Origin of the sequence: Embleya sp. NPDC005575 (genome assembly GCF_040605455.1) — a bacterium.
Lineage (GTDB): Bacteria > Actinomycetota > Actinomycetes > Streptomycetales > Streptomycetaceae > Embleya.
In genome coordinates this window covers 1-54,665 of record NZ_JBEXCV010000021.1, presented here as the reverse complement: position 1 = coordinate 54,665, position 54,665 = coordinate 1, and the positions used below count along the sequence as shown (strand labels likewise).

The 54,665-nt window shown below is 67.7% G+C and carries 64 protein-coding genes, 3 tRNA genes and 1 pseudogene (1 of these 68 running past the window's edge); 6 read left to right on the top strand and 62 right to left on the bottom strand.

From position 1 onward, the window contains the following. Positions 1-122, bottom strand: the 5' end (the start) of a protein-coding gene (locus ABZS54_RS10250) for a holo-ACP synthase (protein ID WP_355533030.1). The gene continues 247 nt to the left of window position 1, outside the view; only the first 122 of its 369 coding nucleotides appear in the window; it begins with the start codon at positions 120-122; the stop codon falls past the left edge of the window. Positions 123-248: 126 nt separating this feature from the next. Beyond that, complete coding sequence (locus ABZS54_RS10245; RefSeq protein WP_355533028.1) at positions 249-1,223, bottom strand: EamA family transporter; 975 nt, start codon at positions 1,221-1,223, stop codon at positions 249-251. Positions 1,224-1,335: 112 nt separating this feature from the next. Between ABZS54_RS10245 and ABZS54_RS10240 the strand changes: the two genes are divergently transcribed. Further along, positions 1,336-1,875 carry a MarR family transcriptional regulator gene (locus tag ABZS54_RS10240; RefSeq protein ID WP_355533026.1) on the top strand — a complete coding sequence of 180 codons (540 nt, stop codon included), beginning with the start codon at positions 1,336-1,338 and terminating at the stop codon, positions 1,873-1,875. Positions 1,876-1,975: 100 nt separating this feature from the next. On the opposite strand, the gene glmS is transcribed toward ABZS54_RS10240, so the two are convergent. Continuing rightward, positions 1,976-3,826 (bottom strand): glutamine--fructose-6-phosphate transaminase (isomerizing), encoded by a 1,851-nt coding sequence (gene glmS / locus ABZS54_RS10235; protein ID WP_355533024.1) that lies wholly within the window; start codon positions 3,824-3,826, stop codon positions 1,976-1,978. A gap of 93 nt (positions 3,827-3,919) precedes the next feature. Between glmS and coaA the strand changes: the two genes are divergently transcribed. Both coaA and ABZS54_RS10225 read left to right on the top strand, forming a co-directional pair. After that, complete coding sequence (gene coaA / locus ABZS54_RS10230; protein WP_355533022.1) at positions 3,920-4,888, top strand: type I pantothenate kinase; 969 nt, start codon at positions 3,920-3,922, stop codon at positions 4,886-4,888. A gap of 18 nt (positions 4,889-4,906) precedes the next feature. Then, entirely contained in the window at positions 4,907-5,881 is a 975-nt protein-coding gene (locus tag ABZS54_RS10225) for a DUF389 domain-containing protein (RefSeq protein ID WP_355533020.1), read from the top strand. A gap of 22 nt (positions 5,882-5,903) precedes the next feature. Here the strand turns inward: ABZS54_RS10225 and glmM are convergent, their stop codons facing one another. The 3 genes from glmM to rplM form a co-directional block, all read right to left on the bottom strand. Next, the gene (glmM, locus tag ABZS54_RS10220) at positions 5,904-7,271 is read right to left on the bottom strand and encodes a phosphoglucosamine mutase (protein ID WP_355533018.1); all 1,368 of its coding nucleotides are present in this window, start codon (positions 7,269-7,271) and stop codon (positions 5,904-5,906) included. A 160-nt stretch (positions 7,272-7,431) separates the two neighbouring features. Then, positions 7,432-7,917, bottom strand: coding sequence for a 30S ribosomal protein S9 (rpsI, locus tag ABZS54_RS10215; RefSeq protein ID WP_020549204.1), 486 nt, complete (start codon positions 7,915-7,917; stop codon positions 7,432-7,434). 41 nt (positions 7,918-7,958) lie between these two features. Further along, positions 7,959-8,402, bottom strand: a complete 444-nt coding sequence (gene rplM / locus ABZS54_RS10210) for a 50S ribosomal protein L13 (protein ID WP_020549205.1) — start codon at positions 8,400-8,402, stop codon at positions 7,959-7,961. A 530-nt stretch (positions 8,403-8,932) separates the two neighbouring features. On the opposite strand from rplM, the gene ABZS54_RS10205 reads away from it, so the two are divergent. Continuing rightward, positions 8,933-9,805: a hypothetical protein gene (locus ABZS54_RS10205; protein WP_355533016.1), complete on the top strand. Its 873-nt coding sequence runs from the start codon at positions 8,933-8,935 to the stop codon at positions 9,803-9,805. 24 nt (positions 9,806-9,829) lie between these two features. Here the strand turns inward: ABZS54_RS10205 and truA are convergent, their stop codons facing one another. The 49 genes from truA to ABZS54_RS09960 all read right to left on the bottom strand — a co-directional run bounded on the left by truA (position 9,830) and on the right by ABZS54_RS09960 (position 48,459). Beyond that, the gene (truA, locus tag ABZS54_RS10200) at positions 9,830-10,672 is read right to left on the bottom strand and encodes a tRNA pseudouridine(38-40) synthase TruA (RefSeq protein WP_355533014.1); all 843 of its coding nucleotides are present in this window, start codon (positions 10,670-10,672) and stop codon (positions 9,830-9,832) included. 100 nt (positions 10,673-10,772) lie between these two features. Then, entirely contained in the window at positions 10,773-11,294 is a 522-nt protein-coding gene (gene rplQ / locus ABZS54_RS10195) for a 50S ribosomal protein L17 (protein ID WP_355533012.1), read from the bottom strand. 110 nt (positions 11,295-11,404) lie between these two features. Next, on the bottom strand, positions 11,405-12,421 hold the full coding sequence (locus tag ABZS54_RS10190; RefSeq protein ID WP_020549209.1) for a DNA-directed RNA polymerase subunit alpha: 1,017 nt from the start codon (positions 12,419-12,421) through the stop codon (positions 11,405-11,407). A gap of 117 nt (positions 12,422-12,538) precedes the next feature. After that, positions 12,539-13,165, bottom strand: coding sequence for a 30S ribosomal protein S4 (gene rpsD, locus ABZS54_RS10185; RefSeq protein ID WP_020549210.1), 627 nt, complete (start codon positions 13,163-13,165; stop codon positions 12,539-12,541). Positions 13,166-13,193: 28 nt separating this feature from the next. Beyond that, positions 13,194-13,595 (bottom strand): 30S ribosomal protein S11, encoded by a 402-nt coding sequence (gene rpsK, locus ABZS54_RS10180; protein ID WP_020549211.1) that lies wholly within the window; start codon positions 13,593-13,595, stop codon positions 13,194-13,196. A 67-nt stretch (positions 13,596-13,662) separates the two neighbouring features. Further along, a complete protein-coding gene (rpsM, locus tag ABZS54_RS10175) occupies positions 13,663-14,043 on the bottom strand; it encodes a 30S ribosomal protein S13 (protein ID WP_020549212.1) in 381 nt (126 codons plus the stop codon). Positions 14,044-14,225: 182 nt separating this feature from the next. Continuing rightward, positions 14,226-14,339: a 50S ribosomal protein L36 gene (rpmJ, locus tag ABZS54_RS10170; RefSeq protein WP_009740505.1), complete on the bottom strand. Its 114-nt coding sequence runs from the start codon at positions 14,337-14,339 to the stop codon at positions 14,226-14,228. A gap of 116 nt (positions 14,340-14,455) precedes the next feature. Then, complete coding sequence (infA, locus tag ABZS54_RS10165) at positions 14,456-14,677, bottom strand: translation initiation factor IF-1 (RefSeq protein ID WP_018382544.1); 222 nt, start codon at positions 14,675-14,677, stop codon at positions 14,456-14,458. Between the two features lie 196 nt (positions 14,678-14,873). After that, entirely contained in the window at positions 14,874-15,254 is a 381-nt protein-coding gene (locus ABZS54_RS10160) for a DUF1707 domain-containing protein (RefSeq protein WP_355533008.1), read from the bottom strand. 35 nt (positions 15,255-15,289) lie between these two features. Then, positions 15,290-15,901, bottom strand: coding sequence for a DUF1707 domain-containing protein (locus tag ABZS54_RS10155; protein WP_355533006.1), 612 nt, complete (start codon positions 15,899-15,901; stop codon positions 15,290-15,292). Between the two features lie 71 nt (positions 15,902-15,972). Next, on the bottom strand, positions 15,973-16,740 hold the full coding sequence (map, locus tag ABZS54_RS10150) for a type I methionyl aminopeptidase (RefSeq protein ID WP_355533004.1): 768 nt from the start codon (positions 16,738-16,740) through the stop codon (positions 15,973-15,975). Positions 16,741-16,908: 168 nt separating this feature from the next. Next, the gene (locus ABZS54_RS10145; RefSeq protein WP_355533002.1) at positions 16,909-17,562 is read right to left on the bottom strand and encodes an adenylate kinase; all 654 of its coding nucleotides are present in this window, start codon (positions 17,560-17,562) and stop codon (positions 16,909-16,911) included. Continuing rightward, the gene (secY, locus tag ABZS54_RS10140; RefSeq protein ID WP_020549217.1) at positions 17,563-18,885 is read right to left on the bottom strand and encodes a preprotein translocase subunit SecY; all 1,323 of its coding nucleotides are present in this window, start codon (positions 18,883-18,885) and stop codon (positions 17,563-17,565) included. A gap of 352 nt (positions 18,886-19,237) precedes the next feature. Then, entirely contained in the window at positions 19,238-19,696 is a 459-nt protein-coding gene (rplO, locus tag ABZS54_RS10135; RefSeq protein WP_355533000.1) for a 50S ribosomal protein L15, read from the bottom strand. Position 19,697: 1 nt separating this feature from the next. Further along, on the bottom strand, positions 19,698-19,880 hold the full coding sequence (rpmD, locus tag ABZS54_RS10130; RefSeq protein WP_020549219.1) for a 50S ribosomal protein L30: 183 nt from the start codon (positions 19,878-19,880) through the stop codon (positions 19,698-19,700). Next, on the bottom strand, positions 19,880-20,485 hold the full coding sequence (gene rpsE / locus ABZS54_RS10125) for a 30S ribosomal protein S5 (RefSeq protein ID WP_020549220.1): 606 nt from the start codon (positions 20,483-20,485) through the stop codon (positions 19,880-19,882). The genes rpmD and rpsE overlap by 1 nt, the downstream gene beginning before the upstream one ends. A gap of 46 nt (positions 20,486-20,531) precedes the next feature. After that, complete coding sequence (rplR, locus tag ABZS54_RS10120; RefSeq protein ID WP_020549221.1) at positions 20,532-20,915, bottom strand: 50S ribosomal protein L18; 384 nt, start codon at positions 20,913-20,915, stop codon at positions 20,532-20,534. Between the two features lie 2 nt (positions 20,916-20,917). After that, the gene (gene rplF / locus ABZS54_RS10115; RefSeq protein WP_020549222.1) at positions 20,918-21,457 is read right to left on the bottom strand and encodes a 50S ribosomal protein L6; all 540 of its coding nucleotides are present in this window, start codon (positions 21,455-21,457) and stop codon (positions 20,918-20,920) included. 18 nt (positions 21,458-21,475) lie between these two features. Next, on the bottom strand, positions 21,476-21,874 hold the full coding sequence (rpsH, locus tag ABZS54_RS10110) for a 30S ribosomal protein S8 (RefSeq protein ID WP_020549223.1): 399 nt from the start codon (positions 21,872-21,874) through the stop codon (positions 21,476-21,478). 187 nt (positions 21,875-22,061) lie between these two features. Continuing rightward, the gene (locus ABZS54_RS10105) at positions 22,062-22,247 is read right to left on the bottom strand and encodes a type Z 30S ribosomal protein S14 (protein ID WP_161360669.1); all 186 of its coding nucleotides are present in this window, start codon (positions 22,245-22,247) and stop codon (positions 22,062-22,064) included. Positions 22,248-22,291: 44 nt separating this feature from the next. Continuing rightward, positions 22,292-22,861, bottom strand: a complete 570-nt coding sequence (gene rplE / locus ABZS54_RS10100) for a 50S ribosomal protein L5 (RefSeq protein ID WP_020549225.1) — start codon at positions 22,859-22,861, stop codon at positions 22,292-22,294. After that, on the bottom strand, positions 22,861-23,184 hold the full coding sequence (gene rplX, locus ABZS54_RS10095) for a 50S ribosomal protein L24 (protein WP_355533077.1): 324 nt from the start codon (positions 23,182-23,184) through the stop codon (positions 22,861-22,863). The genes rplE and rplX overlap by 1 nt, the downstream gene beginning before the upstream one ends. 15 nt (positions 23,185-23,199) lie before the next feature. Continuing rightward, entirely contained in the window at positions 23,200-23,568 is a 369-nt protein-coding gene (gene rplN / locus ABZS54_RS10090; RefSeq protein ID WP_020549227.1) for a 50S ribosomal protein L14, read from the bottom strand. Between the two features lie 62 nt (positions 23,569-23,630). Continuing rightward, a complete protein-coding gene (rpsQ, locus tag ABZS54_RS10085; protein WP_355532996.1) occupies positions 23,631-23,912 on the bottom strand; it encodes a 30S ribosomal protein S17 in 282 nt (93 codons plus the stop codon). Continuing rightward, the gene (gene rpmC, locus ABZS54_RS10080) at positions 23,909-24,142 is read right to left on the bottom strand and encodes a 50S ribosomal protein L29 (RefSeq protein WP_020549229.1); all 234 of its coding nucleotides are present in this window, start codon (positions 24,140-24,142) and stop codon (positions 23,909-23,911) included. The genes rpsQ and rpmC overlap by 4 nt, the downstream gene beginning before the upstream one ends. Continuing rightward, on the bottom strand, positions 24,142-24,561 hold the full coding sequence (gene rplP / locus ABZS54_RS10075; protein ID WP_020549230.1) for a 50S ribosomal protein L16: 420 nt from the start codon (positions 24,559-24,561) through the stop codon (positions 24,142-24,144). Before rplP ends, rpmC begins: the two co-directional genes overlap by 1 nt. Positions 24,562-24,566: 5 nt before the next feature. Then, on the bottom strand, positions 24,567-25,442 hold the full coding sequence (gene rpsC, locus ABZS54_RS10070) for a 30S ribosomal protein S3 (protein ID WP_355532993.1): 876 nt from the start codon (positions 25,440-25,442) through the stop codon (positions 24,567-24,569). Further along, positions 25,442-25,786 carry a 50S ribosomal protein L22 gene (gene rplV / locus ABZS54_RS10065; protein WP_026217944.1) on the bottom strand — a complete coding sequence of 115 codons (345 nt, stop codon included), beginning with the start codon at positions 25,784-25,786 and terminating at the stop codon, positions 25,442-25,444. The genes rpsC and rplV overlap by 1 nt, the downstream gene beginning before the upstream one ends. A gap of 43 nt (positions 25,787-25,829) precedes the next feature. Next, positions 25,830-26,111, bottom strand: a complete 282-nt coding sequence (rpsS, locus tag ABZS54_RS10060) for a 30S ribosomal protein S19 (protein WP_020549233.1) — start codon at positions 26,109-26,111, stop codon at positions 25,830-25,832. An 11-nt stretch (positions 26,112-26,122) separates the two neighbouring features. Further along, positions 26,123-26,959 (bottom strand): 50S ribosomal protein L2, encoded by an 837-nt coding sequence (gene rplB, locus ABZS54_RS10055; RefSeq protein WP_355532991.1) that lies wholly within the window; start codon positions 26,957-26,959, stop codon positions 26,123-26,125. A 34-nt stretch (positions 26,960-26,993) separates the two neighbouring features. After that, complete coding sequence (gene rplW / locus ABZS54_RS10050; protein ID WP_020549235.1) at positions 26,994-27,335, bottom strand: 50S ribosomal protein L23; 342 nt, start codon at positions 27,333-27,335, stop codon at positions 26,994-26,996. Further along, a complete protein-coding gene (rplD, locus tag ABZS54_RS10045; protein ID WP_020549236.1) occupies positions 27,332-28,009 on the bottom strand; it encodes a 50S ribosomal protein L4 in 678 nt (225 codons plus the stop codon). Before rplD ends, rplW begins: the two co-directional genes overlap by 4 nt. A 5-nt stretch (positions 28,010-28,014) precedes the next feature. Beyond that, a complete protein-coding gene (gene rplC / locus ABZS54_RS10040; protein WP_355532988.1) occupies positions 28,015-28,659 on the bottom strand; it encodes a 50S ribosomal protein L3 in 645 nt (214 codons plus the stop codon). A 13-nt stretch (positions 28,660-28,672) separates the two neighbouring features. Beyond that, positions 28,673-28,981: a 30S ribosomal protein S10 gene (rpsJ, locus tag ABZS54_RS10035; RefSeq protein WP_020549238.1), complete on the bottom strand. Its 309-nt coding sequence runs from the start codon at positions 28,979-28,981 to the stop codon at positions 28,673-28,675. 524 nt (positions 28,982-29,505) lie between these two features. Further along, positions 29,506-30,699: an elongation factor Tu gene (gene tuf / locus ABZS54_RS10030; RefSeq protein ID WP_355532986.1), complete on the bottom strand. Its 1,194-nt coding sequence runs from the start codon at positions 30,697-30,699 to the stop codon at positions 29,506-29,508. A 132-nt stretch (positions 30,700-30,831) separates the two neighbouring features. Then, a complete protein-coding gene (gene fusA, locus ABZS54_RS10025) occupies positions 30,832-32,961 on the bottom strand; it encodes an elongation factor G (protein ID WP_355532984.1) in 2,130 nt (709 codons plus the stop codon). A gap of 42 nt (positions 32,962-33,003) precedes the next feature. Next, complete coding sequence (rpsG, locus tag ABZS54_RS10020) at positions 33,004-33,474, bottom strand: 30S ribosomal protein S7 (RefSeq protein WP_161360661.1); 471 nt, start codon at positions 33,472-33,474, stop codon at positions 33,004-33,006. Beyond that, positions 33,474-33,848: a 30S ribosomal protein S12 gene (gene rpsL, locus ABZS54_RS10015; RefSeq protein ID WP_020549242.1), complete on the bottom strand. Its 375-nt coding sequence runs from the start codon at positions 33,846-33,848 to the stop codon at positions 33,474-33,476. Before rpsL ends, rpsG begins: the two co-directional genes overlap by 1 nt. Before the next feature lie 449 nt (positions 33,849-34,297). Next, a complete protein-coding gene (locus ABZS54_RS10010; protein WP_355532981.1) occupies positions 34,298-34,798 on the bottom strand; it encodes a DUF4190 domain-containing protein in 501 nt (166 codons plus the stop codon). A 163-nt stretch (positions 34,799-34,961) separates the two neighbouring features. Next, positions 34,962-38,837: a DNA-directed RNA polymerase subunit beta' gene (locus tag ABZS54_RS10005; protein WP_355532979.1), complete on the bottom strand. Its 3,876-nt coding sequence runs from the start codon at positions 38,835-38,837 to the stop codon at positions 34,962-34,964. A gap of 138 nt (positions 38,838-38,975) precedes the next feature. Then, positions 38,976-42,455 (bottom strand): DNA-directed RNA polymerase subunit beta, encoded by a 3,480-nt coding sequence (gene rpoB, locus ABZS54_RS10000; RefSeq protein ID WP_355532977.1) that lies wholly within the window; start codon positions 42,453-42,455, stop codon positions 38,976-38,978. A gap of 670 nt (positions 42,456-43,125) precedes the next feature. Then, on the bottom strand, positions 43,126-43,506 hold the full coding sequence (gene rplL / locus ABZS54_RS09995) for a 50S ribosomal protein L7/L12 (protein WP_355532975.1): 381 nt from the start codon (positions 43,504-43,506) through the stop codon (positions 43,126-43,128). 94 nt (positions 43,507-43,600) lie between these two features. Next, complete coding sequence (rplJ, locus tag ABZS54_RS09990) at positions 43,601-44,164, bottom strand: 50S ribosomal protein L10 (protein ID WP_355532973.1); 564 nt, start codon at positions 44,162-44,164, stop codon at positions 43,601-43,603. Between the two features lie 314 nt (positions 44,165-44,478). Then, a complete protein-coding gene (locus ABZS54_RS09985; RefSeq protein WP_355532971.1) occupies positions 44,479-45,411 on the bottom strand; it encodes a hypothetical protein in 933 nt (310 codons plus the stop codon). Positions 45,412-45,584: 173 nt separating this feature from the next. After that, positions 45,585-46,301, bottom strand: a complete 717-nt coding sequence (rplA, locus tag ABZS54_RS09980; protein WP_355532969.1) for a 50S ribosomal protein L1 — start codon at positions 46,299-46,301, stop codon at positions 45,585-45,587. 130 nt (positions 46,302-46,431) lie between these two features. After that, positions 46,432-46,866: a 50S ribosomal protein L11 gene (gene rplK / locus ABZS54_RS09975; protein WP_020549250.1), complete on the bottom strand. Its 435-nt coding sequence runs from the start codon at positions 46,864-46,866 to the stop codon at positions 46,432-46,434. A 172-nt stretch (positions 46,867-47,038) separates the two neighbouring features. Beyond that, on the bottom strand, positions 47,039-47,830 hold the full coding sequence (nusG, locus tag ABZS54_RS09970) for a transcription termination/antitermination protein NusG (protein ID WP_355533072.1): 792 nt from the start codon (positions 47,828-47,830) through the stop codon (positions 47,039-47,041). A 110-nt stretch (positions 47,831-47,940) separates the two neighbouring features. Then, entirely contained in the window at positions 47,941-48,267 is a 327-nt protein-coding gene (gene secE, locus ABZS54_RS09965) for a preprotein translocase subunit SecE (protein WP_079026295.1), read from the bottom strand. A gap of 119 nt (positions 48,268-48,386) precedes the next feature. Continuing rightward, positions 48,387-48,459: transfer RNA gene (locus ABZS54_RS09960), tRNA-Trp, on the bottom strand. 197 nt (positions 48,460-48,656) lie between these two features. Between ABZS54_RS09960 and ABZS54_RS09955 the strand changes: the two genes are divergently transcribed. Then, the gene (locus ABZS54_RS09955; RefSeq protein ID WP_355532966.1) at positions 48,657-49,898 is read left to right on the top strand and encodes a pyridoxal phosphate-dependent aminotransferase; all 1,242 of its coding nucleotides are present in this window, start codon (positions 48,657-48,659) and stop codon (positions 49,896-49,898) included. Between the two features lie 179 nt (positions 49,899-50,077). Continuing rightward, positions 50,078-51,151: an adenosine deaminase gene (locus tag ABZS54_RS09950; protein WP_355532964.1), complete on the top strand. Its 1,074-nt coding sequence runs from the start codon at positions 50,078-50,080 to the stop codon at positions 51,149-51,151. Positions 51,152-51,223: 72 nt separating this feature from the next. Here ABZS54_RS09950 and ABZS54_RS09945 read toward each other — a convergent pair whose 3' ends face one another. The 7 genes and pseudogenes from ABZS54_RS09945 to ABZS54_RS09915 all read right to left on the bottom strand — a co-directional run. Beyond that, a complete protein-coding gene (locus tag ABZS54_RS09945) occupies positions 51,224-52,276 on the bottom strand; it encodes a UDP-N-acetylmuramate dehydrogenase (protein WP_355532962.1) in 1,053 nt (350 codons plus the stop codon). 35 nt (positions 52,277-52,311) lie between these two features. Then, a complete protein-coding gene (locus tag ABZS54_RS09940; RefSeq protein ID WP_355532960.1) occupies positions 52,312-52,740 on the bottom strand; it encodes a MaoC family dehydratase in 429 nt (142 codons plus the stop codon). 2 nt (positions 52,741-52,742) lie between these two features. Next, complete coding sequence (locus ABZS54_RS09935; protein WP_355532958.1) at positions 52,743-53,204, bottom strand: MaoC family dehydratase N-terminal domain-containing protein; 462 nt, start codon at positions 53,202-53,204, stop codon at positions 52,743-52,745. A gap of 116 nt (positions 53,205-53,320) precedes the next feature. Further along, positions 53,321-53,485: a 50S ribosomal protein L33 gene (gene rpmG / locus ABZS54_RS09930; RefSeq protein ID WP_004571794.1), complete on the bottom strand. Its 165-nt coding sequence runs from the start codon at positions 53,483-53,485 to the stop codon at positions 53,321-53,323. Between the two features lie 76 nt (positions 53,486-53,561). Beyond that, positions 53,562-53,637: transfer RNA gene (locus tag ABZS54_RS09925), tRNA-Met, on the bottom strand. Between the two features lie 45 nt (positions 53,638-53,682). Next, positions 53,683-53,755 (bottom strand) — tRNA-Thr (locus tag ABZS54_RS09920). A gap of 68 nt (positions 53,756-53,823) precedes the next feature. Further along, a pseudogene (locus tag ABZS54_RS09915) lies at positions 53,824-54,665 on the bottom strand (hypothetical protein); the annotation flags it as partial.

The following is a 54,665-nucleotide window of genomic DNA, read 5'->3' as shown; positions in this document are numbered from 1 at the left end:
TGTCCCGGGCGCACCCAGCGCTCGCCATCGGTGAAGAGCCGATCGGCCAGCCCCGGGGTCCGTTCCAGCGACTGTCCGAACCGCGCGATGTCCGCGACGTCGATACCCACACCGATGATCACGCCCCGAGCCTACAAACACCGCATCCGCGCCCGGCCCGAGCCTGCCCGGATCCGGGCACACACGAGCCCGGGCCGCATCCCGGAGGGGATGCGGCCCGGTGGGCACCGCGTGATCGTGCTGTCGGGTCACGAGGCCTCGACGACCTCGGCCCGGTTCCGCTCCTTCGTGTCCGTGGCGCCCTTGACCAGGGTGACCGGCAAGCCGACCCGGACCTCGGTGCGACGCTTGGGCTGCCGCTGGCCGAGCAGCATCGCACCCAAGGCGACGACCAGCCCGAGCACCTGAAGCGGGGTCAGTGTCTGGCTCAGCACGACCAGGCCGGCGAGCGTGGCGACCACCGGGTTGACCAGTCCGAGGAAGGACGCCACGCCGGCGCCGAGGCGCTCGATGCCGCGGAACCACAGCACGTAGGCGAGGGCGGTGCCGATCAGGACCAGGTAGCCGAAGCCGAGCAGGTTGCGGCCGGTGGGCACCGGCGGCATGCCCTCGATCGCGAACATCAGCGGGACGATCACCATGCCGCCGACGGTGAGCTGCCAGCCGGTGGTGGCCAACAGCGACACGCCCTCGGGCCGGCCCCAGCGCGCCGACATCACCACGCCCGTCGCCATCAAGGTGGTGGCGAGCAACATCAGCCCGACACCGATCGGGTCGATCCTCGCCTGCGAGCTGAGCACGAGCAGGGCGACCCCGACCACGCCGCCGATGCCGGCGAGCAGCACCCGCGCCTGCGGCCGGACCTTGAGGATCAGGACCGACAGGCCCGCGACGATCAGCGGCGATACCGAGCCGATCGTGGCCGCGACCCCGCCGGGCAGGCGGTAGGCGCCGGCGAAGATCAGCGGGAAGAACAGCCCCACGTTGAGCATGCCGAGGACGAACGACCGCCACCACCACACCCCGGTCGGCATTCTCCTGGACAGGGCGACCAGGAGCAGGCCCGCGGGCAGCGCCCGCACGCCGGCGGCGAGCAGCGGGCGGTCCGCCGGAAGCATCTCCGTGGTCACGAGGTAGGTGGTCCCCCACGTGGCCGGGGCCACGGCCGTCGCCAGGAGCATCCCCACGCGACCGAGTCCCCTGCTACCACCCTGAACCGCCATGACATTCACCTCAACGTTAGTTTTGCGAGCACTGACTATCTGAACGTTGAGATAAGTAAATACCCAAGATCTGCGAGCGTCAAGTAGATGAGCGTTGAGATAAATTGGCGGCATGACCGAACGCGACACACGCGACGTGGACACCCGCGACGCCATCGACGACGTATGGGACCAATGGCACCGCGAGCGCCCCGACATCGATCCGAGCAGCCTCGACGTGATGGCGGCGGTGGGTCGGATGAACCGACTGCGCCGGTACATCGACCAGACGTTGCGCACCTACTTCGCCCGGTACGGGCTCGACTTCTCCGAGTTCGACGTGCTGGCCACCCTGCGCCGCTCCGGTGGCGTGGAGGGGGTCAGCGCCGGCACCCTGCTGCGCTCGGCGATGGTGACCTCGGGCGCGATCACCAACCGGGTGGATAAACTCACTCAGAAGGGGCTGGTCGAGCGCTCGGTCAGCGCGGAGGACCGCCGCTCGGTCATGGTCAGGCTGACTCCCGAGGGGGTCCGGCTCGTGGACGACATCCTGCTGGGCCACCTGGAGAACGAGGGTCGTTTCCTCGCCGTGCTCGACGAGGGCGAGCGCAACCAGCTCAACGGCCTGCTGCGCAAGCTCCTGATCGCCCAGGGCGACACCCACCTGGGCTGATCCGCACGAGGCACCCCCAGGCGTCCCGCCCCACCACGCAAAAGCCGCCCCGCGCCGCCTCGTTCGAGGAGGCGCGGGGCGGCCGAGGAGCCGGATCGAACTACTCGACCGTGACCGACTTCGCCAGGTTGCGCGGCTGGTCCACCTCGTGGCCCTTGGCCGTGGCCAGCTCACACGCGAACACCTGGAGCGGCACGGTGGACACCAGCGGCTGCAGCAGCACCGGCGTGACGGGGATGCGCACCAGGTGGTCGGCGTACGGCACGACCGCCTCGTCACCTTCCTCGGCGATCACGATGGTGCGCGCGCCGCGCGCCCGGATCTCCTGGATGTTGGACACGATCTTGTCGTGCAGCACCGAGCGCCCGCGCGGCGACGGAACCACCACCACGACCGGCAGGCCCTCCTCGATCAGCGCGATCGGGCCGTGCTTGAGTTCGCCCGCCGCGAAGCCCTCGGCGTGCATGTACGCCAGCTCCTTGAGCTTGAGCGCACCCTCCAGGGCCACCGGGTAGCCCACGTGCCGGCCCAGGAACAGCACCGAACCGGCGTCGCTGAGCGAACGGGCCAGCTCGCGCACCGGCTCCATCGTGTCCAGGACCTTCTCCACCATCTCCGGCATCGCCGCGAGCTGCTCGATCACCTCGGTGATCTCGTCGCCCCACTTGGTGCCGCGCACCTGGCCCAGGTACAGCGCGACCAGGTAGCACGCGACCAGCTGGGTCAGGAACGCCTTGGTCGAGGCGACCGCGACCTCGGGGCCGGCGTGCGTGTACAGCACGGCGTCCGCCTCGCGCGGCATGGTCGAGCCGTTGGTGTTGCAGATGACCAGCACCTTGGCGCCCTGCTCGCGGGCGTGCCGCTGGGCCATCAGGGTGTCCATCGTCTCGCCGGACTGCGAGATGGTCACCACCAGCGTCTGCCGGTCCAGGATCGGGTCGCGGTAGCGGAACTCGCTGGCCAGCTCGACCTCGCAGGGCACCCGCGTCCAGTGCTCGATCGCGTACTTGGCGATCAGCCCGGCATGGAAGGAGGTACCGCAGGCGATGATCACCACCTTGTCGATCTCGCGCAGCACCTCGTCCGCGATCCGCACCTCGTCGAGCACCAGGCGCCCGTCGGTGCCGATCCGACCGAGCAGCGTGTCGGCGACCGCCTTGGGCTGCTCGGCGATCTCCTTGAGCATGAAGTAGTCGTAGCCGTCCTTCTCGGCGGCCGACACGTCCCAGTCCACGTGATACTCGCGAAACGCCGCCGGCGCACCGTCGAAGTCGGTCACCGTGATCGCGTCCCGGCGCAGCTCGACCACTTGGTCCTGACCCAGCTCGATCGCCTCGCGCGTGTGCTCGATGAACGCGGCCACGTCCGAGGCGAGGAAGTTCTCGCCCACCCCGCGACCGACCACCAGCGGCGAGTTGCGGCGCGCGCCGACCACCACGTCGGGGGCGTCCGCGTGCACCGCGACCAGGGTGAACGCGCCCTCCAGGCGGCGACACACCCGGCGCATCGCCTCGGCCAGGTCCTCGCCTGCGCCCGGGAACTCCTCGGCCAGCAGGTGCGCGACCACCTCGGTGTCGGTCTCGGAACTCAGCTTGTGCCCACGGTCGGCCAACTCGGCCCGCAGCGCCGCGAAGTTCTCGATGATCCCGTTGTGTACGACGGCGACCCGGCCCACGTTGTCCAGGTGCGGATGCGCGTTCGCATCGTTGGGCGCACCGTGCGTGGCCCACCGCGTATGACCGATGCCACACGTCCCCACCGGAAGCGGCGATTCGGCCAGCGCGCCCACCAGGTTCGCCAGCTTGCCGGCGCGCTTCTCGCTCACCAGGGCGCCGGCGGAGAGCACGGCCACCCCGGCCGAGTCGTAGCCGCGGTATTCCAGCCGCTTGAGTCCGCCGATGACCACATCCAGCGCCGATTGAGCGCCCACATATCCCACAATCCCGCACATGGGGCCCAGCCTACGGGGTCGCCATCGGGGCGACGGAAACGCGTTCGACGGCCCGGCGACGGGTCGCGGGCGCACACTCGGGACAATAAGCACGTGCACTCCTTCGCGGCTCAGGGGCCGGCTCGCGACCTGTCCCCCTTCGTCGAACTCGACCGCGCCGCCTGGACCCGGCTACGGGCCGGGACGCCGCTCCCGCTGACCGCCGACGAACTCGAACGCCTGCGCGGCCTGGGCGACGTGGTCGACCTCGACGAGGTCTCCGACGTCTACCTGCCGCTCTCGCGGCTGCTGAACCTCTACGTCGGCGCCACCCGGGGCCTGGGCCGCGCGCTGACCACGTTCCTGGGCAACGGCGACAGCCCGGGGATACCGTTCGTGATCGGCGTCGCGGGCAGCGTCGCCGTGGGCAAGAGCACCACCGCGCGCATCCTGCGCGAACTGCTCGCCCGCTGGCCCGACCACCCGCACGTCGAACTGCTGACCACCGACGGCTTCCTCTACCCCAACGAGGAGTTGGAACGCCGCGGGATCATGCACCGCAAGGGTTTCCCGGAGTCCTACGACCGACGCGCCCTGGTCCGCTTCGTCGCGGACGTCAAGGCGGGCAAACCCGAGGTCACCGCGCCGGTGTACTCACACCTGACCTACAACATCCTGCCGAACGAGCGACTGACCATCCACCGGCCCGACATCCTCATCGTCGAGGGCCTCAACGTCCTGCAGCCCGCGTCGCCCACCGCCGACGGCCGGCCCCGGCTCGCGCTGTCCGACTTCTTCGACTTCAGCGTGTACGTGGACGCCCGCACCCAGGACATCCGCCGCTGGTACCTGGAACGCTTCGTCAAACTGCGCCAAACCGCGTTCCGCGACCCGGCCTCGTACTTTCGCAAATACGCGGTGATGACCCCCGAGGACGCGCTGCGCTACGCGGAGAACACCTGGGCGACCATCAACGAGACCAACCTGGTGCAGAACATCCGGCCCACCCGCGCCCGGGCCACCCTGGTGCTGCAAAAGGACGCGGACCACTCGGTGAGCAGATTGCGGCTGCGCAAGTTGTGACCCAGGTACCTTCACCGGATGTTCCATCTGCGTCTGATCGTGCCCGCCGACCGCAGCGCCGCGGTGCGTGACCTGCTGCTCGCCGAACCCGGAGCCACCCATCTCGTGGTGTGGCCGAGCGCCGCGGTGCAGCCCGCGGGCGATGTGATCGCCTGTGACCTGGCGCGTGAGGCCACCAATGCGGTGCTCGCCGAACTGCGTGCGTTGGACCTGCACAAGGACGGCTCGATCGCGCTCGAGGACCTGGACGTGATGTTGTCCCGGTCCGCGGATCGAGCGGAGCGGGACGCACCGGGCGACAGCGCCGACTCCGTAGTGTGGGAGGAGATCGAGGGGGCCACCTCGGAGGAGTCCGCGCTCTCCGTGACGTTCCTGGCCTTCCTGGCGGTGGCCACCATGATCGCGGCGTGCGGCGTACTGCTCGACAACCCGATCCTGATCGTCGGCGCGATGGTGGTGGGACCCGAATTCGGCCCGCTCGCCGGATTGTGCGTGGCCGCGGTGCAGTGTCGGCCCCGACTCGCCGCCCGCAGTGCGCTCGCCCTGCTCGTCGGCTTCCCGGTGGCGATGGCGGCCACCATCGCGTTCACCACGCTCCTGGACTCGCTCGGCCTGTTCGACCGCGACATGCTCGAACGCTCGCGCCCGCTCACCGAGTTCATCTTCCAGCCGGACTGGCTCTCGTTCTGGGTCGCGCTGCTCGCCGGCGTGGCGGGCATGCTCTCGCTGACCAGTGCCAAGTCCGGTGCGCTGATCGGCGTCCTGATCTCGGTCACCACCGTGCCCGCCGCCGCGAACGCTGCGGTGGCCATCCGGTACACCGACTACGCGCAGGCGGCCGGCTCACTGGGCCAACTCGGCCTGAACCTGGGCGGCATCGTGTTCGCGGGCACCCTCACCCTGCTCGTCCAGCGCGGCCTGTGGGGCCTGCAGGCCGCACACGCCAAGCGGCGACCCCCGTCACCATCGACGGGGGCCGCCAAGTCTTCCTGAAGCCGCGGGGGGTTCGACTCGGTCAGTCGAGCGCGAGCAGGGTCCGCACGATCTCGGCCAGGCCGGTCGCCTCGTCGCGCGCCTGGTCGTGTGTCTGCGCCTCCACCATCACCCGGACCAACGGCTCGGTACCCGACGGGCGCAGCAACACCCGACCGGTGTCACCCAGGCGCTCCTCCACCAGGGCGACGGCCCGGGCCAGTTCGGGCGTGGTGTGCACCCGGGTGCGGTCCACTCCGGCGACGTTGACCAACATCTGCGGCAACCGGGTCATCACCGAAGCCAGTTCGTGCAGCGGCTTGCCAGTCTCCGCGACACGCGCCAGCAGGCGCAACGCGGTCAGTGTGCCGTCGCCCGTGGTCGCGTGGTCCAACAGCACGACGTGGCCCGACTGTTCGCCGCCCAGCGACAGGCCCGAGGCCTGCATGGCCTCCAGGACGTAGCGGTCGCCGACCGCGGTCTCCACCATCTTGATGCCCGCGGCCTGCATGGCCAGCCTGAGCCCGAGGTTGGACATCACGGTGGCCACCAGCGTGTTCTCCACGAGCTGCCCGCCATCGCGCATCGCCAGCGCGAGCACCGCCAGGATCGCGTCGCCGTCGACCAGTTCGCCGCGCGCGTCCACCGCAAGGCACCGGTCCGCGTCGCCGTCGTGCGCGATGCCCGCGTCCGCACCGTGCTCGACCACCGCGGCGGCAAGCGCGTCCATGTGCGTGGAACCGCAGTCGTCGTTGATGTTCAGGCCGTCCGGCTCCGCGTGGATCGCGATCACCTCGGCCCCGGCCCGGCGCAGCGCGTCCGGCGCCACCGCCGAGGAGGCACCGTTCGCGCAGTCCACCACAACCTTGAGCCCGTCCAGGCGATGCGGCAGCGAGGACAACAGGTGTTCGACGTAACGCTCGTGGCCCTCGGGGTGGTCCTGCACCCGGCCGACCCCGGATCCGGTGGGCCGCTCCCATGCGGTGCCCAACAGCGCCTCGATCTCGTTCTCCACGTCGTCCGGCAGCTTGTGCCCGCCGCGCGCGAAGAACTTGATCCCGTTGTCCGGCATCGCGTTGTGGCTCGCGGAGAGCATCACGCCCATGTCCGCGCCGAGCAGCCCGGTCAGGTGGGCGATCGCCGGCGTCGGCAGCACCCCGGCGCGGTACACGTCCACGCCCGCCCCCGCCAGACCCGCGACCACGGCGGCCTCCAGGAACTCTCCGGACGCCCGGGGGTCACGACCCACCACGGCGAACGGCCGGCGACCGTGCCCTGATTGCGGAATCCCGTCCCGACCGCGTGATCCCAGCACCCGCGCGGCGGCGACCGCCAGATCGAGCGCCAGTTCCGCGGTCAGCCGGCCATTCGCCAGGCCACGTACGCCGTCCGTACCGAAGAGTCGTCCCACAGTTGGATCTCCCGCATACATTCCGGATGTCTCGGACACTACCTTCGAACGCCACTCCCGCAGGAGTACCGCCGGAAAACGCACAGGCCCCGGGGGCACGAACCGTGCCCCCGGGGCCTGATGACGCTGCGAACAGCCGCAGAGGGTGCTGCGAGGCTGTTTAGCGCTTGCTGTACTGAGGCGCCTTGCGCGCCTTCTTCAGACCGTACTTCTTGCGCTCCGTGGCACGCGGGTCACGGGTCAGGAAGCCGGCCTTCTTGAGCGCCGGGCGGTTAGCCTCGACGTCGGCCTCGTTCAGCGAACGGGCTACACCCAGACGCAGCGCACCGGCCTGGCCGGAGACGCCGCCACCGTGGATGCGGGCGTGCACGTCGTAGCGGTCGTCCAGCTCGAGCACCTTGAAGGGCTCGTTGACCAGCTGCTGGTGCACCTTGTTCGGGAAGTACTCCTCGAGCGTGCGCCCGTTGATCTTCCACTTGCCCGTGCCCGGCACGATGCGGACGCGCGCGACGGCTTCCTTGCGGCGACCGGTGGCCGAACCCGCCTGCGGCTCGCTGAAGCGCGAGGCGAGCGACTCGGACGTGTAGCTCTCGAGCGGAAGACCCTCGGTCTCCTCGATCGGGGTTTCTGCAATGGTCTCGGCCACTGTTCTCCTCAAACTATTCGTTCGTCAGGCGGTGGCCGTGACTACTGCGCGACCTGGGTGATCTCGAACGGAACCGGCTGCTGCGCCGAGTGCGGGTGCTCGGAACCGCGGTACACCTTGAGCTTCGACAACATCTGCCGACCCAGGGTGTTCTTCGGGAGCATGCCCTTGATGGCCTTCTCCACGGCCTTCTCGGGGTTCTTCTCCAGCAGCTCGTCGTAGCGGACGGCGCGCAGGCCACCCGGGTAGCCGGAGTGGCGGTACGCCATCTTCTGGCTGCGCTTGTTACCCGACAGGTGCACCTTGTCGGCGTTCACAATGATGACGAAATCGCCGGTGTCGACGTGCGGCGCGTACACCGGCTTGTGCTTACCCCGGAGCAGGGCAGCAGCCTGGGTGGACAGACGGCCGAGCACGACATCGGTCGCGTCGATGACGTGCCACTGACGCTGGACGTCGCCGGGCTTGGGGCTGTACGTGCGCACGGTCGATAGCCTTCGCTTCTTCGTGAGTGTGTGCTTACGGATGCCGACTGGCTGTCCGGGAGATGATTCCGAACCGAATGCGGACTCCGGTGGCCGGCGGCCCGGCGTACCGACTCCACTCAAGCAAGCCAATACGCACAACGAACCGGCACAATACCGGGTCAAGGGGGTGCCGGTCAAAACGAGCAATGGGGCAATGATCTGCTCATGCCCCTCCCCAGCGTAAGCCATCGGCATGGGTGCTCCTACCATGCCACGCCGGCCGTCACCGGATCGGCGGATAGGTACGATGCGCCGAACGACTGGAGCGTCGGCGCATGGGGAGCCGAGGCGGGTCATCCTTGCAGGGGGCGGATATGTCGGGGGTCGGTACACCACCGGAAGACGACGGGCAGCAGCCGTGGAGCGTGCGCCCGGGTGGGCCCGGCACGCCGGGGCAACAACAGCACACGTGGGACCCGTTCCCCTCGCATGCGCACGACCCGCACGCGCAACAACCGCATCAGCAGCCCTTCGCGCAATCGCGACCCGTGCCCGAACAGCCAACACAGCAACAGCAGTTCGGCGGCTCCGCAGGGCCCGACTGGGACGCGCTGGCGGAACAGCGGGACTCGGCGGCCAAGCGTCGCCGGCTGCTGTTCACCGTGGGTGGCGCCGTGCTCGGCCTCGCGCTGGTCGGCGGCGTGGTCGCCGCGGCCATGGCGATGTCCGGCGGCGACGACAAGAAGAGCGCCGGCCCCGGCTCCTCGACCGGCCCCTCCACCGCGTCCTTCGCCCCGGCCAAGCCGACCTTCCGACCCGCACCCACCGTCCCGCCGCCGCCCCCGGCTCAGGCCGTGCTCGCCGACCCGGCCCTGGACAGCGCGCCGTTCACGGTCGAATCCTTGTTCCCGAGCGCGAAGTTCACCGTCAACGGGCGGCAGTACTCGGTGGCCGCGAGCAAGCTGGACAACACCTGTTCGGACGGTACCGACACCAAGCTCGGCCCGGCCGCGCGCAATCAGCAGTGCACCCAGCTCATCCGGCTCGCGGTCATCGGCCCGGACGGCATCGTCTCCACCGCCGCGGTCGCCTCGTTCCCGTCCGCGGACAAGGCGACCGCGATCAAGAACGGCAAGGACGGCGGCGAACTCCTGCCGCTGGCCGGCCCCGGCATCAAGGTCTTGGACACCAAGAAGCAAAAGCACGGCAAGCTGCGCAACTCGGTCGGTCGCTACGCCCTGTTCACCCTCGACTGGTACGCCGACGGCAAGGACCCGGTCGGCGACGACAAACCGATGGCCCAGGCCCAGGACGACGTCGACAAGTTCCTGTGGAACTCGCTCACCGCGCGCGGCGAGGCGAGGTCCAAGCAGATCGACGAGGAGAACAAGCGCAAGGCCCTGGAACAGATCCAGGGCTGACCCGGTCCGGGTTGCCGCCGCGGCTCAGCCGCCGTCCCGGCGCCGCCGGGTCGCGGTGACCCGGTCCGCGAGCAGATCGTCCGCCGGGTAGGCCACCTCCTCCAGGGTGAGCCCGTGCGCGGGCGCGACATGCACGCCCGAGTCGCGCACCGCGCGCCCGAGCACCTCCAGCGGCCAGTCCACCGGCTTGCGCCCGGTACCCACCGCCAGCATCGCGCCGACCAGCGAACGCACCATGTTGTGGCAGAACGCGTCCGCCCGCACGGTGGCCACGATCACCGGCCGAAACGCGGGACCCACATCGGCCCCGGTCGGCGTCTCGCGCGCCCAGGAGAAGTCCTGGAGACAGCGCACCGTCGTGGCGCCCTCGCGCTTGCGGCAGAACGACGCGAAGTCGTGCTCGCCCAGCAACCGCCGCGCCGCCGCGTTCATCCGGGTCTCGTCCAACGGCCGGTCGTGCCACACCACGCTGCCCCGCCGCAGCGGATCCACCCCGCCCGGCGCGTCGCACACCCGGTATGCGTAGCGCCGCCAGATAGCGCCGAACCGCGCGTCGAAGCCCTCGGGCGCCACGGTGATGTCGCGCACCCGCAGATCCCGCGGCAGCGCCCCGGTGACCCGGCGCAGGGCCACGTCGCCCACCGCCGCCCAGATTTCGTCCGGAACGTCGAGATGGGCCACCTGGCCCCGCGCGTGCACCCCCGCGTCGGTTCGGCCGGCCACGGTCAGCTGGGCCGGCTCGGCCAGCCGCAGCACGGTGGTCAGGGCGCTCTCCAGCGTGCCCTGCACGGTGCGCAACTCGCGCTGGCGGGCCCAGCCCGCGAACTCGGTGCCGTCGTACGACAGATCGATGCGCAAGCGCACCACGTCAACCACCTCCGGGCATGGCGCGAGCCCGTCCCCCGTACGAATACGGGGAACGGGCTCGCACTGTGATTCAGAACGCGTGGAGCATGCGACGAGACCGTCAGGCCTTGTCGGCGTCCTTGCTCTCCTCGGCCTGCTCGGCCTCGGCGGCGGGCGCCTCCTCGGTCTCGACGGCCTTCGCCGTCTCGACCTTGGCGGTCTCCTGCTCCTTGACCGAACGCTTCGTGGCGGCCTCGGCCTCGCCGACCGCGGTCTGCGCCACGGTCAGCGCCTCGACCAGCTCGATGACCGCCATGGGCGCGTTGTCGCCCTTGCGGTTGCCGATCTTGGTGATGCGCGTGTAACCGCCCGGGCGGTTCTCGTACCGGGGAGCGATCTCCTCGAACAGCGAGTGCACGACGCTCTTGTCGCGAACGATCGTGAGCACCTGGCGACGGTTGTGCAGGTCGCCCTTCTTCGCCTTGGTGATCAGTCGCTCGGCGACGGGACGCAGCCGACGCGCCTTGGCCTCGGTCGTGGTGATCCGACCGTGCTCGAACAGCGCCGTCGCGAGACCGGCCAGGATCAGCCGCTCGTGGGACGGGCCGCCGCCGAGGCGCGGACCCTTGGTGGGCCTGGGCATGTTCTCTCCTAGATATTCCTGCGCCGGCCGTGTCAGGTACCGGCGTCAGTCCACCCGGGCCGGTCGGCCCGGGTGGTGACAACACCCGAAGGCGTTGTTCAACGCGGCAATCAGTACTGCTCGGTCTCCGCGAAGCCGTGGTCGTCCTCGTCGCCGAAGCTGTCCGCGGCGGCGGTCGGGTCGAACCCGGGCGGGCTGTCCTTGAGGGCCAGGCCCATCCCGTTGAGCTTCGCCTTGACCTCGTCGATGGACTTCGCACCGAAGTTGCGAATGTCCAGCAGGTCGGCCTCGCTGCGCGCGACCAGTTCACCCACGGTGTGGATGCCCTCGCGCTTGAGGCAGTTGTACGAGCGGACCGTGAGCTCGAGCTCCTCGATCGGCAGGGCCAGATCGGCCGCGAGCGCGGCGTCGGTCGGCGACGGGCCCATGTCGATGCCCTCGGCGTCGATGTTCAGCTCGCGCGCGAGACCGAACAGCTCGACCAGCGTCTTGCCGGCGGAGGCCATCGCGTCACGCGGACGCATGGACTGCTTGGTCTCGACGTCGACGATCAGCTTGTCGAAGTCCGTGCGCTGCTCGACACGGGTGGCCTCGACCTTGTACGTGACCTTGAGCACCGGCGAGTAGATCGAGTCGACCGGCACGCGGCCGATCTCCTGGCCCGCCTGCTTGTTCTGCACCGCGGAGACGTAGCCGCGACCGCGCTCGACGGTCAGCTCCATCTCCAGCTTGCCCTTGGCGTTCAGCGTCGCCAGGACCAGGTCGGGGTTGTGCACCTCGACACCGGCCGGCGGCGCGATGTCGCCGGCGGTGACCACACCCGGGCCCTGCTTGCGCAGGTACATCACGACCGGCTCGTCGTGCTCCGAGGAGACGACCAGCTGCTTGATGTTGAGGATGAGGTCGGTGACGTCCTCCTTGACACCCGGCACGGTGGTGAACTCGTGCAGGACGCCGTCGATCCGGATGCTGGTGACAGCCGCGCCCGGGATCGAGGAGAGGAGCGTGCGACGAAGCGAGTTGCCGAGCGTGTAGCCGAAGCCGGGCTCGAGGGGCTCGATGACGAACCGCGAACGGTATTCGTCGACGACGTCCTCGGTCAGGGTCGGCCGCTGAGCGATAAGCATGGGATGCCTCCTGGTAATGACGCCCGCTATATGACGCCAGTGGAAACAAGGATACGGGCGGACCGGCGCAGGGGTTTATGGAAACCCCTGCCCGGTCCGCCCGATCCCGTGGAGCTCTTACTTGGAGTAGAGCTCGACGATGAGCTGCTCCTGCACCTGCGTGTCGATGACCTGACGCGCGGGGAGGGAGTGCACGAGGATGCGCATCTTGCCCGGGATGACCTCAAGCCAGGCCGGGACGGTGCGCTCGCCGGCCTCGGCACGGGCGACCACGAACGGGGTCAGCTCGACCGAGTCCTTGCGGACCTCGATGATGTCGTTGTCGGAGACCCGGAACGACGGGATGTCCGTCTTGACGCCGTTGACCACGATGTGACCGTGACGAACCAGCTGACGGGCGTGGTCACGCGACTTGGCGAAGCCCGCGCGGTAGACCACGTTGTCCAGGCGCGACTCGAGAATGCGAAGCAGGTTCTCGCCGGTCTTGCCCTGGCGACGGTTCGCTTCCTCGTAGTAGCCCTTGAACTGCTTCTCGAGCACACCGTAGATGCGCGCGCACTTCTGCTTCTCGCGCATCTGCAGCAGGTACTCGCTGTCCTTGGTACGGCCACGACCGTGCTCACCCGGCGGGTAAGGCCGAATCTCGATCGGGCACTTCGGGCCCTCGCACTTGCTGCCCTTGAGGAACAGCTTCATCTTCTCGCGACGGCAGCGCTTGCAGTCCGCGCCGGTGTAACGCGCCATTGTTCTTTAACTCCTAGTCAGCTGCTGGTCAGACGCGGCGGCGCTTGGGGGGGCGGCAGCCGTTGTGCGGCACGGGGGTGACGTCCTGAATGGAGCCCACCTCCAGGCCGGTGGCCTGCAGCGAACGAATGGCGGTCTCACGACCGGAACCCGGGCCCTTGACGAAAACGTCGACCTTGCGCATGCCGTGCTCCTGGGCACGACGCGCGGCGGACTCGGCGGCCATCTGCGCGGCGAAGGGGGTCGACTTGCGCGAACCCTTGAAGCCGACGTGGCCCGCGGAGGCCCACGAGATCACGTTGCCGCTGGGGTCCGTGATCGAAACGATGGTGTTGTTGAACGTGCTCTTGATGTGGGCGTGCCCGTGAGCGACGTTCTTCTTTTCCTTGCGGCGCACCTTCTTGGCGCCCGCGCGGCTCTTGGGAGGCATCTGCTGGAAACTCCTGAGGTCGTCGGTCCGCTACGAATTGAGGACCGCGTGATCCGTCGTACGCGGACTACTTCTTGCCCGGCTTCTTCTTGCCGGCGATCGCGCGACGCGGACCCTTGCGGGTACGCGCGTTGGTGTGGGTGCGCTGACCGCGGACGGGAAGACCGCGACGGTGACGCAGACCTTCGTAGCAACCGATCTCGACCTTGCGGCGGATGTCGGCCTGAACTTCGCGGCGGAGGTCACCCTCGACGCGGTAGTTCGACTCGATCCAGTCGCGAAGCTTGATCAGGTCGTCCTCGGCGAGATCGCGGACGCGGGTGTCAGGGTTGACACCGGTGTTCTTCAGCGTGTCCAGCGCACGAGTGCGCCCGACGCCGAAGATGTAGGTCAGAGCGACCTCGACCCGCTTCTCACGGGGGAGGTCGACGCCGACGAGGCGTGCCATATGTGTGGCTCCTGGTTTAGTCGGAGGTCTGGCCCAGCACCGGTCCGGCACACCTTCTGGAGATGTCCTCGGTCCTCGGCCTCCGGCCGAGGGTGGCGTCCCGCACGAAGCGGGGGTCGGGTGCTGCGGCTCTTACGGGGTGCGTCGCGCGTCGATCGCTCGTTGTGCGAAGGGGGTGTTGCTCAGCCCTGGCGCTGCTTGTGGCGCAGGTTCTCGCAGATCACCATGACCCGGCCGTGACGGCGGATCACCTTGCACTTGTCGCAGATCTTCTTGACGCTCGGCTTGACCTTCATGATTTCTCCGGTACGTGTGACGAAGGCGTGCGGGCACGCCGCCGTCGCCGAGTCGGTTATCGGTTTGCGTCCAAGCCCCACACACCACGCACGGCGTGGGCAGGGCTGGGGCTCGCCTACTTGTAGCGGTAGACGATCCGGCCGCGGGTCAGGTCGTACGGGCTCAGCTCGACGACGACCCGGTCGTCCGGAAGGATTCGGATGTAGTGCATCCGCATCTTCCCGCTGATGTGCGCGAGGACCTTGTGCCCGTTCTGAAGCTCCACGCGAAACATGGCGTTGGGGAGCGACTCGATGACGGTGCCCTCGATTTCGATGGCCCCTTGCTTCTTGGGCATGTCCTCCGCGCTTCGTATCTCGGGGTCAGCTACCGTTACTCGGCGCACATGACGAAGCTCAAATTTTTGGCGCCCAGATGACGGGCGCGCCAAACCTGGCTACATGTGAGCCGACGAGTCAGTCTAAGGCACTCGACCGATGAAAGCGAAACCGGGCCCGGAACCACAGGTTCCGTTCCCGCCGGGGCCCGCAGGTCTACCTCAGAAAGTAGACCAGCGCCCATGCCAGCACGCCGAGTGACATCACGACCAACCAAACCTTGTTCAACGTCGCGTTGGAAACCCGCTGACGCCGCCCCTCCGCCGGGCCGTAGGCACCGGCTCGTGGAGGCGCGTCGACGTATGGCCGATACTCCCGCGGCGGCGTCGCACCCGCCGCGTCGTCCCGATCCTCGCGGCCCGGCAACTGCGCCGTGACCGTGTCGAGCTCCCCCACCGTACCCGCTCGCCGGACCGCGTCCAGGCGCGCCCGGTATTCGGACAGCGCCAGTCGGCCCGACGCGAGGTGCTCGCGCAGCTCGGCGGTCACACGTTCGCGGTCCGCGGGGGTGGCGGGAGCGTTCGGATCACGATCCATACCACGAGCGTAGGCCCTGTCACGGCGCCCGGTCATCAGGGCGCGGGGCGCCCGTGCCGCCAGAAGCACATCTGGATCGAGCCCAGCACCGCCGCGGCCGGACCGTAGACCCACACCGGCCAGAAGTACACGACGCCGGAGCCGGCCACCGCGACGAGCAGCCAGATCACCACGTTCAACGCGGTGATCGCGTTCAGCGTGGTCCACGCCGCCCGCAGGGCCCGCGCTCCGGCGGCCCACCCGTCCCGCTCCTGCGGCTCCCGGGGCGCCAGGCCCACGTCCCGGCGCACCCGGTCCCGGACCGGCGGCGGCGCCGGTCTGGGCGTCGGCCACGTCGTGGACTCGGGAAGCACCGGAAACACCGACGCTTCCGGCGCGACCGGCCGCACCAGGGCGGCCCGGGTGCGCGCCGCCTCGTAGGCCATCCGCGCGCGGATCACCTCGACGTCCGCCTCCAGGTGTTCGGGCGGCGGCAGATCGGAGATCAGCCGGGCCAACTCCCCCAGCGTGACCGCCCCGAAGGCGGCCCCCATACGTTCGTTGAACTCTGCGAGCGTCAACCGTCCGACCGCATGGTGGTCGCGCAGAAGCGTCACCGCCGCTTCACGGTCGACGTCGGATGCCCGCATGGTCGGATGCCTCACCATGCCTTCGACAGTAGGCAGGCGCCGAGGCGTCGTACATGGGGCCAGCCCCACCATCGGGCGGGGGTCTGGCATCAGGGACGGGTCAGTACCACGGGCCCGTTCTCGGTGATCGCGATCGAGTGCTCCCAGTGCGCCGCGTGGCCGCCCGCCGTGGTCTTGACCGTCCACTCGTCGGCCAGCGTGTAGGTGTCCGGCTTGCCGAGGGTGACCATCGGCTCGATCGCCAGGCACACGCCGACCTCCAGGCGCGGGCCCCGGCCGCCGGGCCCGTAGTTGAGCACGTGCGGGTCCTGGTGCATCTCGGTGCCGATGCCATGGCCTCCGTAGTCCTCGACGATGCCGTACCTGGCACCGCCCGGCAGCCGGTTGGCCCGGATCGACTTCTCCACCGCGTGACTGATGTCGGTCAGCCGACCGCCGGCCACCGCGGCCTCGATGCCCGCCCACATCGACTGCTCGCACACCCGGCTCAGTTCGAGTACCTCGGGCCGCACCGTGCCGATCGGCACGGTGATCGCCGAGTCGCCGTGCCAGCCGTCCAGGATCGCCCCACAGTCGATCGAGATGATGTCCCCGTCCCGCAGCGGCGTCTCGTCCGGAATCCCGTGCACCACCACGTCGTTGACCGACGCGCAGATCGACGCCGGGAAGCCGTGATAACCCTTGAAGGAGGGAATCGCGCCCGCCGCGCGGATCGACCGCTCGGCGATCGAGTCAAGGTCGCCCGTGGTCACCCCGGGCTTCGCCGCCTCGCGCAGCAACTCCAGCGTGTTCGCCACGACGGCCCCGGCACGACGCATCTTCTCGATCTGCTCGGGCGTCTTGCGTTCGATTCGCATGTGCCGCTTCCTGAACACCGGCATGGCCGTCCTCGTCTGTGTTTCGCCGAAACCTCGGCTCGGCCGAAGCCTTGTCCCCGCCGAATGGTCTCGGCTGAAAAGCACGATGGGCGATCCGGGGTTTCCCCGGATCGCCCATGTGTGATGTCTGTCGCGGCCGACGCCCGATCAGGCGCCGAACTCCCGAAGCGCGGTCATCGCGCGCACGGTGACCTCCTTGACCGGACCCGTCGCCTGGATGGGCAGCAGGAGGTTGCGCTCGGAGTAATAGCCGACCAGGGGTTCGGTCTGCTCCTTGTACACGTCCAGGCGGTGCCGGACGGTCTCCTCGCGGTCGTCGTCGCGCTGGTACAACTCGCTGCCGCACTCGTCACAGACGCCCGGCACCTTCGGCGGGTCGGTCAGGATGTGGCAGACGTGCCCATTGGCCCGGCACTGCCGGCGGCCGGAGATGCGCTGGATGATCTCCGAGTCGTCGACCTTGAGCTCGAGCACCACGTCGAGCTCGGTGTCGTTCTCGGCGAGGATCTCGTCGAGCACCTTGGCCTGAGCGGTGTTGCGCGGGAACCCGTCGAGGAGGAAACCGGCGGCGACGTCCGGCTGCGCGAGGCGCTCCCGGACCATGCCTATGGTCACCTCGTCGGGTACGAGGTTGCCCGCGTCCATGTAGGTCTTCGCCTCGCGGCCGAGCGGGGTGCCCTGACTCACGTTGGCGCGGAAGATGTCACCGGTCGAGACGGCGGGAATCGACAGGTTGGCGGCGATGTACTGGGCCTGGGTTCCCTTACCCGCGCCGGGAGGCCCCACGAGAACGATACGCATTTAGCGGAGGAAGCCTTCGTAGTTGCGCTGCTGGAGCTGACTCTCGATCTGCTTCACGGTTTCCAGACCCACTCCCACGATGATCAGGATGCTCGTGCCGCCGAACGGGAAGTTCTGGTTGGCGTTGAAGAGCACGAGCGCGATGCTGGGTACCAGCGCGATCATGCCCAGGTACAACGATCCGGGCCACGTGATCCTGGTGAGGATGTAGTTCAGGTATTCCGCGGTCGGTCTGCCGGCGCGGATCCCCGGAATGAAGCCACCATACTTCTTCATGTTGTCGGCTACTTCTTCGGGGTTGAACGTGATGGCCACGTAGAAGAACGCGAAGAAGACGATCAGCAGGAAGTACGTGATCATGTACAGCGGATGGTCGCCCTTGACGAAGTGGCGTTCGATCCACACCGCCCAGTCCGATTTCCCACCGCTGAACTGAGCGATGAGGGCCGGGATGTACAGCAGCGACGAGGCGAAGATGACGGGGATGATGCCCGCCTGGTTCACCTTGAGCGGGATGTAGGTCGAGGTCCCGCCGTAGGCGCGACGCCCGATCATGCGCTTGGCGTACTGCACCGGGATCCGGCGCTGCGCCTGTTCCACGAAGACCACCAGGCCGACCATCACGAGGCCGATGGCGATGACGGTGAAGAACGGCACCCAGCCGCCGCCGATGGTGCCCTGCTCCTTGATGGTCCACAGCGCGGCCGGGAAGCCGGCGGCGACCGAGACGAACATCAGGATCGACATGCCGTTGCCGATGCCGCGGTCGGTGATCAGCTCACCGAGCCACATGATCGTCGAGGTGCCGGCGGTCATCACGGCGACCATGACGATCACCCGGAAGAGCGAGTCGTCCGGGACGATGCCCTGCGGGTCGCAGGTCGCGCTGCGGGCGCTGGAGAACAGCGCGCCGCTGCGGGCGGTGGCGATCAGTGCGGTCGACTGCAGGATCGACAGCGCGATGGTCAGGTACCGGGTGTACTGGGTGATCTTCGCGGTGCCGGACTGGCCCTCCTTCTTGAGGGCTTCCAGCCGCGGGATCACCACGGTCAGCAGCTGCAGGATGATGCTCGCCGTGATGTACGGCATGATCCCCAGCGCGAAGATCGTGAGTTGCAGCAGCGCGCCGCCGCTGAACATGTTCACGAGGCCGAACAGGCTGTTCCGGTTGGAGTCCTCCACGCAAGAGCGCACCATCTCGAACGAGACGCCCGGTACCGGGATATGCGACCCGATCCGGAAGAGGACGATGATCGCCAACGTGAACAGCAGCTTCTTGCGCAGGTCGGGCGTGCGGAACGCCCTGGCGAACGCGGTGAGCACACTGCCTCCTGCGCCCCGCCCGTCTTAGGGGCGAGTCGATCGAGTCGTCGGTCCGGATAGGACCACTGGTCAGGTCCCACACAGGGAACCTCACGGACAATAACAGCGCCGACGGCCCGGAAGTATCGCCCCGGTCCGACGTTCCTGCGACATGACGCAACACACGGTAAAAACAGAGCAAGTCATGTGTGGGAGTGGAGCAACCAACCTGCCCCCACGACACAGCAAACCACAGGGGCGTCACCACCTTACCGGCGTGACGCCCCTGCGCTATAGCCTCCAACGACGTCAAGGCCCGTTCGGTACCGATCCGAACGGGCCATGACGGTCAAACCTTGTCCACGCCTACGGGTCAGACCGACAGTTCGTCGGCCGAACCGCCCGCGGCGGCGATCTTCGTCTTCGCCGAACCGGAGAAGGCGTGCACCTTCACCTGGACGGCAACCGAGATCTCGCCGGTGCCCAGGATCTTGACGGGCAGGTTCTTGCGAACCGCGCCCTTCTCGATCAGACCCTCGACGGTGACCTCGCCACCGTTCGGGTACAGGGACTCGATCTTGTCCAGGTTCACGACCTGGAACTCGACCCGGAACGGGTTCTTGAAGCCCTTGAGCTTGGGCAGCCGCATGTGCAGCGGCATCTGCCCACCCTCGAAGCGGGCCGGCACCTGGTAACGAGCCTTGGTGCCCTTGGTGCCACGACCGGCGGTCTTGCCCTTGGAGCCCTCGCCACGACCCACGCGGGTCTTGGCGGTCTTGGCGCCCGGGGCGGGCCGCAGGTGGTGCACCTTCAGCGGGTTGTCAGCACCCATGTCAGTCGACCTCCTCGACGGTGACGAGGTGCGACACCGTCGCGATCATGCCGCGGATCTCCGGGCGGTCTTCCTTGACGACCACGTCGTGGACGCGCTTGAGACCGAGCGAACGGAGAGTGTCCCGCTGGTTCTGCCTGCCACCGATCTTGGATCGGGTCTGCGTCACCTTGAGACGTGCCATTACGCACCAACCCCCGCGCGGGCCCGCAGAAGCGCGGCCGGGGCCACGTCCTCCAGAGGCAGGCCACGACGGGCCGCGATCTCCTCGGGGCGAACGAGCCCCTGGAGCGCCGCGACGGTCGCGTGCACGATGTTGATCGGGTTCGACGAACCGAGCGACTTGCTCAGCACGTCGTGGATGCCGGCGCACTCGAGCACGGCGCGCACGGGGCCACCGGCAATAACACCGGTACCCGGCGATGCCGGCTTCAGGAGCACGACGCCGGCAGCCTTCTCACCCTGGATCGGGTGCGGAATGGTGCCCTGGATACGGGGGACCTTGAAGAAGTGCTTCTTGGCCTCTTCAACACCCTTGGCGATCGCGGCCGGCACCTCCTTGGCCTTGCCGTAACCGACACCTACGGTGCCATCGCCATCGCCAACCACGACCAGCGCGGTGAAGCTGAAGCGACGACCACCCTTCACGACCTTGGCGACGCGATTGATCGCGACGACGCGCTCGACGTAAGCGGTCTTCTCGGCGGCTGCGCCACCATCACGTCGATCCCGCCGGTCCCGCCGCTCGCCGCCGCCGGCGCCGCCACCGCGGCGCTGGGGTCCAGCCATCAGAATGTCCTCATCTGTCGTTCGAAGCTTGTCCGGAGCAGCGGGCTCAGAAGGTGAGCCCGTTTCCGCGTGCGGCATCCGCGAGGGCGGCGATACGACCGTGGTACTTGTTACCACCGCGGTCGAACACGACAGCCTCTACACCGGCAGCCTTCGCGCGCTCGGCGACCAATTCGCCGACCTTGCGAGCCTGAGCGGTCTTGTCGCCCTCACCACCACGGATGGACGGGTCCATCGTGGAGGCCGAAGCGAGAGTGTGGCCGGCGATGTCGTCGATAACCTGCGCCACCATGTGACGGGTGGAGCGGCTCACGACGAGACGGGGCCGCAGCGGGGTGCCGGAAACCTTCTTCCGCACCCGAATGTGCCGGCGCTTGCGTGCGACAGACTTCTTCGCAACGCCCTTGCCGGTCTTCACGCCGACAGCCATGCCTACTTACCAGCCTTTCCGACCTTGCGGCGGATGACCTCGCCGGCGTACTTGACGCCCTTGGCCTTGTACGGGTCGGGCTTCCGCAGCTTGCGGATGTTCGCGGCGATTTCACCGACCTTCTGCTTGTCGATGCCTTCGACCGAGAAACGGGTCGGGGCCTCGACCACGAAGGTGATGCCCTCCGGGGCCTCGACGACGACGGGGTGGCTGAATCCGAGCGCGAACTCCAGCGAGGAGCCCTTCGCCTGGACTCGGTAACCGACACCGCTGATCTCGAGCTTCTTGATGTATCCCTGGGTCACACCAGTGATCATGTTCGCCACCAGCGTCCGGGACAGCCCGTGCAGGGCCTTCGAGCGACGCTCGTCGTCGGGACGGGTCACCGCGAGGGTGCCGTCATCCGACTTTGCGATCTCGATCGGGGCGGCGATGGTGTGCGACAGGGAACCCTTGGGGCCCTTCACGACAACCTCGCGGCCATTGATGGTGACGTCCACACCGGTGGGAACCGGGATGGGGAGACGTCCGATGCGCGACATTGCTCTCCTTCCCTTCCCTTACCAGACGAAGGCGAGGACTTCCCCGCCCACGCCCTTCTTGGCTGCCTGCTTGTCGGTGAGGAGACCGGTCGACGTCGAGATAATCGCGACGCCGAGGCCACCGAGCACCTTCGGCAGGTTCGTGGACTTTGCGTACACCCGCAGACCGGGCTTCGACACACGGCGGACGCCGGCGATCGAGCGCTCGCGGTTCGGGCCGTACTTGAGGACGACGGTGAGCTTCTTGCCCACCTCCGCGTCCTCGACGCGCCAGCCCTGGATGTAACCCTCCTGCTGGAGGATCTCCGCGATGTGCGACTTGATCTTGCTGAACGGCATCACGACGTCGTCGTGATATGCCGAGTTGGCGTTCCGCAGACGGGTCAGCATGTCTGCGATGGGGTCGGTCATGGTCATGACGGCCTCAAGGCCTTTCTCGCCGTGGTTTCCCGGCGTGCGATCCCTCGCCCCGCCACCCTCCCCAGGGAGAGCGGCGAGGCGACGACTGCGGTGCGGGACCTACGACGTCGTTACTGTTCTCGCTCGTCCCCGCGGGACGGGCGATGTGCCGGGTCGCGCCGGCCGCCGAAACGGCCGCCGCGAACTACCAGCTGCTCTTGGTGACGCCCGGCAGCTCACCGGCGTGCGCCATCATGCGCAGGCACACGCGGCACAGGCCGAACTTGCGGTACACCGAGTGAGGGCGGCCACAGCGCTGGCAGCGCGTGTAGCCACGAACCTCGAACTTCGGCTTGCGGGCGGCCTTTGCGATCAGGGCCTTCTTCGCCACGTCTCAGTCTCCTTGTTGCGTTCCTCAGTCGGCGAGCCGACTGCTCACGCTTCCTTGAACGGGAAGCCGAGGAGACGCAGCAGAGCGCGGCCCTCGTCGTCGTTCTTGGCGCTGGTCACCACAGTGATGTCCATGCCGCGAACGCGGTCGATCTTGTCCTGGTCGATCTCGTGGAACATCGACTGCTCCGTGAGACCGAAGGTGTAGTTGCCGCGGCCGTCGAACTGCTTCGGCGAGAGGCCGCGGAAGTCGCGGATACGCGGCAGAGCGATCGACAGCAGACGGTCGAGGAACTCCCACATCCGGTCGCCGCGCAGTGTAACGTGCGCGCCGATCGGCTGACCTTCACGCAGCTTGAACTGCGCGATGGACTTGCGGGCCTTCGTGACCTGGGGCTTCTGGCCGGTGATGGCCATCAGGTCCTTGATCGCGCCGTCGATCAGCTTCGAGTCGCGGGCGGCGTCGCCCACACCCATGTTGACCACGATCTTGGTGACACCCGGAACCTGCATGACGTTCTCGAACGAGAACTCTTCACGCAGCTTGCCGAGGATCTCCTCGCGGTAACGCTGCTTCAGACGCGGCAGTTCGCGCGCCTCAGTGGTGACCGTCATCAGATGTCCTCACCGGTCCGCTTGGCGTACCGGATCTTGTTGCCCTCGTCATCGAACCGGAAGCCGGTCCGCGTCGGGACCTTCTTACCGTCCTTCTCCACCACCAGCATCACGTTGCTGACGTGGATGGAGGCTTCCTGGGTGATGATGCCACCGGTCTTGGCACCCTTGGCGGACTGACCGACCTTGGTGTGCTTCTTGATCCGGTTGACGCCCTCGACCAGGACGCGCTCCTTCGGCGGGAAGGCCGCGATGACCTTGCCCTGCTTGCCCTTGTCCTTGCCCGTGATGACCTGTACCAGGTCACCCTTCTTGATCTTCATCGCCTTCGCCATTGGTTAGAGCACCTCCGGCGCGAGCGAGATGATCTTCATGAACTTCTTCTCACGAAGCTCACGGCCGACCGGGCCGAAAATACGGGTGCCTCGGGGTTCGCCATCGTTCTTCAGGACAACGGCGGCGTTCTCGTCGAAGCGGATGTAGGAGCCGTCGACACGCCGGCGCTCCTTCACGGTCCGCACGATGACCGCCTTGATGACGTCACCCTTCTTCACGTTGCCACCGGGGATCGCGTCCTTGACGGTGGCAACGATGACGTCCCCGATGCCCGCGTAGCGCCGGCCGGAGCCACCGAGCACACGGATGCAGAGAATCTCCTTCGCACCCGTGTTGTCGGCGACTCGCAGTCGCGACTCCTGCTGGATCACGTCTAACTCCTGATCGTCACGTCGCGGTCACGACCCACGGTTGGTGGGGCGACCGGCGCTCGCTACTTGGCCTTTTCGAGGATCTCGACGATGCGCCAACGCTTGCTGGCGGACAGCGGCCGAGTCTCCATGAGGACGACACGGTCACCGACGCCACAGGCGTTCTGCTCGTCGTGAGCCTTCAGCTTGTTCGTGCGGCGGATGACCTTGCCGTACATCGGGTGCTTCACGCGGTCCTCGACGGCGACGACGACGGTCTTGTCCATCTTGTCGCTGACGACGAGGCCCTCACGGGTCTTGCGGAAACCCCGGGTTGCTTCAGTCATCTCAGTCTTCTCGCTCACGCCGCGCCTCCGGTCTCCTGCACGTCGATGCCCAGCTCGCGCTCGCGCATCAGCGTGTAGATCCGGGCGATGTCCTTACGGACAGCCTTGAGCCGCCCGTGGTTTTCGAGCTGCCCGGTCGCCGCCTGGAAACGGAGGTTGAACAGCTCCTCCTTGGCTTCGCGGAGCTTGGCGACGATTTCCTCGTCACCGAGTTCGCGGAGCTCGGACGCCTTGGTAACGGCCGCCATCACGCCTCACCAGCCTCGCGCCGGACGATCCGGCACTTCATCGGCAGCTTGTGCACGGCGCGGGTAAGCGCCTCACGAGCCACCTTCTCGTTCGGGTACGACAGTTCGAACATCACCCGACCGGGCTTGACGTTCGCGACCCACCACTCGGGCGAGCCCTTACCGGAACCCATGCGGGTCTCGGCAGGCTTCTTGGTCAGCGGACGGTCGGGGTAGATGTTGATCCACACCTTGCCACCACGGCGAATGTGCCGGGTGATGGCAATACGAGCGGACTCGATCTGACGGTTGGTCACGTACGCCTGGCCCAGGGCCTGGATGCCGTACTCGCCGAACGCCAGTTCCGTACCGCCCTTGGCGCGGCCACCACGCTTGGGGTGGTGCTGCTTGCGGTGCTTGACCCTGCGGGGGATCAGCATCGGGGTCAGGCCTCCGATCCGGATTCGGGCGCCGAGTTCACAGCCTCGGCCGCCGGCGCGGAGCCGGTGTCCGAGGAACCGGTGGCCTGCGCGTCGTTCTGCTGCGGACGTCCGCCGCGGCCACCACGGCCACCGCGCTCGCCGCCACGACCGCCGCCGCCACCCTCGCCACCACGACGGGGACGCTCGGGAGCGCCGCCGCGGGCGGGACGGTTGCTGGCACGAGCCGCGGCGTTCTCGGCGCGGACCTCGGCGATGTTCTTGACGTCGCCCTTGTAGATCCACACCTTCACACCGATGCGACCGAACGTCGTACGGGCCTCGAAGAAGCCGTAGTCGACGTTGGCGCGCAGCGTGTGCAGCGGCACGCGACCCTCACGGTAGAACTCCGAGCGGGACATTTCGGCCCCACCCAGACGACCACCGCACTGGATCTTGATGCCCTTGGCCCCGGCCTTCATGGAGCTCTGCATCGCCTTGCGCATCGCGCGGCGGAAGGACACGCGGCTCGAGAGCTGCTCGGCCACACCCTGCGCCACAAGCTGAGCGTCGACCTCGGGGTTCTTGACCTCAAGGATGTTCAGCTGAACCTGCTTGCCGGTGAGCTTCTCCAGCTCACCGCGGATGCGGTCGGCCTCCGCACCACGACGGCCGATGACGATGCCCGGCCGGGCGGTGTGGATGTCGACGCGGACGCGCTCACGGGTGCGCTCGATCTCTACCTTCGAGATCCCGGCGCGCTCCATGCCCTTCGTCATCATCTGACGAATCTTGACGTCCTCGCCGACGTAGTCCTTGTACAGCTTGTCGGCGTACCACCGGGACTTGAAGTCCGTGGTGATGCCGAGACGGAACCCGTGCGGGTTAACCTTCTGGCCCACTAGCGGGTCCTCTCCTTCTCGGCGACAACCACGGTGATGTGGCTGGTGCGCTTGCGGATGCGGTACGCCCGGCCCTGTGCCCGCGGACGGAAACGCTTGAGGGTCGGACCCTCGTCCACGTAGGCGGCGGACACGTACAGGATGTTCGTGTCCAAGTTGTGGTTGTGACCGGCGTTGGCAATGGCGCTGTCCAGCACCTTGCCGACCGGCTCACTCGCGGCCTGCGGAGCGAATCGCAGGACCGCCTGGGCCTCCGCGGCGTTCATGCCACGGATGAGGTCCACCACACGGCGGGCCTTCATGGGCGTGACGCGGATGTACCGCGCCTGAGCCCTGGCTTCCATCGACGTCCCCTTGCTCATCTCGATATCCATGCGATTCGCCGCGTCAGCGACGACGCGACTTCCGGTCGTCCTTCTCGTGACCGCGGAAGGTCCGAGTCGGCGCGAACTCGCCGAGCTTGTGGCCGACCATCGACTCGGTCACGAACACCGGGACGTGCTTACGGCCGTCGTGCACCGCGATCGTGTGGCCCAGCATCGCCGGGACGATCATCGAGCGGCGGGACCAGGTCTTGATGACGTTCTTGGTTCCCTTGTCGTTCTGTACGTCCACCTTCTTGATGAGGTGGCCGTCGACGAAGGGTCCCTTCTTGAGACTGCGCGGCATCGAGACTGCTCCTAGCGCTTCTTGTTCGTCTTGCGGCGGCGGATGATGAGCTTGTCGCTGGCCTTCTTCGGCCGGCGAGTACGACCCTCGGGCTTACCCCAGGGGCTCACCGGGTGGCGACCACCAGAGGTCTTACCCTCACCACCACCGTGCGGGTGGTCGATGGGGTTCATCGCCACACCGCGGACGGTCGGGCGCTTGCCCTTCCAGCGCATGCGACCGGCCTTGCCCCAGTTGATGTTCGACTGCTCGGCATTGCCGATCTCGCCGATCGTCGCCCGGCAGCGCACGTCCACCAGGCGAATTTCGCCCGAGGGCATGCGGAGGGTCGCGTGAGCGCCCTCCTTCGCCAGCAGCTGCACGCTGACACCCGCGGAACGGGCGATCTTCGCGCCGCCACCGGGCCGAAGCTCGATGGCGTGGATGACCGTACCGACCGGGATGTTCCGGAGCGGCATGTTGTTGCCCGGCTTGATGTCGGCGCCCGGACCGTTTTCGATCCGGTCGCCCTGCTTCAGCTTGTTCGGGCACAGGATGTAGCGCTTCTCGCCGTCCGCGTAGTGCAGAAGAGCGATGCGCGCGGTGCGGTTCGGGTCGTACTCGATGTGAGCGACCTTCGCCGGAACGCCGTCCTTGTCGTTGCGCCGGAAGTCGATCAGTCGGTACGCGCGCTTGTGGCCGCCACCCTGGTGGCGAGCAGTCACACGGCCGTGGTTGTTACGACCACCCTTGCTGTGCAGAGGGCGGACCAGCGACTTCTCCGGCTCGGACCGCGTGATCTCGACGAAGTCGGCGACGCTGGCGCCACGACGGCCCGGCGTCGTCGGCTTGTACTTGCGGATGCCCATGGCTTCTCTTAGTCCTCGTCCGTATCAGCGGCCGTCAGCCGACGGGTCCACCGAAGATGTCGATCCGCTCGCCCTCTGCAAGGGTGACGATCGCGCGCTTCGTGTCCTTGCGCTTACCGAAACCGGTCTTGGTGCGCTTGCGCTTACCGACGCGGTTGATCGTGTTGACGCTCTCGACCTTGACTCCGAAGACCGCGATGACGGCCTGCTTGATCTGGGTCTTGTTGGCGTCGGGGTGCACGATGAACGTGTACTTGTTCTCGTCGATGAGCCCGTAGCTCTTCTCCGAGATCACCGGCTTCAGCAGCACGTCGCGCGGGTCGGTGTAGGTCTTGCTGGTGACCTTCGTCGTGCTCTCGACGGTGTCGGTGCTCACGCGTGGCTCCCTTCGAGCTCGTCGGAGCTCGCGACCGCCGAGGCGGCCTGGGCCGGTCCGGCGATGAAGCGCTCCAGAGCGGCCTTCGTGAAGACCACGTCGTCGGAGACGAGCACGTCGTAGGTGTTCAGCTGCCCGACCTCGAGCAAGTGCACCTGCGGAAGGTTGCGGGCGCTCAGCCAGGCAGTGGTGTCGGACTTCTCGACGACCAGGAGCACGTTCTTGCGCTCACTGATCTTGCCGAGCAGCGTCTTCGCCGCCTTGACCGACGGCTTGTCGCCCTCGATCAGCGCGGAAACGCAGTGGATGCGCTCGTGACGCGCCCGGTCGGAGAGGGCACCGCGCAGGGCGGACGCCTTCATCTTCTTCGGGGTCCGCTGCTCGTAGTCGCGCGGCACGGGACCGTGCACAACGCCACCACCGGCGAACTGCGGCGCGCGGGTCGAGCCCTGACGGGCGCGGCCGGTGCCCTTCTGGCGGTACGGCTTGCGCCCACCACCACGAACCTCGCCACGAGTCTTGGTCTTGTGCGTGCCCTGACGAGCCGCGGCGAGCTGGGCCACGACGACCTGGTGGATCGTCGGGATGCTCACCTGGACGTCGAACAGCTCCGCGGGGAGGTCGATCGTCCCGGACTTCTCGCCGGCGGGCGAAAGAACGTCAATGCTGGTCATGAAATTCACACACCCTTCGCAGCAGTGCGCACCAGAACCAGGCCGCCGTTCGGACCGGGGACCGCACCCTTGATCAGGAGCAGGCCCTTCTCGGTGTCGACGGCGTGCACGGTCAGGTTCTGGGTGGAGACGCGCTCGTTACCCATGCGGCCTGCCATGCGCACGCCCTTGAACACACGACCCGGGGTGGCGCAGCCACCGATCGAGCCGGGCGAACGGTGCTTGCGCTGCGTACCGTGCGAGCTGCCGAGACCCTTGAAGCCATGTCGCTTCATGACACCGGCCGTGCCCTTGCCCTTCGAGGTGCCCATGACGTCGACCTTCTGGCCGGCCTCGAACACCTCGGCGGTGATCTCCTGCGCCAGCGTGTATTCGCCGGCGTCGGAGGTGCGGAGCTCGACCAGGTGGCGACGCGGAGTCACACCGGCCTTGGCGAAGTGGCCGGCGAGCGGCTTGTTCACCTTGCGCGGGTCGATCGCGCCGAACGCGATCTGGACGGCGGAGTAGCCATCGACCTCGGCGTTGCGGACCTGGGTCACGACGCAGGGCCCGGCCTCGACCACAGTCACTGGAACGACGCGGTTGTTCTCGTCCCAGACCTGGGTCATGCCGAGCTTCTTGCCCAGAATGCCCTTCATCTGCTTCGTCATCGTCGGTGCGTCCTCAGAGCTTGATCTCGATGTCGACGCCGGCCGGCAGGTCGAGACGCATAAGCGAGTCGACCGTCTTCGGCGTGGGGTCGAGGATGTCGATGAGCCGCTTGTGAGTGCGCATCTCGAAGTGCTCGCGCGAGTCCTTGTACTTGTGCGGCGAGCGGATGACGCAGTACACGTTCTTCTCGGTCGGCAGCGGCACCGGTCCCGCAACCTGCGCACCAGTACGCGTCACCGTCTCGACGATCTTCTTCGCCGAACTGTCGATGACCTCGTGGTCGTAGGCCTTGAGCCTGATGCGGATCTTCTGTCCCGCCATGGCTGCTTCGAATTCCTTCTCTCGTACCGCTGCGGATCACCCCCGCTGACACGGGGAGAAGACTTGGGCTGAAAACCCCTTGGGGTTTCCCTTCCCCGCCGACCCCCGCGGTCGGGCGTGTCGCTCTGTTGCTCACAAGCACCCCTTGGAAACCCTTACGGGCGGCCTGGGGGCCTGGGCAACGTACTCTCGGCGTCACCTTCGCTGCGGCAAGCGAAAGGACGACACGAGGTCGCTAAGCGACGACGCCGGCTGCATGGGTGGCAGGACAGAAGTCCACCGATTGTTCGGAGTCAACGGGGCAGGCGCCCGATCCTGTCTGTGCGACAGGCACGGCGCAGCCCGTTGTCTATCCGAGCAACTTGGCTAGTATGCCCCACGAATGGCGGCCTTGGCCAATCGAGCGGCTCCCCCAGGTTTGAGAGAGCGCCCGAGCGATGGATATCCGGTCCCACCTTGGGGGTGGAATCGATCCGGACAAAGCCCCGCCCGCCGACCCAGGTGGACCGGCGGGCGGGATTTCATCACTTCTTGATCTTGACGACCTGGCCGGCGCCCACGGTGCGGCCACCCTCGCGGATGGCGAAACGCAGGCCCTCTTCCATGGCGATCGGCTGGATCAGCGCGACGTCCATGCCGGTGTTGTCACCCGGCATGACCATCTCGGTGCCCTCGGGGAGGGTCACCACGCCGGTCACATCCGTCGTACGGAAGTAGAACTGCGGCCGGTAGTTGTTGAAGAAGGGGGTGTGACGGCCACCCTCGTCCTTCGACAGGATGTAGACCTGAGCCTCGAAGTCGGTGTGCGGCGTGACCGAACCCGGCTTGATGATGACCTGGCCGCGCTCGACGTCCTCGCGCTTGATGCCACGAAGGAGCAGACCGACGTTCTCGCCCGCCTGACCCTCGTCGAGCAGCTTGCGGAACATCTCGATGCCGGTGACCGTGGTGGTGGTCTTGGTCTCCTTGATGCCGACGATGTCGACAGTCTCGTTGACCTTGACGATGCCACGCTCGATGCGGCCGGTGACGACCGTGCCACGACCGGTGATCGTGAAGACGTCCTCGACGGGCATGAGGAACGGCTTGTCGGTGTCACGCGGCGGGGTCGGGATCGCCTCGTCGACGGCGGCCATGAGGCCGAGGAGCTTCTCGCCCCACTCCTTGTCGCCCTCGAGCGCCTTGAGCGCCGAGACACGCACGACCGGAAGGTCGTCGCCCGGGAACTCGTACTCGGAGAGGAGCTCACGCACCTCGAGCTCGACGAGCTCCAGGATCTCCTCGTCGTCCACCATGTCGGCCTTGTTCAGCGCGACCACGATGTACGGAACGCCGACCTGGCGGGCCAGGAGCACGTGCTCCTTGGTCTGCGGCATCGGGCCGTCGGTGGCGGCGACCACGAGGATCGCGCCGTCCATCTGCGCGGCACCGGTGATCATGTTCTTGATGTAGTCGGCGTGCCCGGGGCAGTCGACGTGCGCGTAGTGACGGTTCTCCGTCTGGTACTCGACGTGCGCGATCGAGATCGTGATACCGCGCTGCCGCTCCTCCGGCGCCTTGTCGATCTGGTCGAACGGCGTGAAGGGGTTCAGGTCCGGGTACGCGTCGTGCAGCACCTTGGTAATCGCCGCGGTCAGCGTCGTCTTACCGTGGTCGATGTGACCAATGGTGCCGATGTTGACGTGCGGCTTAGTCCGCTCGAACTTAGCCTTCGCCACTGGGGTCCTCCTGTGGACTGGTTCTTTACGCCGTACGACGTCGGGTATCGGGGGTGAGCCGGGGCGGAGGCCCCGGAGTCCGCGTACGGACTCCGGGTCCCCCTGGTATCGCTGGTGCCGCGCCTGCGGTGATTACTCGCCGCGCGACTTGGCGATGATCTCCTCGGCGACGTTCCTCGGAACCTCGGCGTAGGAGTCGAACTGCATGGAGTAGCTCGCGCGACCCGAGGTCTTGCTGCGGAGGTCGCCGACATAGCCGAACATCTCCGACAGCGGGACCAAAGCCTTGACGACGCGCGCACCAAAGCGCTCGTCCATGGCCTGGATCTGGCCGCGACGCGAGTTGAGGTCGCCGATCACGTCGCCCATGTAGTCCTCGGGCGTGGTGACCTCGACGGCCATCATCGGCTCGAGAAGAGCCGGACTGGCCTGCCGAGCCGCTTCCTTGAACGCCTGCGAACCGGCGATCTTGAACGCGAGTTCGGACGAGTCGACCTCATGGTAGCCACCGTCGATCAGCGTCAGACGCACGCCGACCATCGGGTAGCCGGCGAGAACGCCGTACTGCATGGCCTCCTGCGCACCCGCGTCCACCGAGGGGATGTACTCCCTGGGGATACGGCCACCGGTGACCTTGTTGACGAACTCGTACGCGTCACCCTCGAGCGGCTCGAGCGCGATCTGCACCTTGGCGAACTGACCGGTACCACCGGTCTGCTTCTTGTGCGTGTAGTCCACGCGCTCGACGACCTTGCGGATCGTCTCGCGGTAGGCCACCTGCGGCTTGCCGACATTGGCTTCGACGCGGAACTCGCGTCGCATCCGGTCGACCAGCACCTCGAGGTGCAGCTCGCCCATGCCGCCGATGATCGTCTGGCCGGTCTCCTCGTCGGAGTGCACCTGGAACGAGGGGTCCTCGGCGGCGAGGGACTGGATGGCGACACCCAGCTTCTCCTGGTCGCCCTTGGACTTCGGCTCGATCGCGACCTCGATGACCGGGGCCGGGAACGTCATCGACTCCAGGATCACCGGGTTCGCCGGGTCGCAGAGCGTCTCACCGGTGGTGGTGTCCTTGAGACCCATCACCGCGATGATGTCGCCCGCGCCGACCGACGGGATCTCCTCACGCTTGTTCGCGTGCATCCGGTAGATCTTGCCGATCCGCTCCTTGCGGCCCTTCACCGAGTTCAGCACGGAGCTGCCGGCTTCCAGGACGCCCGAGTAGACCCGGACGAAGGTCAGCTTGCCCAGGTGCGGGTCACGCATGATCTTGAAGGCGAGGCCCGCGAAGGGCTCGTCATCGCTCGGCTGGCGAACGATGACCTCTTCCTCCTTGCTGACCGCGTGACCCTGGATGCCCTCGATGTCGAGCGGCGACGGCAGGTAACGGACGACCGCGTCGAGCAGGGGCTGAACACCCTTGTTCTTGAACGCGGTACCGCAGAACACCGGAGTGAACGTCGGCTGGCCCTTGTTGTCACCCTTGGTCGAGGCGATGGTGGCGCGACGGATCGCGGCCATCAGCTGCTCCGTGGTGGGCTCTTCGCCCTCCAGGTACAGCTCCATCATCTCTTCGTCGTACTCGGCGATCGTCTCGAGCAGCTTGCCGCGGTACTCGGCGGCGGCCTCGGTGTGCGTGGCCGGGATGTCGACGACGTCGTACATCTCGCCCTTGGCCGCCTCGGCCGACCAGACCAGCGCCTTCATGGCGACCAGGTCGACAACGCCCTGGAAGTCCATCTCGGTGCCGATCGGCAGCTGCATGACCAGCGGAACCGCGCCCAGCCGCTCGTCGATCATGTCGACACAGCGGTGGAACTCGGCGCCGGTGCGGTCGAGCTTGTTCACGAAGCAGATGCGCGGCACGCCGTACCGGTCGGCCTGACGCCAAACGGTCTCGGACTGCGGCTCCACGCCGGCGACACCGTCGAAGACGGTGACGGCGCCGTCGAGCACGCGCAGCGAACGCTCCACCTCTACGGTGAAGTCGACGTGGCCCGGGGTGTCGATGATGTTGATCGTGTGATCGACGTCGTCGAGCGTCCAGTGACAGGTCGTCGCGGCAGACGTGATGGTGATGCCGCGCTCCTGCTCCTGTTCCATCCAGTCCATGGTGGCAGCGCCCTCATGAACCTCACCGATCTTGTAGTTGACCCCGGTGTAGAACAGGATCCGCTCGGTGGTGGTGGTCTTGCCCGCGTCGATGTGGGCCATGATGCCGATGTTTCGGACCTTGGCCAGATCAAGAGCAGTGGTAGCCATCGTGGCTTGTCTTCTCTCGGCTTCTCGTCGTTGCGGGTGGAACTACCAGCGGTAGTGCGCGAAGGCCTTGTTGGACTCGGCCATCTTGTGGGTGTCCTCGCGGCGCTTGACCGCGGCACCCAGACCGTTGCTCGCGTCCAGGAGCTCGTTCATCAGACGCTCGGTCATCGTCTTCTCGCGACGGGCGCGGGAGTAGCCGACGAGCCAGCGGAGAGCGAGGGTCGTGGAGCGGCCCGGACGGACCTCGACCGGCACCTGGTAGGTCGCGCCACCGACACGGCGGCTGCGGACCTCAAGGGTCGGCTTCACGTTCTCGAGCGCGCGCTTGAGCGTGATGACCGGGTCGGTACCGGTCTTCTCGCGGCAGCCCTCGAGAGCGCCGTAGACGATCTTCTCTGCGACGGAGCGCTTGCCGTGCGAAAGGACCTTGTTCACCAGCGAGGTGACCAGCGGCGAGTTGTAAACCGGGTCGATGATGACCGGTCGCTTGGGGGCAGGACCCTTACGCGGCATTAGCTCTTCTCCTTCTTCGCGCCGTAGCGGCTGCGCGCCTGCTTGCGGTTCTTGACACCCTGGGTGTCGAGCGAACCACGAATGATCTTGTAGCGGACACCCGGGAGGTCCTTCACACGACCACCGCGAACGAGCACAATCGAGTGCTCCTGGAGGTTGTGACCCTCACCGGGGATATAGGCCGTCACTTCGATGCCACTCGTGAGGCGCACACGTGCGACCTTGCGAAGCGCAGAGTTCGGCTTCTTCGGCGTCGTCGTGTAAACACGGGTGCACACGCCGCGACGCTGCGGGCTCCCCTTGAGCGCCGGAGTCTTGGCCTTGTCGACCTTGTCCTGGCGGCCCTTTCGGACCAGCTGCTGGATCGTGGGCACCGCGTCTCCGTCTTCTTCGTGCCGAGCGGTCTTTTTGAAGCGACTGCAATGTCTGAATCGGCCTGCATCCCGGTCGACGCCGGAGCCAACCGCAAGTCCGACCCCCGCGGTCGGGCGTGTCGCCCGGTCTTGGGAGTGTGCTTGCTTAGGAGGCTGTGGGTCGGTCTCTCGCGCCCTCTCACGCACGCATCCCGTGGGGATTGCGGTGAGCGCAGGCACAAGAGCCCGGGGACACCCCAGGCACAAGGAGAGAGACTACCTACCACAGCAGCAGAGGTCAAAGCGAAAAGAAAGACCCCCACCGCGACATCGAATTCGGCGCTCTCACCTTCGTGGAGCACCGAATCGTTCAGGGCGGTACATCACCCTCCGAGCCCCACCGTACCCGGCATCGCGGCCGGAGGCGAACGAGCGCGCGCCCTGCTCCCGCCCCGCGGGACGAACGTGACTCACCACACCCCGCGCAGCGTGCCGAACAGGTTCAGCCGCTCCGAATAGCCGTGGTGGTTCGAGTCCAGCACGACCACCACGATGGTCAGCGCCAGCAAGGCCATGCCGACCCAGCCCAGCACCACGCCGGCGATCGCCATGCCCCGGCCCTGCTGACCCGTGCGGGCGGTCTGGGCCAACGCTATGTGCCCGAAGATCACCGCGAGCAGGCTGCCCAGCCAGTACAGCCAGACGATCCCCAGGATCATCGACGCGATGGCCAGGCCGTTGGTGCCCGGCTGGGGCAGGTAGCCACCGTAGCCGGGGTACTGGTGGTAGCCGTATCCGTACGGCGGCTGCTGCCCGTACTGCGGCGCCTGGCCGTAGCCGTACGGGGTGGGCGGCTCCCCCGGTCCGTAGCCGTAGCCGTAGGGCGGGTACGGCTCGCCGTAGGGGCTCTGCGCGTCGCCGTGGGGCTGCTCTTGGTAGGGACCGTACTCGGACCCGCCAGGGGTGCTCATGGGGTTCTCCCGGAGTGGGACGGCGTTGCCGGCATCGTCGCACCGATCGGGGTGCGGTGGAGAGGTCTTCGTACACAGAGATACGGACATGTGACAGGGCCGCCACCCCGAAGGATGGCGGCCCTGTCTCCGCTACCGGTGAATCGGCCCGGCGATGGGCTGATCAGCCCTGGTAGCCGCCGAAGTCGTACTCCTCCAGCGGGACGGCCTGGCCGGAGCCCGAACCGAACGCGGAGTAGTCCGCCTCGTCGTACCCGGACATCGAGTACATCGCGGCCTTGGCCTCTTCGGTGGGCTCGACCCGGATGTTGCGGTAGCGGGGCATGCCCGTACCGGCCGGGATGAGCTTGCCGAGGATCACGTTCTCCTTCAGGCCCAGCAGCGGGTCCGACTTGGCGTGGATCGCCGCGTCGGTCAGCACTCGGGTCGTCTCCTGGAAGGAGGCCGCCGACAGCCACGACTCGGTGGCCAGCGACGCCTTCGTGATGCCCATGAGCTGCGGACGACCCGAGGCCGGGTGCCCGCTCTCCGACATCACCCGACGGTTCTCGGTCTCGAACCGGCCGCGCTCGACGAGCTCGCCCGGAAGCAGCTCGGCGTCGCCCGACTCGATGATCGTCACGCGGCGGAGCATCTGCCGAATGATGATCTCGATGTGCTTGTCGTGGATCGACACACCCTGCGAGCGGTAGACCTGCTGGACCTCCGCCACGAGGTGGATCTGCACCGCGCGCTGGCCGAGGATGCGCAGCACGTCGTGCGGGTTGACCGCGCCGACGAGCATCTTCTGACCGACGTCGACGTGGTCGCCCTCGTCGACCAGCAGGCGCGAGCGCTTGCTGACCGCGTACGCCAGTTCCTCGGAACCGTCGTCCGGGACCACCACGACCTTGCGGGTCTTCTCGGTGTCCTCGATGCGCACCCGACCGGCCGCCTCGCTGATCGGGGCGACACCCTTGGGGGTGCGCGCCTCGAAGAGCTCGACGACACGCGGCAGACCCTGCGTGATGTCGTCACCCGCCACACCACCGGTGTGGAAGGTACGCATCGTCAGCTGGGTACCGGGCTCACCGATCGACTGGGCGGCGATGATGCCGACCGCCTCGCCGATGTCCACGAGCTTGCCGGTCGCCAACGAGCGGCCGTAGCACATGGCGCACGTACCGACCTTGGACTCGCAGGTCAGCACCGAACGCGTCTTCACCGACTCGACGCCTTCGGCGACGAGGTGGTTGATGATCACGTCGCCGAGGTCGGCGTTGGCCGGGGCCAGCACCTTGCCGTCGACGACGACGTCCTCGGCCAGGTTGCGGGCGTACACGCTGGTCTCGACGTCGTCGTCCTTGCGGAGCACGCCGTCCGCGCCGCGGGTGGCGATCGACAGGACCAGACCGCGGTCGGTGCCGCAGTCCTCCTCGCGCACGATCACGTCCTGCGAGACGTCCACCAGACGACGGGTCAGGTAACCCGAGTCGGCGGTACGCAACGCGGTGTCGGCCAGACCCTTACGGGCACCGTGCGTCGAGATGAAGTACTCGAGGACGGACAGACCCTCACGGAAGGACGCCTTGATGGGACGGGGAATCGTCTCGTTCTTGGCGTTCGACACCAGACCACGCATACCCGCGATCTGACGCATCTGCATCATGTTTCCGCGAGCACCCGAGTCGACCATCATGAAGATGGGGTTCGTCTTGGGGAAGTTCAGGTTCATCGCCTCGGCAACCTCGTTGGTCGCCTTGGTCCAGATCTGAATCTGCTCCTGCTGACGCTCGTCCTTGGTGATCAGGCCGCGCTCGTACTGCTTCTGGACCTTCTCGGCCTGGGCCTCGAAGCGCTCCAGGATCTCCTTCTTCGCCGGCGGTACGACGACGTCGGAGATCGAGACGGTGACACCGGAACGGGTGGCCCAGTGGAAGCCGGCCTCCTTCAGGTTGTCCAGCGTTGCCGCCACGACCACCTTCGGGTACCGCTCCGCCAGGTCGTTCACGATGATCGACAGCGTCTTCTTGCCGATCTCCTCGTCGACGAACGGGTAGTCCGCCGGCAGGAGCTCGTTGAACAGCGCGCGACCGAGCGAGGTGCGCACGCGCAGCGGCGAACCGGGCTCCCAGCCCTCCGGCGCGACCCAGCCGCGCGAGGGGACCATGCCGGCCGGCAGCCGGAGTTCGATCTTCGCCTGCAAGTCGAGCTCACGGGCGTCGAACGCCATGATCGCCTCGGCCGTGGACGCGAAGACGCGCCCGTCGCCCTTGGTGTTCTCCCGCTCGGAGGTCAGGAAGAACAACCCGAGCACCATGTCCTGGGTCGGCATGGTGACGGGACGACCGTCGGCCGGCTTCAGGATGTTGTTGCTCGACAGCATGAGGATGCGGGCCTCGGCCTGCGCCTCCGCGGAGAGCGGCAGGTGAACGGCCATCTGGTCACCGTCGAAGTCCGCGTTGAACGCGGTGCACACGAGCGGGTGAATCTGGATGGCCTTGCCCTCGACGAGCTGCGGCTCGAACGCCTGGATGCCCAGACGGTGCAGCGTCGGTGCGCGGTTGAGCAGCACCGGGTGCTCGGCGATGACCTCTTCGAGCACGTCCCACACCACGGGGCGGGCGCGCTCGACCATGCGCTTGGCCGACTTGATGTTCTGCGCGTGGTTGAGGTCCACCAGGCGCTTCATCACGAACGGCTTGAACAGCTCGAGCGCCATGGCCTTCGGCAGACCGCACTGGTGCAGCTTGAGCTGCGGGCCGACGACGATGACCGAACGCGCGGAGTAGTCCACACGCTTGCCGAGCAGGTTCTGGCGGAAACGACCCTGCTTGCCCTTGAGCATGTCGGACAGCGACTTGAGCGGCCGGTTGCCCGGGCCGGTCACCGGACGACCGCGGCGGCCGTTGTCGAACAGCGCGTCGACGGCCTCCTGGAGCATCCGCTTCTCGTTGTTCACGATGATCTCGGGGGCACCGAGGTCGAGCAGACGCTTCAACCGGTTGTTGCGGTTGATCACGCGGCGGTACAGGTCGTTCAGGTCGGAGGTCGCGAAGCGGCCACCGTCCAGCTGCACCATCGGACGCAGGTCCGGCGGGATCACCGGGACGCAGTCCAGGACCATGCCGTTGGGGCTGTTCCGGGTCTGCTGGAACGCGGAGACGACCTTGAGGCGCTTGAGCGCCCGGGTCTTCTTCTGGCCCTTGCCGGTGCGAATGATCTCGCGCAGCTTCTCGGCCTCGGCGTCGAGGTCGAACGACTCCAGTCGACGCTGGAGCGCCTGCGCGCCCATGCCGCCCATGAAGTACGTGCCGAAGCGGTCACGCATCTCACGGAAGAGGATCTCGTCGCCTTCGAGGTCCTGGACCTTGAGGTTCTTGAACCGGGTCCAGACATCGTCGAGACGGTCGAGCTCGCGCTGATTGCGGTCGCGCAGCTGCTTCATCTCGCGCTCGGCACCCTCGCGCACCTTGCGGCGGACGTCGGACTTGGCGCCCTCGGCCTCCAGCTCGGCGAGGTCGGTCTCGAGCTTCTTCTGGCGCTCTTCGACGCTGGCGTCACGACGCTGCTCGATCTGCTGACGCTCGACCGAGATCTTGGCGTCGAGGGACGGCAGGTCGCGCTGGCGACGCTCGTCGTCGACGTACGTGATCATGTACGCCGCGAAGTAGATGACCTTCTCGAGGTCCTTCGGGGCGAGGTCGAGCAGGTAGCCGAGGCGGCTGGGCACGCCCTTGAAGTACCAGATGTGCGTGACCGGCGCGGCGAGCTCGATGTGGCCCATGCGCTCACGACGCACCTTGGCGCGAGTGACCTCGACGCCGCAGCGCTCACAAATGATGCCCTTGAAGCGGACGCGCTTGTACTTGCCGCAGTAGCACTCCCAGTCCCGGGTCGGACCGAAGATCTTCTCGCAGAAGAGCCCGTCCTTTTCCGGCTTCAGGGTGCGGTAGTTGATGGTCTCGGGCTTCTTGACTTCACCGTGCGACCACTGGCGGATGTCGTCTGCGGTAGCGAGGCCGATACGCAGCTCGTCGAAGAAGTTGACGTCGAGCACTGTTTCGTCAATCCCTCTTTCGGGGTTTGGTCCCGGCGGTCACGGCGGGGGCTGTGCCGTGCTCACCAGTGTGTGTCTTCATCAGGACTGGGGTCGAAATCCCGGGGCCGGCCTGACGGCCGGACCCGGGAGGGAGCCTCAGACCTCTTCGACGCTGCTCGGCTCACGCCGCGACAGGTCGATACCAAGCTCCTCCGCAGCGCGGAAGACGTCCTCGTCGGTGTCGCGCATCTCGATCGACATACCGTCGCTGGAGAGGACCTCCACGTTGAGGCAGAGCGACTGCATCTCCTTGATGAGCACCTTGAAGGACTCGGGGATGCCCGGCTCCGGGATGTTCTCGCCCTTGACGATCGCCTCGTACACCTTCACGCGGCCGAGGACGTCGTCGGACTTGATGGTCAGCAGTTCCTGGAGCGCGTAGGCGGCACCGTATGCCTCGAGTGCCCACACCTCCATCTCACCGAATCGCTGGCCACCGAACTGGGCCTTACCACCCAGCGGCTGCTGGGTGATCATCGAGTAGGGACCGGTCGACCGGGCGTGCAGCTTGTCGTCGACCAGGTGGTGCAGCTTGAGGATGTACATGTACCCGACCGATACCGGGTGCGGGAACGGCTCGCCGGAGCGGCCGTCGTACATCTTCGCCTTGCCGGTGCCGTCGATCAGACGGACGCCGTCACGGGTCTTGTTGGTCGAGTCGAGGAGACCGGTGATCTCCTCCTCGCGCGCACCGTCGAAGACCGGGGTGGCGACGTTGGTGCCGGGGGCACCCTGGTCGGCCGCGATCGCCCGGAGGCGACCCTTCCAGTCCTCGTCGTCGCCCTCGACGCTCCAGCCGGTCTTGGCGATCCAGCCGAGGTGCGTCTCCAGGACCTGACCCGGGTTCATTCGGGACGGGACACCGAGCGGGTTGAGGATGATGTCGACCGGGGTGCCGTCCTCCAGGAACGGCATGTCCTCGACCGGCAGGATCTTCGAGATGACGCCCTTGTTGCCGTGGCGACCGGCGAGCTTGTCACCGTCGGTGATCTTGCGCTTCTGCGCGACGTAGACGCGGACCAGCTGGTTCACGCCCGGCGGCAGCTCGTCGCCGGCCTCGCGGTCGAAGACGCGGACGCCGATGACCTTGCCCGACTCGCCGTGCGGCACCTTCAGCGAGGTGTCGCGCACCTCGCGCGCCTTCTCGCCGAAGATCGCGCGGAGCAGGCGCTCCTCCGGAGTCAGCTCGGTCTCGCCCTTGGGCGTGACCTTGCCGACCAGGATGTCGCCGGGCACGACGTCGGCGCCGATCCGGATGATGCCGCGCTCGTCCAGGTCCGCGAGGACCTCTTCGGAGACGTTCGGGATGTCCCGGGTGATCTCCTCCGGGCCGAGCTTGGTGTCACGGGCGTCGACCTCGTGCTCCTCGATGTGAATCGAGGAGAGGACGTCGTCCTGCACCAGACGCTGCGACAGGATGATCGCGTCTTCGTAGTTGTGACCCTCCCACGGCATGAACGCCACGAGGAGGTTCTTGCCGAGGGCCATCTCGCCCTCTTCGGTGCACGGACCGTCGGCCAGCACCTGGCCGGCCTCGACCCGCGCGCCCTCGTCGACGACGACCTTCTGGTTGAAGGACGTGCCCTGGTTCGAGCGCATGAACTTCTGCACGCGGTACGTGGTGTACGTCGCGTCGTCGTTCATCACGGTGATGTAGTCGGCCGAGACGTCCTGGACCACGCCCGGCTTCTCGGCGGTGATCACGTCGGCGGCGTCGACCGCGGCGCGGTACTCCATGCCGGTGCCCACCAGGGGGGACTCCGCCTTCAGCAGCGGCACGGCCTGGCGCATCATGTTCGAGCCCATGAGCGCGCGGTTCGCGTCGTCGTGCTCGAGGAACGGGATCATCGCAGTCGCGACCGACACCATCTGGCGCGGCGAGACGTCCATGTAGTCGACTTCGTCGCCGGGGATGTAGTCGATCTCGCCGCCGCGGCGACGCACGAGCACACGGGCCTCGGCAAACGAGTCGTCCTCGTTCAGCGGCGCGTTCGCCTGGGCGATGACGAAGCGGTCTTCCTCGTCGGCCGTCAGGTAGTCGATGCCGTCGGTGACCCGGCCTTCGATCACCTTGCGGTACGGGGTCTCCACGAAACCGAACGCGTTGACCCGACCGTAGGACGCGAGCGAGCCGATCAGACCGATGTTCGGGCCTTCGGGGGTCTCGATCGGGCACATCCGGCCGTAGTGCGACGGGTGCACGTCACGGACCTCGAAGCCGGCCCGCTCACGGGAGAGACCGCCGGGGCCCAGCGCGGACAGACGACGCTTGTGGGTCAGGCCCGACAGCGGGTTCGTCTGGTCCATGAACTGGGACAGCTGGCTGGTGCCGAAGAACTCCTTGATGGAGGCGACGACCGGCCGGATGTTGATCAGGGTCTGCGGCGTGATCGCCTCGACGTCCTGGGTGGTCATCCGCTCGCGGACGACGCGCTCCATCCGGGCCAGGCCGGTGCGGACCTGGTTCTGGATGAGCTCGCCCACGTTGCGCAGACGACGGTTGCCGAAGTGGTCGATGTCGTCGACCTCGACCACGATCTCCTGGCCGGAGGCGCCTTCCATGTCGGTCTCGCCGGCGTGCAGCTTGACCAGGTACTTGATGGTGGCGATGACGTCCTCGACGGTCATCACGCCGGCGTCCAGCGCCTGCTCGACCCCGAGCTTCTTGTTCACCTTGTAGCGGCCGACCTTGGCGAGGTCGTAGCGCTTCGGGTTGAAGTAGAGGTTCTCGAGCAGGGTCTGCGCGGCCTCGCGGGTCGGCGGCTCCCCCGGACGCAGCTTGCGGTAGATGTCCAGCAGCGCGTCGTCCTGGCCCTGGGTGTGGTCCTTCTCCAGGGTCTGCCGCATCGACTCGTACTGGCCGAACTCCTCGAGGATCTGGGAGTCGGTCCAGCCGAGCGCCTTCAGCAGCACGGTGACGCTCTGCTTGCGCTTGCGGTCGATGCGGACACCGACGGTGTCGCGCTTGTCGATCTCCAGCTCCAGCCAGGCGCCACGCGAGGGGATCACCTTCGCGCTGAAGATGTCCTTGTCGGACGTCTTGTCGACCTGGCTGTCGAAGTACACACCCGGGGAACGAACCAGCTGGGACACCACGACACGCTCGGTGCCGTTGATGATGAAGGTGCCCTTGTTCGTCATGAGCGGGAAGTCGCCCATGAAGACCGTCTGGCTCTTGATCTCGCCGGTCTCGTTGTTGGTGAACTCGGCCGTGACGAACAGCGGCGCCGAGTACGTGAAGTCGCGCTCCTTGCACTCCTCGATGGAGTTCTTCGGAGGCTCGAAGCGGTGGTCCCGGAACGTCAGGGACATCGAACCGGAGAAGTCCTCGATCGGAGAGATCTCTTCGAAGATCTCTTCGAGGCCGGACTTGGTGGGCACATCCTGTCCGCCCGCGAGGGCGGCCTCGACCCGTGCCTTCCACGCACTGTTGCCGAGCAGCCAGTCGAAGCTCTCGGTCTGCAACGCGAGAAGGTTCGGAACCTCCAGGGGTTCCCTGATCTTGGCGAAGGAGATGCGGAGCGGGGCAGTGGCGGCGCCGGGGTTGGTAGCGGAGGCGGTGCGCGAGGCGGCCAAGAGGGGTCCTTCCGAGGGCTCGGACTCACTATGCGCATACTGGACGGCCCGGGTTCATACACCGGGAGAAGTCAATAGGCAGCGCAAAGGGTCAGTGTAGCCACAAGGCACACCGCTGTCCAGCCCCTATGAAGGGCCGGTCCACCACCCGGATTCAGAAACCATCCGGCAACCGTGCTTCAGGGGTGCGTCCGAAGAATTGCGCGCCCCGATCCGTTCGTCAAGGGGTTGCTTTCCCCCTCAGAGCCGACGGAACCCTTCCGCGCCCCGAGAAAACCGGACGGAGGTCCCGATCCCGCGGCCTGCGACGAGACTCGCGTCACATCGGCCGACCGGGTTCGCAAGGAACCTCGGGAAGCCTGCAAAACACGGTAGACCGCCGGTCCGACACTGACCGGATCCGGCGCTCGAAGGGCGACCCGCGCGCCCTCGCGCGCGCCCTCGACGAGGTGCGACCGGCCTGGTGCGAGCGGGTCCGGCGGGCGCTGAGAGTGTTGGGAGTATCACCCTTTCGAGCGAGGCCGAGAGAGCTATGTCCGGCTCTGTACGGCTCGTCGCGAGGGTCGCCCGGCACCGTCGGACGGTCCGGGATCCGCTCCGGAAAAGCCCGAAGGCGACCGCCCTGGCGGACGATCGCCTTCGGTGATGCCACCCGGTGGGCGGCGTCGAATTACTTGACCTCGACCGAGGCGCCGGCGCCTTCGAGGGCAGCCTTCGCCTTCTCGGCGGCCTCCTTCGAGACCTTCTCCAGGAGCGCCTTGGGGGCGGAGTCCACGAGGTCCTTGGCCTCCTTCAGACCGAGGCTCGTGAGCGCGCGCACCTCCTTGATGACCTGGATCTTCTTGTCGCCGGCACCCGTGAGGATGACGTCGAACTCGTCCTGCTCGGCCTCGGCCTCAACGGCGACGGGGCCACCGGGGACGGCGACGGCGGCCGGGGCGGCAGCCTTGACGTCGAAGGTCTCCTCGAAGAGCTTCACGAAGTCCGAGAGCTCGATGAGGGTCATTTCCTTGAACGACGCAAGCAGCTCGTCGTTGCTGAGCTTCGCCATGATCGGCGGTCCTTCCTGATCAATTCGGCTGGTGCCGGGTGGTGTGGGATGGCGGGGGCGCTGCCCCCGGCGACCAAGGTCGCGACTGCCGGAACTACTCGGCGGTCTCGGCCTCGGCGGCGGGAGCCGGCTCGCCGGCACCGCCCTGCTCGACCTTCGCGCGAAGCGCGTCCGCAGTGCGGACGAACTCCGTGAGCGGAGCCTGGAAGGTCGCCGCGGCCTTGGCCATGGTTCCCTTCATGGCGCCCGCCAGCTTGGAGAGCAGCACCTCGCGGGACTCGAGGTCCGCGAGCTTCTTGATCTCGTCGGCGCTGAGCGCCTTGCCCTCAAGGACGCCGCCCTTGATGACGAGAAGGGGGTTCGCCTTGGCGAAGTCACGCAGGCTCTTCGCGGCCTCCACGGGGTCACCCGTGACGAACGCGATCGCGGACGGGCCCTCGAGGAGGTCGTCCAGCTGATCGATGCCCGCCTCGTTGGCGGCGATCTTGGTCAGCGTGTTCTTCACCACGGCGTACTGCGCGTTCTCACCGAGCGAACGACGCAGCTCCTTGAGCTGCGCGACGGTGAGCCCGCGGTACTCGGTCAGCACTGCGGCGTTCGAGTCACGGAACTGCTCCGTGAGCTCGGCGACCGCGGCCGCCTTGTCGGGCCTCGCCATAGGGCTGGCCTCCTTCCGCGATGCGATTGCCGATCGACCGTGGCGGTCGACCGTGTGCCGGATGAATACGCCGGTCCGCAGGGCGGAAGGGGTCCACACACGAAAAACGCCCCGGCGCAGGCGCACGGGGCGTACATCCTCGAATCACACGGAATCCGTGTGCTTCGGGGCAACGACTCACGTTCACACCTGCGCAGGTCGTCCGCGATGCGGAACCTTCGTTTGCCGACCCTGCCTTGCGGCACGACGACAACGACCGACGGTCTTTGGCTTGGTGCCAAGGTACGCGACGGCACTCGTTCGGAGCAAATCGGTTATCGACGGGCGGGCAGCGACGGCATTCCGGGCATCGACGGCATGCCCGGCAGGTTCGGCAGGCCCTTGGTGAGGTCGCCCATGTCGAAGACCTGGTCGGCGGGCGGCGGCGCGATGTCGAACTTCGCGCCCCAGTTCGTGTAGTCGCCCGCGAAGACCATCGGCCCCTGGTCGCTCTGGGTGTGGTTCTCCACGTGGGTGATCAGCTTGTCCGGGCCGATCCACACGTCGATCTTCTCGGTCGTCACGCCCAGCGCCGCCTGCTGCTGCCGCAGGGTCTCGATGTCCGCCTCGGTGAGGTTGGCGTCGATGTCCGCGATCAGCTTGCCGAATTCGACGGTGCCGGCGAAGTGTCGGGTGCGCACGCCCGCGCGGTCCTCGGTGCCGATCTCCTTGAGGTCGCCCGCCTGGAGCAGCAGCGCCAGGCTCTTGGCCGGGTTGCCGCTCGCGACCACGTCGGCGAGGAGCTTGCCCATGGCGTCGCGGCCGGCCATCCCCGCGGTGCTCGTCTTCATCCAGGTCTTGCCGGCCATCATGGGCGTCTTCATGTTGATGTAGGCGGCGTCCTTGGTCATGACGCTCTTCAACTCGCCCATGGTGATCTCGCTGAGGTTGGTGCCGCCCGCCCACGACATCCGGCCCTCGAATTTTCCGCCGCCGGGCATCCCCGCGCTTCCGGGAGGCTGCGGGTTCGGGGACTGCCCGCCCGAGGCGCCGGGGATCGAGGTGGTGCCGGAGAACTGCACCGACTGCTTCTCGGCGGTGGCCTTTTCCACGTCGTCCAGGAAGGCGCCCGCGGCACTCTTGGCCCCTCCTCCGCCCTTCTTCGGCGTGCTTTTGCCGTCCCCGCCGCACGCGGTCAGTCCGCCGAGTGCGAGCAGGGCCGCGGTCATGGCGGCGGTGAGGTGGATCCGGTGTGGTCGCGTACGCATGGCGCTCTCCCCGTGGCATGGCGTCGATCGGCGATCGTGGCGACCCTACCGACGGCGGTACCGGACGTCAGGAGGTTTCTCCCTCCCCTTCGCCCTGACGTGGCGGGCGTCCGGACGTGCCGAGGCCCGGCACACCGTGTGGAGTGCCGGGCCTCGTTCGCGTGCGGGGCGGATCAGACCGCCTCTTCCTCCGTCAGGAGGTTGCGGGTGCGGTTCGGGTCGACCTGGATGCCGGGGCCCATCGTGGTCGAAACGCCGACCTTCCTGATGTAGCGACCCTTGGCGGCCGACGGCTTCGCGCGGAGCACCTCTTCGAGGGCGGCGGCGTAGTTCTCGACGAGCTGGGTGTCGTCGAACGTCGTCTTGCCGATGATGAAGTGCAGGTTCGAGTGCTTGTCGACGCGGAACTCGATCTTGCCGCCCTTGATCTCGTTCACGGCCTTCGCCACGTCGGGCGTGACCGTGCCGGTCTTCGGGTTGGGCATGAGGCCACGCGGGCCGAGCACGCGGCCCAGTCGGCCGACCTTGCCCATCAGGTCCGGGGTGGCGACGACGGCGTCGAAGTCGAGCCGACCCTTGGCGACCTCGTCGATGAGCTCGTCGGAACCGACGATGTCGGCGCCGGCAGCCTTGGCAGCCTCGGCACGGTCACCGGTCGCGAAGACCAGGACCCGGGCGGTCTTGCCGGTGCCGTGCGGGAGGATGACGGTGCTGCGGACCATCTGGTCGGCCTTGCGCGGGTCGACACCCAGGCGCATGGCCACCTCGACGGTGCCGGCGAACTTGGTGGGCGAGGTCTCCTTGGCCAGTCGAACGGCCTCGAGCGGCGAGTAGAGCCGCTCGTGGTCGATCTTGGTGTCGGCCTCGCGGTAGGACTTGCTGCGCTTCACTGAAAGCTCCTGGAATTCCGAAAGGAGTTGTGGTGGGAGCGGGTCGCGCGGACCCTTCCACTCCGCGAGGTCGTGTGCTTACGCGCACGTCCTCGCGTCGGTTCTGGTACTGCCGGACTGCGGGGCTCGATCAGCCCTCGACCGTGATGCCCATCGAACGCGCGGTGCCGGAGATGATCTTCTCCGCGGCGTCGATGTCGTTGGCGTTCAGGTCGGCCATCTTGGTCTGCGCGATGCCGCGGATCTGCTCGCGGGTGACCTTGGCGACCTTGGTCTTGTGGGGCTCGCCCGAGCCCTTCTCGACACCGGCGGCCTTGAGGATCAGTCGCGCGGCCGGCGGCGTCTTCGTCACGAAGGTGAAGGAACGGTCTTCGTAGACCGAGATCTCCACCGGAACGATGTCGCCACGCTGCGACTCGGTCGCCGCGTTGTACGCCTTGCAGAACTCCATGATGTTGACGCCGTGCTGGCCCAGAGCGGGACCGACCGGCGGGGCCGGCGTGGCTGCGCCGGCCTTGATCTGCAGCTTGATGATCGCTGACAGCTTCTTCTTCTTGGGAGGCATTTTTTCCGGGTCCTTCGACGAGATGTACGTCCCGATCACCACGCGGAGCGCGGACGTGTTCGGGCCCGCCACGCGGTGCGGCGCCCACTCAACGATAACCACCGTTGCGAGGGCGCCTTGTCCACCACCCGGATGCGACCCCGACGAAACGGGGTCCCACCTGGGGGAAGTATCAGTTCTTCTGGATCTGGTTGAACGAGAGCTCGACCGGCGTCTCGCGCCCGAAGATCTCCACCAGGCCCTTGACCTTCTGCGAGTCGGCGTTGATCTCGTTGATCGTCGCCTGCAGCGTCGCGAAGGGGCCGTCGATGACGGTGACCGAGTCGCCGACCTCGAAGTCGAGCACCTTGACCTCGGTCGTGCTCTTGGCGCCGCTGCCGCCGGTCGCCTTCTCCTCCTCGGGGGCGAGGATCTTGACGACCTCGTCGAGGGTGAGCGGGAAGGGCTCGTGCGCGTTGCCGACGAAGCCGGTGACCCCGGGGGTGTTCCGGACGGCGCCCCACGACTCGTTCGTCAGGTCCATCCGGACCAGCACGTAGCCGGGGAACTTGTTGCGCTTGACGGTCTTGCGCTGGCCGTTCTTGATCTCGACGACCTCTTCCTGCGGCACCTCGACCTGGAAGATGTAGTCCTCCATGTTGAGCGAGGTGGTGCGGGACTCGAGGTTGGCCTTCACGCGGTTCTCGTAGCCCGCGTACGAGTGGATGACGTACCACTCGCCCGGGGCGCGACGGAGCGCGTCCTTGAAGTCCTCGGCCGGGTCGCTCTCGGGGGCGTCCCCAAGCTCGGCGTCGTCGCCGGCCTCGGCGTCGTCGTCCTCGGCGGCGTCCGCGTCCTCGGCGTCGTCCTCGGTGGCCTCGGTGTCTTCCACTTCGTCATCGGTGGAGACGGCCGGGGCCTCGGCCGCGTCCTCGAGGGCTTTGTCCTCGAGAGCTGCGGCCTCCGCCTGCTCCGACAGGGCCACCGTCTCGTCGGCGGAGTTGTCGGCGGACAGGTTCGGGTCAGACACGTTGGGTGCTTCTTCCTGGCTGGGGGTCGAACGGTCGTTGCAGGCGCGCTACGAAAGGATGGGGCTCAGCCGAAGATGGCGAGCGCGGCCTTCGCGAAGCCGAGGTCGAGTCCGTAGACGATTCCGATGATCATCAGACAGAACACGATGACCACCGTGGTGTACGTGCTCAGCTCGTTGCGGGTCGGCCAAACGACCTTGCGCAGCTCGGCGATGATTTGCCGGTAGAAAAGAGCCGCCCGCGCGAACAGGTTCTTCTTTTTCTGCTCCGGCTTGCCCGAAGAACCCTTCGGGCGATTCGCCCGGCGACCGCCGGGGGGCTCGTCGTCGGAGCCGCGGCCATCAGAGCTGCTGTGCTCAGGCGTAGCCGTGGAGCCGTGGGCCTCCGTCAACTCGTCCTCACCTGATCCGGTCCGACCGTGGATCACCGACGGGGTTGTCGGCGCCGACAGTTTGCGCTGACTGCGTACGAGTCACGATCGACCCGAGGATCGACCGCAGTCGCACATCGCAGGGCACGAGGGACTTGAACCCCCAACCCCCGGTTTTGGAGACCGGTGCTCTGCCAATTGAGCTAGTGCCCTTCACGCGGTCATCAACCTAGCGGAGTCGCCGACCCGAGAACACAACATTTTCGGGCGCGGCAGCATGCATGTTGGGACCGCCAAGCGTCGAGTGTACGGGGTCGAGTGCGTCAGGTCGAACCCATGCCGCGCGGGTCGGCGGTTCGGCGCGGAATTTCGACATGCCCGCGCCGAGGTGGAATGCGACCATGGCCGGCATGACGGCTCCCACCTCCAGCTCCCCGTCCGTGCCCGCGTCGAAGCGCCGGATCTCGGCCCGCGTCGGTGCCATCGCCGAGTCCGCGACACTCGCGGTCGACGCCAAGGCCAAGGCGCTCAAGGCCGCCGGTCGCCCCGTGGTCGGCTTCGGCGCCGGTGAGCCGGACTTCCCGACGCCCGACTACATCGTGGACGCGGCGGCCGCGGCCTGTCGCGAGCCGAGGTTCCACCGCTACACGCCGGCCGGTGGGCTGCCCGAGCTCAAGGCCGCGATCGTCGCCAAGACGCTGCGCGACTCGGGCCTGGCGGTGGACCCGGCCCAGGTGCTCGTCACCAACGGTGGCAAGCAGGCGATCTACGAGGCGTTCGCGGCCATCCTGGACCCGGGCGACGAGGTGCTCGTGCCCGCGCCGTACTGGACCACCTACCCGGAGTCGATCAAGCTCGCGGGTGGCGTCTCGGTGGACGTGGTCGCCGACGAGAGCACCGACTACCTGGTGTCCGTCGAGCAGTTGGAGGCGGCGCGCACCGAGCGCACCAAGGTGCTGGTGTTCGTCTCGCCGTCGAACCCGACCGGCGCGGTGTACTCGCGGGAACAGACCGAGGCGATCGGGCGCTGGGCGGTCGAGCACGGGCTGTGGGTGCTGACCGACGAGATCTACGAGCACCTGGTCTACGACGACACCGAATTCGTGTCGATGCCGGTGGTGGTGCCGGAGCTGGCGGACCGCTGCCTGATCGTCAACGGGGTGGCCAAGACGTACGCGATGACCGGCTGGCGGGTCGGCTGGATCATCGGCCCCAAGGACGTGATCAAGGCTGCCGCGAACCTCCAGTCGCACGCCACCTCGAACGTGTGCAACGTCGCCCAGGCCGCCGCGCTCACCGCGCTGACCGGCGATCTGGCCGCGGTGGACACGATGAAGGTGGCCTTCGACCGTCGCCGGCGCACGATCGTGCGGATGCTGAACGAGATCCCGGGGGTGCGGTGCCCCGAGCCCAAGGGCGCGTTCTACGTATACCCGTCGGTCAAGGGAGTGCTCGGCAAGGAGATCCGGGGCGTGCGTCCCGCGACCTCGGCCGAGTTGGCGAACCTGATCCTGGACGAGGTCGAGGTGGCCGTGGTGCCGGGTGAGGCCTTCGGCACCCAGGGCTACCTGCGGTTGTCCTACGCGCTCGGCGACGAGGACCTGGTCGAGGGGGTCGGCCGGATCGCCCGGCTGTTGGGCGAGGCGAAGTAGTCGAGACGGATCCGGGGCCGTCGTACGGGTGAGCGCGCGGCGGCCCCGGCGCGTTCGGCCCTCGGTGTGGGCGCCGGCGGGGTCGTTCACGTACCGGCCCCCGAAGTTTCGGCTCTCCTTCAGGGGGATCATCCGCGGTACCCCTCACGTACGTGGGGCCGGTGGTCCATGATCTGTGGATGGATCGTCCCGCACGCGATGTCCGCACCCTCCCGAAGGCTCATCTCCACCTGCACTTCACGGGATCCATGCGGTCGGAAACCCTGTTGGAACTGGCGGATCTGCACGGAGTGCGGCTGCCCGACTCGCTGACCTCGGGTCGACCACCACGATTGCGGGCCACCGACGAGCGGGGCTGGTTCCGATTCCAGCGCTTGTACGACATCGCCCGCTCGTGTGTGCGCACCCCGGACGACATGCATCGGCTGGTCCGCGAGGCGGCGGAGGACGACCGGGCCGAAGGCTCGGGCTGGCTGGAGATCCAGGTGGATCCGACCTCGTACGCACCCCGCCTGGGCGGGTTGACGCCGGCGGTCGAGATCGTGCTGGACGCGGTGGAGGCAGCCCGGGAGGCGACCGGAATCGGGATCGCGGTGGTGATCGCGGCGAATCGCACCAAGCATCAGTTGGAGGCGCGCACGCTGGCCCGGCTCGCCGCGCAGTACACCGATCGCGGTGTGGTCGGCTTCGGGCTGTCCAACGACGAGCGGCGGGGTCGGGCGCCCGCGTTCGAGCGGGCCTTCGAGATCGCCCGGCATGCCGGGCTGTTCGCGAACCCGCACGGCGGCGAGTTGGACGGGCCGCGCAGTATCCGTGAATGCGTGGACGTGTTGGGCGCGCGCCGGCTCGGGCACGGGATCCGGGTGGTGGAGGATCCCGAGTTGATGGCGCTGCTCGCGCGGCGCCGGATCGTGTGCGAGGTGTGCCCGGCCTCCAACGTCGCGCTCGGCGTCTACGACAAGGCCTCGGACGTGCCGCTGCGGAGGTTGTTCGAGGCGGGGGTGCCGATCGCGCTGGGCGCCGACGATCCGTTGTTGTTCGGCTCCCGGTTGGCCGCGCAGTACGAGCTGGCCAGGGACGAGCACGGGTTCGACGATGCGGAATTGGCCGAGCTTGCCCGGCAGTCGATCCTGGGCTCGGTGGCGCCGGCGCACGTGCAGCGGGCGCTGCTGGACGGGGTGGACGGGTGGTTGACGTCACCTGGCGCTTCGGTCGAGGTGGGTTTGGTTCCCGCCCGCCCGCCCGTTGCGTGAGGGGGAAGCCGTGGGATTCGGGCAGGTGGTGGGCGGATCGGGCCCAGCGGCCGGGGTCGGGCTGCTTGCGGGTCAGAGTTTGGCGTTGATCAGGACCGGTTCGTTGACCAGGGTCACGCCGAAGGCTTCGTGGACGCCGTCGCGGACCTCACGGGCCAGGGTGAGCAGGTCCTCGGTGCTGGCCTCGCCGCGGTTGGTCAGGGCCAGCGTGTGCTTGGTGGAGATACGCGCCCGGCCCTGCCCGTAGCCCTTGGCGAAGCCGGACCGTTCGATCAGCCACGCCGCGGAGGTCTTCACGTGGTCGGCGCCGGACGGGTAGCACGGCGGGGTGACCTCGGGGCCCAGATGCCGCGCGGTCCGCGCGGTCAGCTCGGCGAAGGCGTCGTGGGTGAGGATCGGGTTGGTGAAGAAGGAACCCGCGCTCCACGTGTCGTGGTCGGCCGGGTCGAGCACCATGCCCTTGCCGCGCCGCAGGTCCAGCACCGCCGCGCGGGCCGCCGCGACCGGGACCCGCTCGCCCGGCTCGACGCCGAGCGTACGGGCCAGTTCGGCGTATCGGATCGGTGCCGAGCGGCCCGCGTCGTCGCGCAGGCCGAAGCACACGCGCAGCACCACGAAGCGGTCGTCGCCCTTGAAGACGCTGTGCCGGTAGGTGAAGCGGCACTCGGCGGCGGTCAGCGTGCGCAGGCCGTGCTCGGTCCGGTCGTAGACCGCGACCGAGGTGATCGTCTCGGCGACCTCCTGGCCGTAGGCCCCGACGTTCTGCACCGGGGTCGCGCCGGCGCTGCCCGGGATGCCGGCGAGGCATTCGATGCCGGACAGGCCCGCGGCGACGGCGGCGGTGACCACGTCGTCCCACGGCACGCCGGCCTCGACGCTCACCCGGGTGCCGTCCACGCGCAGCCCGGTGGTGGCGATCCGCAGCACGTCGCCCGGGAAGCCGTCGTCGCCGACGACCAGGTTGCTGCCGCCGCCGAGCACGAGCAACGGGGTGCCCTGCTCGTCGGCGGCGCGTACGGTCGCCAGCACCGCGTCGGTGGTCGTGGCCGTGTGGAGCCGACGAGCCGGGCCGCCGAGGCGGAGGGTGGTCAGGGAGGCGAGAGGCGCGTCGGTTTCAGGCTGCACCGTTGGATTCTCGCATTACCCGATGTGTACCGGACTCAGGCCAACTGGACCACGGCCCTGGGCACGCCCAGGACCTTGGCGCCGCCGGCGGTGACCAGCAGGTCCACCCGGGCCCGGCGGTCGTCCAAAAGCACCGCGACCTTGCCGGTGACCTCGATGGTCGCGCCCTCGACGGTGTCCGGAACCACGACCGGCTTGGTGAAGCGCACGCCGAACTCGATCAGGGCTCCCGGGTCCCCGAGCCAGTCGGTGACCACCCGCGCGGCCTCGGCCATGGTGAACATGCCGTGCGCGATCACGTCCGGCAGGCCGACCTCGGCGGCGAACCGACCGTTCCAGTGGATCGGGTTGAAGTCGCCCGAGGCGCCCGCGTAGCGGACCAGCGTCTCCCGGGTGACCGGGAAGCTGCGGGCGGGCAGTTCGGTGCCGACCGCGACGTCGTCGAAGGAGATCTTGGCGGTCATGATCATGCCTCCGAGTCGTCGGCCGCGGCACGGGCCACCAGGGTCGAGAGCGCGGTGACGATGTGCTCCCCCTCCACGGTGGTCACCTCGGCGCGCGTGGTGAGGATGTCGTTGCCCGCGAGGGACTTGATGTTGTCCACGGTGGTCACCACGGTCAGCCGGTCGCCCGCGCGGACCGGGCGCGTGTAGGTGAACTTCTGGTCGCCGTGCACGACGCGCGAGTAGTCGAGACCGAGCTCGGGGTCGTAGACGACCTGGTCTGCGGCACGCATGGTGACCACGATCGCGAACGTCGGCGGTGCGATCACGTCCGGGTGCCCCAGCGCCTTGGCCGCCTCTGGGTCGTTGTACGCGGGATCGGGGTCGCCGATCGCGGCGGCGAACTCGCGGATCTTCTCCCGACCCACCTCGTACGGCTCGGTGGGCGGATACGTCCGCCCGATGAACTTCGCGTCCAGCGGCATGAAGCGGTTCTCCCTGGTGGGTGACGGGCCGGTGCGGGCAACGCTGCGGAGAATACGACAACGAGGCCACCCCCCTTGGCGGGGAGTGGCCTCGTCGATGTCGTGGTGCGAACCGCCTAGCGGGTTTCGCGGTGCGCGGTGTGCGCGTTGCAGCGGGGGCAGTGCTTCTTCATCTCAAGACGGTCCGGGTCGTTGCGCCGGTTCTTCTTGGTGATGTAGTTCCGCTCCTTGCACTCCACGCAGGCCAGCGTGATCTTCGGGCGGACGTCGGTGGCAGCCACTGGAGTGCCTTCCTTGCGGTCAGGGGTGAATACAGCAAAAGCAGCCGATGCGGAGTCTCCCCCGAATCGGCTCGCTTGGTAGCGGCGACCGGACTTGAACCGGTGACACAGCGATTATGAGCCGCTTGCTCTACCGTCTGAGCTACGCCGCCTCAACGAGGCCCCCGCCTGTTCCCAGGCGGGGATCCCATCGTCTGAGCCCCAATACGGAATCGAACCGTAGACCTTCTCCTTACCATGGAGACGCTCTACCGACTGAGCTATTGGGGCGAGCAGGAAAACCATACACGTTGCCTGTCGCCGATCGGAAATCGATTGGCGCAACGCCCACGGTTCCACTACTCGGCGGACCAAACAGCCCTGGTCAGAGCGCCTTCGACGGTTTGCGCGTACACGGCGGCGGCCAGCCATGCAGCGGACAAAAGGTCGTTGTCGCCCGCGCGAAGACGCCCGAAAACATCCCGTTCGCGGCCCGCCGCGACGTGCGTGAGGCGCTCGACCAGGCTCGCTCCCGTGGCCAGGCCGACCCGGCGCAGGCGGGCGGTATCGGCGGCGGTGGAACCGGCCAGGGCAAGCACCGGCCGACCGCCGCTGATCGCTCGCTCTACGTGACGGTGCATCAGGTACAACGGGCCGGCCGGGAGTTCCTCGGTCGCCACGGTCGCGGTGGAAATCGAGGCCGCTGCCGGGAGGTCGGCACGGTGCAGTCGGTCCAGGCCCAGGTCGACGCGGCCCAGTCGGTCCTCGGCCAGCCGCAGGGTGGGGCCCTCGCCCGGCGGAATGCCGACCGCAAGCACCCGGACCGCACGATCCGTGCCGGGTTCGAGTCGGCCGATCAACCGCAACCGCAGTCCCGGGCAGGTCGCGAGCAGACGCAGGTTGTCGCGGTAGGCGAAGGCGGGATCGGCGTGCGCGACGAGCAGGTGCACGTCCAGTTCCGCGCAGACGGCGCGGACCCGGTCCCGGGCGCCGGGGGTCGGGCCGAGCACGGTGACGTCGAGGAAGAGCAGGTCGGCGCCCGCGGGGCGGTCGTCCGCGGGCAGGTCGCGGTGGCCGACGACGCGGTCGACCTGGGTGGCCGGCGGGACGTCCCACAGGGCGCCGAGCGGCTCCTCGGTCCAGGCCGCACCGCTCGCCCGGGCGGCGCGCACCCCCTGGCCGGCGCCGAGCCGGCCGCCGG

Coding starts and splice junctions, on each gene's coding strand:
- rpmD (WP_020549219.1), bottom strand. CDS start 19,880: ATGGCACGTCTCAAGGTGACGCAGACCCGATCCAAGATCGGTGGCAGG.
- ABZS54_RS09940 (WP_355532960.1), bottom strand. CDS start 52,740: ATGACCGCCAAGATCTCCTTCGACGACGTCGCGGTCGGCACCGAACTG.
- glmS (WP_355533024.1), bottom strand. CDS start 3,826: ATGTGCGGGATTGTGGGATATGTGGGCGCTCAATCGGCGCTGGATGTG.
- fusA (WP_355532984.1), bottom strand. CDS start 32,961: ATGGCTACCACTGCTCTTGATCTGGCCAAGGTCCGAAACATCGGCATC.
- rplO (WP_355533000.1), bottom strand. CDS start 19,696: ATGGGTGCTGACAACCCGCTGAAGGTGCACCACCTGCGGCCCGCCCCG.
- map (WP_355533004.1), bottom strand. CDS start 16,740: ATGCGAATCGAACGCAAGACGCCCGAGCAGATCGAGAAGATGCGTCGT.
- ABZS54_RS09950 (WP_355532964.1), top strand. CDS start 50,078: ATGGATCGTCCCGCACGCGATGTCCGCACCCTCCCGAAGGCTCATCTC.
- ABZS54_RS10155 (WP_355533006.1), bottom strand. CDS start 15,901: ATGGTGAGGCATCCGACCATGCGGGCATCCGACGTCGACCGTGAAGCG.
- infA (WP_018382544.1), bottom strand. CDS start 14,677: ATGCCCAAGAAGCAAGGGGCCATCGAAATCGAGGGCACCGTCATCGAG.
- ABZS54_RS10240 (WP_355533026.1), top strand. CDS start 1,336: ATGACCGAACGCGACACACGCGACGTGGACACCCGCGACGCCATCGAC.
- ABZS54_RS10010 (WP_355532981.1), bottom strand. CDS start 34,798: ATGAGCACCCCTGGCGGGTCCGAGTACGGTCCCTACCAAGAGCAGCCC.
- rpsS (WP_020549233.1), bottom strand. CDS start 26,111: ATGCCGCGCAGTCTCAAGAAGGGACCCTTCGTCGACGGCCACCTCATC.
- rpsJ (WP_020549238.1), bottom strand. CDS start 28,981: ATGGCGGGACAGAAGATCCGCATCAGGCTCAAGGCCTACGACCACGAG.
- rplC (WP_355532988.1), bottom strand. CDS start 28,659: ATGACGAAGCAGATGAAGGGCATTCTGGGCAAGAAGCTCGGCATGACC.
- rplP (WP_020549230.1), bottom strand. CDS start 24,561: ATGCTGATCCCCCGCAGGGTCAAGCACCGCAAGCAGCACCACCCCAAG.
- rplR (WP_020549221.1), bottom strand. CDS start 20,915: ATGGCTGTCGGCGTGAAGACCGGCAAGGGCGTTGCGAAGAAGTCTGTC.
- rplF (WP_020549222.1), bottom strand. CDS start 21,457: ATGTCGCGCATCGGACGTCTCCCCATCCCGGTTCCCACCGGTGTGGAC.
- ABZS54_RS09985 (WP_355532971.1), bottom strand. CDS start 45,411: ATGCGTACGCGACCACACCGGATCCACCTCACCGCCGCCATGACCGCG.
- rpmC (WP_020549229.1), bottom strand. CDS start 24,142: ATGGCGGCCGTTACCAAGGCGTCCGAGCTCCGCGAACTCGGTGACGAG.
- ABZS54_RS09955 (WP_355532966.1), top strand. CDS start 48,657: ATGACGGCTCCCACCTCCAGCTCCCCGTCCGTGCCCGCGTCGAAGCGC.
- ABZS54_RS10145 (WP_355533002.1), bottom strand. CDS start 17,562: ATGCGTATCGTTCTCGTGGGGCCTCCCGGCGCGGGTAAGGGAACCCAG.
- ABZS54_RS10160 (WP_355533008.1), bottom strand. CDS start 15,254: ATGGATCGTGATCCGAACGCTCCCGCCACCCCCGCGGACCGCGAACGT.
- rplD (WP_020549236.1), bottom strand. CDS start 28,009: ATGACCAGCATTGACGTTCTTTCGCCCGCCGGCGAGAAGTCCGGGACG.
- rpsD (WP_020549210.1), bottom strand. CDS start 13,165: ATGGCGCGTTACACCGGCGCGGACTGCAAGCGCTGCCGTCGCGAGAAG.
- rplJ (WP_355532973.1), bottom strand. CDS start 44,164: ATGGCGAGGCCCGACAAGGCGGCCGCGGTCGCCGAGCTCACGGAGCAG.
- ABZS54_RS10245 (WP_355533028.1), bottom strand. CDS start 1,223: ATGGCGGTTCAGGGTGGTAGCAGGGGACTCGGTCGCGTGGGGATGCTC.
- ABZS54_RS09935 (WP_355532958.1), bottom strand. CDS start 53,204: ATGCCGCTGGACGCGAAGTTCATCGGGCGGACGTATCCGCCCACCGAG.
- rplK (WP_020549250.1), bottom strand. CDS start 46,866: ATGCCTCCCAAGAAGAAGAAGCTGTCAGCGATCATCAAGCTGCAGATC.
- rplL (WP_355532975.1), bottom strand. CDS start 43,506: ATGGCGAAGCTCAGCAACGACGAGCTGCTTGCGTCGTTCAAGGAAATG.
- rplE (WP_020549225.1), bottom strand. CDS start 22,861: ATGACGGTCACCACTGAGGCGCGCGAACTGCCGCGTCTGAAGCAGCGT.
- rpsE (WP_020549220.1), bottom strand. CDS start 20,485: ATGGCTGGACCCCAGCGCCGCGGTGGCGGCGCCGGCGGCGGCGAGCGG.
- rplB (WP_355532991.1), bottom strand. CDS start 26,959: ATGGGCATCCGCAAGTACAAGCCGACGACGCCGGGCCGTCGTGGCGCC.
- rplX (WP_355533077.1), bottom strand. CDS start 23,184: ATGAAGATCAAGAAGGGTGACCTGGTACAGGTCATCACGGGCAAGGAC.
- ABZS54_RS10225 (WP_355533020.1), top strand. CDS start 4,907: ATGTTCCATCTGCGTCTGATCGTGCCCGCCGACCGCAGCGCCGCGGTG.
- ABZS54_RS10190 (WP_020549209.1), bottom strand. CDS start 12,421: ATGCTTATCGCTCAGCGGCCGACCCTGACCGAGGACGTCGTCGACGAA.
- rpsG (WP_161360661.1), bottom strand. CDS start 33,474: ATGCCGCGTAAGGGTCCTGCCCCCAAGCGACCGGTCATCATCGACCCG.
- rpmJ (WP_009740505.1), bottom strand. CDS start 14,339: ATGAAGGTCAAGCCGAGCGTCAAGAAGATCTGCGACAAGTGCAAGGTG.
- rpsM (WP_020549212.1), bottom strand. CDS start 14,043: ATGGCACGCCTCGTCGGCGTCGACCTCCCCCGTGAGAAGCGGGTCGAG.
- rplQ (WP_355533012.1), bottom strand. CDS start 11,294: ATGCCCAGGCCCACCAAGGGTCCGCGCCTCGGCGGCGGCCCGTCCCAC.
- rpsH (WP_020549223.1), bottom strand. CDS start 21,874: ATGACCATGACCGACCCCATCGCAGACATGCTGACCCGTCTGCGGAAC.
- rplV (WP_026217944.1), bottom strand. CDS start 25,786: ATGGAAGCCAGGGCTCAGGCGCGGTACATCCGCGTCACGCCCATGAAG.
- rpsK (WP_020549211.1), bottom strand. CDS start 13,595: ATGCCTCCCAAGAGCCGCGCGGGCGCCAAGAAGGTGCGCCGCAAGGAA.